37 protein-coding genes and 2 pseudogenes are annotated in these 41017 nt (G+C 72.3%); 23 read left to right on the top strand and 16 right to left on the bottom strand.

The window, feature by feature from the left end; all coding sequences use genetic code 11:
- Positions 1 to 122: 122 nt before the first annotated feature.
- Complete coding sequence (locus tag FQY64_RS10485) at positions 123 to 1091, bottom strand: LysR family transcriptional regulator (protein WP_146474212.1); 969 nt, start codon at positions 1089 to 1091, stop codon at positions 123 to 125.
- A 186-nt stretch (positions 1092 to 1277) separates the two neighbouring features.
- Here FQY64_RS10485 and cysG point away from each other — a divergent pair, with 186 nt between their 5' ends.
- From cysG to murU, 3 genes are all read left to right on the top strand, one after another.
- Positions 1278 to 2693, top strand: a complete 1416-nt coding sequence (gene cysG, locus FQY64_RS10480) for a siroheme synthase CysG (RefSeq protein ID WP_146474211.1) — start codon at positions 1278 to 1280, stop codon at positions 2691 to 2693.
- Positions 2694 to 2776: 83 nt separating this feature from the next.
- Positions 2777 to 3784: an aminoglycoside phosphotransferase family protein gene (locus tag FQY64_RS10475; protein ID WP_146474210.1), complete on the top strand. Its 1008-nt coding sequence runs from the start codon at positions 2777 to 2779 to the stop codon at positions 3782 to 3784.
- The gene (murU, locus tag FQY64_RS10470; protein WP_146474209.1) at positions 3781 to 4491 is read left to right on the top strand and encodes an N-acetylmuramate alpha-1-phosphate uridylyltransferase MurU; all 711 of its coding nucleotides are present in this window, start codon (positions 3781 to 3783) and stop codon (positions 4489 to 4491) included. The genes FQY64_RS10475 and murU overlap by 4 nt, the downstream gene beginning before the upstream one ends.
- A 118-nt stretch (positions 4492 to 4609) precedes the next feature.
- Here murU and hda read toward each other — a convergent pair whose 3' ends face one another.
- The 3 genes from hda to FQY64_RS10455 are packed head-to-tail and all read right to left on the bottom strand — an operon-like array spanning position 4610 to position 7595.
- Positions 4610 to 5287, bottom strand: a complete 678-nt coding sequence (gene hda / locus FQY64_RS10465) for a DnaA regulatory inactivator Hda (RefSeq protein WP_146474219.1) — start codon at positions 5285 to 5287, stop codon at positions 4610 to 4612.
- Positions 5288 to 5339: 52 nt separating this feature from the next.
- Positions 5340 to 6482, bottom strand: coding sequence for an AI-2E family transporter (locus tag FQY64_RS10460; protein WP_146474208.1), 1143 nt, complete (start codon positions 6480 to 6482; stop codon positions 5340 to 5342).
- Between the two features lie 18 nt (positions 6483 to 6500).
- Positions 6501 to 7595: a DUF2066 domain-containing protein gene (locus tag FQY64_RS10455; RefSeq protein ID WP_146474207.1), complete on the bottom strand. Its 1095-nt coding sequence runs from the start codon at positions 7593 to 7595 to the stop codon at positions 6501 to 6503.
- Between the two features lie 122 nt (positions 7596 to 7717).
- Here FQY64_RS10455 and purM point away from each other — a divergent pair, with 122 nt between their 5' ends.
- From purM to FQY64_RS10430, 5 genes are read left to right on the top strand one after another with little or no spacing between them, the layout of a single operon-like run.
- A complete protein-coding gene (gene purM / locus FQY64_RS10450) occupies positions 7718 to 8746 on the top strand; it encodes a phosphoribosylformylglycinamidine cyclo-ligase (RefSeq protein WP_146474206.1) in 1029 nt (342 codons plus the stop codon).
- A 4-nt stretch (positions 8747 to 8750) separates the two neighbouring features.
- Positions 8751 to 9377, top strand: coding sequence for a DUF2238 domain-containing protein (locus FQY64_RS10445; RefSeq protein ID WP_146474205.1), 627 nt, complete (start codon positions 8751 to 8753; stop codon positions 9375 to 9377).
- Positions 9370 to 10041 (top strand): phosphoribosylglycinamide formyltransferase, encoded by a 672-nt coding sequence (gene purN / locus FQY64_RS10440; protein WP_146474204.1) that lies wholly within the window; start codon positions 9370 to 9372, stop codon positions 10039 to 10041. Before FQY64_RS10445 ends, purN begins: the two co-directional genes overlap by 8 nt.
- Positions 10029 to 10742, top strand: coding sequence for a DUF3108 domain-containing protein (locus FQY64_RS10435; protein WP_146474203.1), 714 nt, complete (start codon positions 10029 to 10031; stop codon positions 10740 to 10742). The genes purN and FQY64_RS10435 overlap by 13 nt, the downstream gene beginning before the upstream one ends.
- Complete coding sequence (locus tag FQY64_RS10430) at positions 10742 to 11419, top strand: DUF3108 domain-containing protein (protein ID WP_146474202.1); 678 nt, start codon at positions 10742 to 10744, stop codon at positions 11417 to 11419. Before FQY64_RS10435 ends, FQY64_RS10430 begins: the two co-directional genes overlap by 1 nt.
- A 638-nt stretch (positions 11420 to 12057) precedes the next feature.
- On the opposite strand, the gene murA is transcribed toward FQY64_RS10430, so the two are convergent.
- Both murA and FQY64_RS10420 read right to left on the bottom strand, forming a co-directional pair.
- Positions 12058 to 13311, bottom strand: a complete 1254-nt coding sequence (murA, locus tag FQY64_RS10425) for a UDP-N-acetylglucosamine 1-carboxyvinyltransferase (protein ID WP_146474201.1) — start codon at positions 13309 to 13311, stop codon at positions 12058 to 12060.
- Between the two features lie 63 nt (positions 13312 to 13374).
- Positions 13375 to 13632: a BolA family protein gene (locus FQY64_RS10420; RefSeq protein ID WP_146474218.1), complete on the bottom strand. Its 258-nt coding sequence runs from the start codon at positions 13630 to 13632 to the stop codon at positions 13375 to 13377.
- A gap of 147 nt (positions 13633 to 13779) precedes the next feature.
- Between FQY64_RS10420 and FQY64_RS10415 the strand changes: the two genes are divergently transcribed.
- From FQY64_RS10415 to ptsP, 12 genes are all read left to right on the top strand, one after another.
- The gene (locus FQY64_RS10415; protein ID WP_146474200.1) at positions 13780 to 14778 is read left to right on the top strand and encodes a KpsF/GutQ family sugar-phosphate isomerase; all 999 of its coding nucleotides are present in this window, start codon (positions 13780 to 13782) and stop codon (positions 14776 to 14778) included.
- 71 nt (positions 14779 to 14849) lie between these two features.
- Positions 14850 to 15413, top strand: a complete 564-nt coding sequence (locus tag FQY64_RS10410) for a KdsC family phosphatase (RefSeq protein WP_146474199.1) — start codon at positions 14850 to 14852, stop codon at positions 15411 to 15413.
- Positions 15410 to 15976 carry an LPS export ABC transporter periplasmic protein LptC gene (lptC, locus tag FQY64_RS10405; protein ID WP_146474198.1) on the top strand — a complete coding sequence of 189 codons (567 nt, stop codon included), beginning with the start codon at positions 15410 to 15412 and terminating at the stop codon, positions 15974 to 15976. Before FQY64_RS10410 ends, lptC begins: the two co-directional genes overlap by 4 nt.
- The gene (gene lptA / locus FQY64_RS10400; RefSeq protein WP_146474197.1) at positions 15957 to 16463 is read left to right on the top strand and encodes a lipopolysaccharide transport periplasmic protein LptA; all 507 of its coding nucleotides are present in this window, start codon (positions 15957 to 15959) and stop codon (positions 16461 to 16463) included. The genes lptC and lptA overlap by 20 nt, the downstream gene beginning before the upstream one ends.
- The gene (gene lptB, locus FQY64_RS10395) at positions 16463 to 17182 is read left to right on the top strand and encodes an LPS export ABC transporter ATP-binding protein (protein WP_146474196.1); all 720 of its coding nucleotides are present in this window, start codon (positions 16463 to 16465) and stop codon (positions 17180 to 17182) included. Before lptA ends, lptB begins: the two co-directional genes overlap by 1 nt.
- Positions 17183 to 17245: 63 nt before the next feature.
- On the top strand, positions 17246 to 18661 hold the full coding sequence (locus FQY64_RS10390; RefSeq protein ID WP_146474195.1) for an RNA polymerase factor sigma-54: 1416 nt from the start codon (positions 17246 to 17248) through the stop codon (positions 18659 to 18661).
- Between the two features lie 175 nt (positions 18662 to 18836).
- Complete coding sequence (hpf, locus tag FQY64_RS10385; protein ID WP_146474194.1) at positions 18837 to 19160, top strand: ribosome hibernation-promoting factor, HPF/YfiA family; 324 nt, start codon at positions 18837 to 18839, stop codon at positions 19158 to 19160.
- Positions 19161 to 19206: 46 nt separating this feature from the next.
- Positions 19207 to 20154, top strand: a complete 948-nt coding sequence (gene hprK, locus FQY64_RS10380; RefSeq protein WP_146474193.1) for an HPr(Ser) kinase/phosphatase — start codon at positions 19207 to 19209, stop codon at positions 20152 to 20154.
- A 17-nt stretch (positions 20155 to 20171) separates the two neighbouring features.
- On the top strand, positions 20172 to 21041 hold the full coding sequence (gene rapZ, locus FQY64_RS10375) for an RNase adapter RapZ (RefSeq protein ID WP_146474217.1): 870 nt from the start codon (positions 20172 to 20174) through the stop codon (positions 21039 to 21041).
- Between the two features lie 173 nt (positions 21042 to 21214).
- A complete protein-coding gene (locus tag FQY64_RS10370) occupies positions 21215 to 21607 on the top strand; it encodes a PTS sugar transporter subunit IIA (RefSeq protein ID WP_146474192.1) in 393 nt (130 codons plus the stop codon).
- A 9-nt stretch (positions 21608 to 21616) separates the two neighbouring features.
- Positions 21617 to 21886 carry an HPr family phosphocarrier protein gene (locus FQY64_RS10365; RefSeq protein ID WP_146474191.1) on the top strand — a complete coding sequence of 90 codons (270 nt, stop codon included), beginning with the start codon at positions 21617 to 21619 and terminating at the stop codon, positions 21884 to 21886.
- A gap of 19 nt (positions 21887 to 21905) precedes the next feature.
- A complete protein-coding gene (gene ptsP / locus FQY64_RS10360; protein WP_146474190.1) occupies positions 21906 to 23627 on the top strand; it encodes a phosphoenolpyruvate--protein phosphotransferase in 1722 nt (573 codons plus the stop codon).
- A gap of 168 nt (positions 23628 to 23795) precedes the next feature.
- Here the strand turns inward: ptsP and FQY64_RS10355 are convergent, their stop codons facing one another.
- From FQY64_RS10355 to FQY64_RS15265, 3 genes and pseudogenes are all read right to left on the bottom strand, one after another.
- Positions 23796 to 24272: a chemotaxis protein CheW gene (locus FQY64_RS10355; protein WP_146474216.1), complete on the bottom strand. Its 477-nt coding sequence runs from the start codon at positions 24270 to 24272 to the stop codon at positions 23796 to 23798.
- Complete coding sequence (locus FQY64_RS10350) at positions 24269 to 25759, bottom strand: chemotaxis protein CheB (protein ID WP_146474189.1); 1491 nt, start codon at positions 25757 to 25759, stop codon at positions 24269 to 24271. Before FQY64_RS10350 ends, FQY64_RS10355 begins: the two co-directional genes overlap by 4 nt.
- A pseudogene (locus FQY64_RS15265) lies at positions 25746 to 28082 on the bottom strand (response regulator); the annotation flags it as partial. The pseudogene FQY64_RS15265 and the gene FQY64_RS10350, both read right to left, overlap by 14 nt.
- Before the next feature lie 71 nt (positions 28083 to 28153).
- On the opposite strand from FQY64_RS15265, the gene FQY64_RS15260 reads away from it, so the two are divergent.
- Positions 28154 to 29089, top strand: a complete 936-nt coding sequence (locus FQY64_RS15260; protein WP_146474214.1) for a pentapeptide repeat-containing protein — start codon at positions 28154 to 28156, stop codon at positions 29087 to 29089.
- 208 nt (positions 29090 to 29297) lie between these two features.
- On the opposite strand, the pseudogene FQY64_RS15255 reads toward FQY64_RS15260, so the two are convergent.
- From FQY64_RS15255 to pilG, 5 genes and pseudogenes are all read right to left on the bottom strand, one after another.
- Positions 29298 to 32225: pseudogene (locus tag FQY64_RS15255) on the bottom strand (Hpt domain-containing protein); the annotation flags it as partial.
- Positions 32226 to 32306: 81 nt separating this feature from the next.
- Positions 32307 to 34328 (bottom strand): methyl-accepting chemotaxis protein, encoded by a 2022-nt coding sequence (locus tag FQY64_RS10325; protein ID WP_146474188.1) that lies wholly within the window; start codon positions 34326 to 34328, stop codon positions 32307 to 32309.
- A 25-nt stretch (positions 34329 to 34353) separates the two neighbouring features.
- The gene (locus FQY64_RS10320; RefSeq protein ID WP_146474187.1) at positions 34354 to 34941 is read right to left on the bottom strand and encodes a chemotaxis protein CheW; all 588 of its coding nucleotides are present in this window, start codon (positions 34939 to 34941) and stop codon (positions 34354 to 34356) included.
- Positions 34942 to 34949: 8 nt separating this feature from the next.
- Positions 34950 to 35315 (bottom strand): response regulator, encoded by a 366-nt coding sequence (locus tag FQY64_RS10315; RefSeq protein WP_146474186.1) that lies wholly within the window; start codon positions 35313 to 35315, stop codon positions 34950 to 34952.
- 19 nt (positions 35316 to 35334) lie between these two features.
- Complete coding sequence (gene pilG / locus FQY64_RS10310; protein ID WP_146474185.1) at positions 35335 to 35739, bottom strand: twitching motility response regulator PilG; 405 nt, start codon at positions 35737 to 35739, stop codon at positions 35335 to 35337.
- A gap of 170 nt (positions 35740 to 35909) precedes the next feature.
- Here pilG and gshB point away from each other — a divergent pair, with 170 nt between their 5' ends.
- Together gshB and FQY64_RS10300 are read left to right on the top strand one after the other, a co-directional pair.
- Positions 35910 to 36869, top strand: a complete 960-nt coding sequence (gshB, locus tag FQY64_RS10305) for a glutathione synthase (protein WP_146474184.1) — start codon at positions 35910 to 35912, stop codon at positions 36867 to 36869.
- Positions 36870 to 36948: 79 nt separating this feature from the next.
- Positions 36949 to 37818 (top strand): energy transducer TonB, encoded by an 870-nt coding sequence (locus FQY64_RS10300; RefSeq protein WP_146474183.1) that lies wholly within the window; start codon positions 36949 to 36951, stop codon positions 37816 to 37818.
- Positions 37819 to 37933: 115 nt separating this feature from the next.
- On the opposite strand, the gene tsaB is transcribed toward FQY64_RS10300, so the two are convergent.
- Together tsaB and yoaA are read right to left on the bottom strand one after the other, a co-directional pair.
- Positions 37934 to 38629, bottom strand: coding sequence for a tRNA (adenosine(37)-N6)-threonylcarbamoyltransferase complex dimerization subunit type 1 TsaB (tsaB, locus tag FQY64_RS10295; protein ID WP_146474182.1), 696 nt, complete (start codon positions 38627 to 38629; stop codon positions 37934 to 37936).
- Positions 38630 to 38858: 229 nt separating this feature from the next.
- Positions 38859 to 40922: a DNA repair helicase YoaA gene (gene yoaA, locus FQY64_RS10290; RefSeq protein ID WP_222431779.1), complete on the bottom strand. Its 2064-nt coding sequence runs from the start codon at positions 40920 to 40922 to the stop codon at positions 38859 to 38861.
- Positions 40923 to 41017 lie beyond the last annotated feature (95 nt).

Below are 41017 nucleotides of genomic sequence, written 5' to 3'. Positions count from 1 at the left end.
CCCTTCGCGGTCAGGCGCGCATTCTTGTGCATGGTTGTTCCCCTCGCGGATGGGAGCTGGGTGTTTGGCGACATCAGCTTCGCCCTCCGGTCAGAGGGGAACAACCTCTTGAAACATCACAGCTAGCGCCGCAGGCCCCACCGCGGCGCTTCGGGCCAGGTCGGCTCGGCGTGGCCGGCGGCGGCGCGGCGCAGGTCGTGGCGGTCGAGCTGCGGGGCCAGCGCCAGCAGCAGGTCGAGCGTGTAGTCGCGCAGCACCCGTTCGCGCGGCAGCACCGCCCAGCTCACGCATTCGGGCAGCGACTCCGGCGCCGGCAGCGCCACCAGCGTCTCGTCGTCGTCGCGGATCGCCATCTCCGCCAGCACGCCCACGCCGAGGCCGGTGCGCACGTAGGTGCGGATCAGGTCGGCGTCGCGCGCGGTCATGGCGATGCGCGGTTCGACGCCCTCGGCGGCGAACGCGCGGCGCAGCGACGAATCCGGCCGCACCGACGATTCGTAGCTCACCAGCGGCCAGGCGCCGAGCTGCGCCAGCGTCGGCGCCTGCGCGCGCGTCGCCAGCGCATGCCCGCGCGGCACCAGCACCACGCGCCGCCAGCGAAACAGCGGCACCGCCAGGCCGCCGGCCGGCACGTCGCCGCTGGTGCTGATCAGGGCCAGATCGGCATCGCCGCGCGTGAGCGCCTCCAGCACGTCGGCCTCGGCGCTCGGCTGCAGGTGCACGCTCACCTCGGGATAGGCGCGGCGCACCGCGGCGACCGCGGGCGGCAGCACGAACCGCGCCTGGGTGTGGGTGGTGGCGATCAGCAGCCGGCCGTGCGCGTCGCGGCGGTGATTGGCGGCGTAGGCGCGGATGTTGGCGGCCTCGGCGAGCAGGCGGCGCGCGTGCGCGAGCACGTCGGCGCCGGCCGGCGTCAGTCCTTCCAGGCTGCGGCCGCGGCGCACGAACAGCAGGAACCCGAGCTCGTCCTCGAGCTGCTTGAGCTGCTTGGACAGGCCGGGCTGCGTGGCGTGCACGCGCTCGGCGGCCTGGGTGATGTTGAAACCGGCGTCGGCGATGGCGACGAAGTAGCGGAGCTGGGTCAGGGTCATAGGCGTGGGGGCGGCGGCGGCGTGGGCGGAAGCTGGCGACGGCTCACGCGCGGACAGCGCAGCGGACGGGTCATGACGGGCTCCGGAACGTTCATGCGGAAAGCGGCATGAGGCCACATCCCACGCTCATTTCCGAGCGCACGCGCGCAACGCTAGGGTGGGCTTCGACGCAACGATGCCGCGCCCATGACCGCTCCGCTGTTTCCGCTGTTCGTCGATCTGCGCGGCCGCCGCGTGCTGGTGGTGGGCGGCGGCGCGGTGGCGCGGCGCAAGGTGGAGGCGCTGCGCGAGGCCGGCGCGCGCGTGCGCGTGGGCGCGCCGGCGCTGGAACCGACGCTCGCGGCGTGGGCGGCGCAGGGCGCGATCGAGCATGCACCCGGACGCTTCGCGCCGTCGTGGCTGGACGGCGCGTGGCTGGTGATCGCCGCGACCGACTCGCCAGCGATCAACCGCGCGGTCGCCGCGGCGGCCGAGGCCCGCCGCCTCTGGGTCAACGTGGTGGACGACGTCGACATCTCCGCCTTCCACGTGCCGGCGCGCGTGCGCCGCGGGCCGTTGCAGGTCGCCGTCTCCAGCGGCGGCGCCGCGCCGATGCTGGCGCGCGCGCTGCGCGAGCGGCTGGAACGCGAGCTCGACCCCACGCTCGGCGAGCTGGCCGCACTGCTCGCGCGCCACCGCGCGCGCTTGCGTGCGGCGTTTCCGGACACCCGCGCACGCCGGCGCTTCCTCGATGCGCTGCTCGCGGGCGAGCTGCCGCAGTTGCTGGCGCGCGGCGACCGCGACGGCGCCGAGCGCGCGTTCGATGCGGCCATCGCGCGGGCGAAGCCGGAGCGTCGCGGCCATGTCGCGCTGGTGGGCGCCGGGCCCGGCGATCCGGGCCTGCTGACGCTGCGCGCGCTGCGCCTGCTGAACCGGGCCGACGTGATCCTGCACGACCGGCTGGCCAGCGCCGAAGTGCTGGCGCTGGCGCGTCGCGACGCCGAGCGCATCGAGGTCGGCAAGCAGGCCGGTCGCCACCACGTCCCCCAGGCCCGCATCCATGCGCTGATGCTGGAGCACGCGCGTGCCGGCCGCTTCGTGGTGCGGCTGAAGGGGGGCGACCCGTTCGTGTTCGGCCGCGGCGGCGAGGAGTTGGAGTTCCTGCGTGCGCACGGGGTGTCCTACGAGGTCGTGCCCGGCATCACCGCGGCGCTCGCGTGCGCCGCGTACGCGGGCATCCCGCTCACCCACCGCGGGCACGCGCAGTCGGTGCGATTGGTGACCGCGCACTGCCAGGCCGCGGACACGCTGGACTGGGCGACGCTGGCGGCCGGACGGCAGACGCTGGCGTTCTACATGGGCGTGGCCGAGTTGCCGCGCATTCGCGAGCGGCTGATCGCGCACGGGCGCGCGCCGGACACGCCCGCCGCCCTGGTGGAGAACGGCTCGCACCCGACCCAGCGCGTCGTGCTGGGCACGCTCGATGCGTTGCCAACCTTGGCGCGGGCGCATGGCGTCGGCTCGCCCGCGCTGCTGTTCGTCGGCGAAGTGGCGGCGCTGGCGGCCGACCTGCACTGGTTCGGCGCCCCGCCGCTGCGCGAGCCGCTGCACGCCGCCGCGTGAGGGGCGGCGGCGGGCGTCGCACGTTTCCGCCGCCCGCGCCGAGCCGCTACGCTGTGCGCCTTCACCGACCGCGCCCGCTCCGCATGCCCGCCGAAACCGCTTCTTCCGACGCGCGCGCCGAGGCGCGCCTGACCTGGGCCCGCCGCGCCACCGGCGCCATGCAGTTGCAGCTCGAACGCGCCTCCGCCGATGCCGGTTTCCGCAGCTACTGGCGCGGCACCGGCGCCGCGCAGCCGGTGATCGTGATGGATTCGCCGCCGGACAAGGAGGACGTGCGCCCCTGGCTGCGCATCCGCGAATTGCTGCTGGGCGGCGGCGTGCGCGTGCCGCGCGTGCTGGCGCAGGACGTCGAGGCCGGCTTCCTGCTGCTGGAGGATCTCGGCACGCGGACCTACCTGCACGTGCTCGACGAGCGCAACGCCGACGCGCTGCTGGATGCCGCCGTCGGCCAGTTGCTGAAGCTGCAGACGATCGCCTGTCCCGCCGACCTGCCCGCCTACGACGAGGCGCTGCTGGCGCGCGAGCTGCGCCTGTTCGACGAGTGGTTCCTCGGCCGCCATCTCGGACTGTCGCTCGACTGCGAGGCGCAGGAGACGCTCGATCTCGTCTATCGCCGCCTGATCGACGCCGCGCTGGCGCAGCCGCGCGTGCTGGTGCACCGCGACTTCATGCCGCGCAACCTGATGCCGGCCGACGACGGCCCCGCCGTGCTCGACTTCCAGGACGCGGTCTGCGGCCCGCTCGCCTACGACCCGATCTGCCTGTTCAAGGATGCGTTCCTGAGCTGGCCCGAAGCGCGCGTGGACGAATGGCTCGACCGCTACCACGCCCGCGCGCAGGCGGCCGGCCTGCCGGTGCCGGAGCGCGCGCGCTTCCGCCGCGACGCCGACTGGATCGGCGTGCAGCGCCACCTGAAGGTGATCGGCATCTTCGCGCGGCTGTGCCATCGCGACGGCAAGCCGAAGTACCTGACCGACGTGCCGCGCTTCTTCGCCTACCTCGAGGCGGTGCTGCCGCGCTATTCCGAACTGGCGCCGCTGGCTGCGCTGATCGAGCGCCGCGTGCGCCCGGCGATGGCCGCCATCGCATGAAGGCGCTGGTGTTCGCCGCCGGCCTCGGCGAGCGCATGCGGCCGCTCACCGAGCGCACGCCCAAGCCGTTGCTCGAGGCCGGCGGCAAGCCGCTGATCGTCTGGCATCTGGAGAAGCTGGCCGCGCTCGGCGTGCGCGAGGTGGTCATCAACACCTCGTGGCTGGCCGAGCAGTTCCCGGCCGCGCTCGGCGATGGCCGCCGCTGGGGCCTGCGCCTGCATTTCCTGCACGAAGGCCCGGTGCCGCTGGAGACCGGCGGCGGCATGCACAACGCGCTGCCGCTGCTGGGCGATGCGCCCTTCCTCGCGGTCAACGGCGACATCTGGACCGATCACGATTTCGCCCGCCTGCCGTGCGAGCCGCGCGGCGAAGCGCACCTGGTGCTGGTCGACAATCCCGACCACCACCCGCGCGGCGATTTCGCCCTCGACGGCCACGGCCGCGTGCATGCCGACGGCGAAGCGCGCCTGACCTTCGCCGGCATCGGCGTCTACCGCCCGGACCTGTTGCGCGACTGGCGCACGGTGATCGGCGACGCGCCGGGCGCGGACGAAACGCCGCCGCGCTTCAAGCTCGCCCCGCTGCTCACTGCCGCGATGGCGCGCGGCGCGGTGAGCGGCGAGCACCATCGCGGCCGCTGGACCGACGTCGGCACCCCGGAACGGCTGGCGGCGCTGGATCGCGCGTTGCGCGCGGAGATGGCCTGACGCCGGCGGGCGCAGGGCCATCAGCCACGGATTTCCACGGATACACACGGATCGAAACCTTGGCGGCTGCCGCGACCCGAACGCCCGCCGAGCACCCCGATCGCGGCTGAAGCCGCGCTTACAGGCCGAGCGTCTGCCGCAGGAACGGCACGGTGATGCGGCGCTGCGCGGCGAGCGAGGCGCGGTCGAGGCGGTCGAGCAGCGCGGTGAGGCTGCCGAGGTCGCGTTCCACGCGGCGCAGCAGCCAGTCGAGCGCGGCCTCCTCCAGCACCAGCCCGCGCCGCTGCGCGCGCTGGCGCAGCACCTCGCGGCGGCCGGCCTCGTCCAGCGGCGCAAGCGGAATCCGCACGCACTGCCCCAGCCGCGAGCGCAGATCGGGCAGCGTCAGGCCGAGCGCCTCGGGGATGTCGCGCGCGGCGTACAGCACCGTCGTCCCGGCCGCGCGCGCGCGGTTGTGGGCGTCGAACAGCGCCACTTCGTCCTCGCGCTGGCCGGCGATCGCCTCGATGCCGTCGAGGGCGAGCAGATCGTGCCCCTCGAGCGCGGCCAGCGCGTGCGCCAGCCGGCCGCGCGCCACCGCCAGCGGCAGATAGGCCGCGCGCCGCCCCGCCGCTTCCGCCTCGGCGCAGGCGGCCAGCAGCACGTGCGTCTTGCCGGTGCCGGCGGGTCCGGTCAGGTAGAGCCAGTCGCCGCGCTGGCCGCGTGCGGCGGCGCGCACCAGCGCGGCGGCGCCGGGCGGCGGCGCCACCCAGGTCTCCAGCCGCTGATCGGGCGGAAACCGCAGCGCCAGCGGCATCTGCGGGGAGGCGCGCAGGCTCGGGTCGTCTCCGGAACGCGACACGGTCGGCTCAGCGGTCGTCGCCCGGCGCGTCGTCGTGGCCGGTGTAGATCTGCGGCGCCGGCTGCGGGCCGGTGTAGAGCAGGCTGTGGGTGTAGCGCTCCTCCAGATAGCGCAGCAGCACGTTCACCACCGCCGCCACCGGCAGAGCCAGCAGCATGCCGAGGAAGCCGAACAGGTGCCCGCCGGCCAGCACGGCGAAGATCACCGCCATCGGATGCAGGCCGATGCGGTCGCCGACCAGCTTCGGCGTGAGCCAGTAGCTCTCGATGATCTGGCCGATGCCGAACACCACGCCGACGCCGGCCAGATGCTGCCAGTCGCCGTACTGCACCAGCGCCGCGATCGCGCCCAGCACGATCCCGCTGGCCGGACCGAGGTACGGAATGAAGGTGAGCAGACCGGCGATCAGCCCGATCAGCAGGCCGAGGTCCAGCCCCACCAGCCACAGACCGGCGCCGTAGAACACGCCGAGGATGATCATCACCAGGAACTGGCCGCGCAGGAAACCGCTGAGCACCTCGCTCGATTCGCGCGCCAGCCGCGTGACCGCGTCGATGTGGCTGCGCGGCACCAGCGAGGCGACCCGCGCCACCAGCGCGTCCCAGTCGCGCAGGAAGAAGAACGTCAGCACCGGAATCAGCACCAGGTTCGCCAGCCACCCCAGCAAGGCGAAGCCCGAGCGCGAGACGTACCCGAGCACCGTGGCCGCGATGCCGCCGGCGCGCTCCCAGTGCTCGCGCACCAGCTCGATCAGCCGGTTGAGGTCGAGCCAACTGGTGAGCTCCAGCCCGGTGCGCGCCTCCACCCAGGGCAGCGCGGTGCGGACGAACCAGTCCCGGTAGCTCGGCAGCGAGTCGACCAGCGTCACCACCTGCCGCTCGATCATCGGCACCAGCAGCACCAGCACCAGAGCCATCGCCAGGATCATCACCGAGAACACCAGCGCCACCGCGGTGTTGCGCGAGCGGCCGGCGCGTTCGAGCCGGTCCACCAGCGGATCGCCCAGCCAGCCGAGCAGCGCCGACAGCGCGAACGGCGTCAGCACCGGCGTCAGCAGCCACAGCAGCCAGATCACCGCCAGCGCCACCAGCGTCCACTGCAGGCGGCGCAGGAAGGTCGCGATCTCGCGCAGGGAAGCGCTTGCGTCCATGTCGGGCTCCGGAAGCGGTCAGCGCACGCGGTAGGTCGGGACGCCGCCGGTCGCCCCGGCGGGGTCGGCGGGGTCGAGCGCTTCGATCACGCCGTCGTCGTCGACCGCGCGGCGGAAGCCCGGCAGGCCGCTGACCAGCTCCAGTTCGAGCTCCAGCGCCTCCGGCGTGGCGCGCAGCGGGGCGATGCGGCGGACCACGGCCAGCTTCTGCAGATAGGCCGACAGCCGCATGTAGTCTTCCGCGCTCTGCAGGCCGGTGAAGCGGATGCGGTAGACCCCCGGCTCGCCGATCGCGCCGCGCTTGGCGTACCGCTTGACCAGCGCGTCGGCGGCGCCGTCGGCGCCGGCCGCCATCGCCTGGCGCGCGTCGGGCTTGCTCACCTTCCAGCGGTTCAGCACCTTGCCGTTGTCGACGAAGATCCACTCGCCGGTCCAGCCGCCCTGATCGCGGTAGAGCTTGCCGATCAGTTGCATGGGCGGGCTGTAGCGGGCGGACACGCGCGCCACCGCCGCGGTGTCGCCGCGCCAGATCGCGCCCACCAGCGCCTGCTCGGCGGCGTTGCCGGCCGGCAGGCCGAGCTTGTAGCCGCGCTCGACCGCGCGATCCAGCGCCGCGCGCGCCGCATTCACCTGCCCCAGCCCGACCAGCCGCGGACCGCGGCCGTCGTCGATCGCCAGCCACAGCACCGGCTTGGGCCGCGGCTGCGGCCAGATCGGCAGGCCCAGCACGGCCGCCACCTCGTCCACCTTCTCCTGGTCGTAGCGGATCACCAGCGTGGTGCGGAAGGTCGGCGCGCCGCTCGGGGAGCGCCCCTGGTCCTGGCGGTAGTCGTAGCCTTCGACGTACTCGCGGGCGCGGCGCAGTTCCTGGCCGACGCCGGGGCGCGAGTTCACCGCCGGATCGCCCGACAGCTTGGCCAGCACCTGCGCCAGCCCGCGCGCGAAGGCGGTGTTGCGCTCGCCCTCGCCCTGGCCGTTGACCGCGATCTCCGCCGCGTACGGCCCTTCGGCGCGCGCCCGTTCGCCCTCCACGCGCTGGGCGAACGCGGCGCCCGCGGTCAGGCACAGGAACAGGAGGGACAGCAGCGGAAGTGCGCGCAAGGCCCGGGGCATCGTCGTTCCGAACGGGAAAACCGCCCGGAATGGTGCCGCAGCGGGCCGGGCCCGTCCATTCGGCCCCGGCCGCGGCGGGCGCGCTTGGTAGAATCGCCGCCTTCGCCGCACCTGGCCTGGCAATGACCACTCCGCTCACCTACCGCGATGCCGGCGTCGACATCGACGCGGGCAACGAAGTCGTCGAACGCATCAAACCGCTGGTGAAGCGCAGCTTCCGGCCCGAGGTGATGGGCGGCCTCGGCGGCTTCGGCGCCCTGTTCGACCTGTCCGGCAAGTACAAGGAGCCGGTGCTGGTGTCCGGCACCGACGGGGTCGGCACCAAGCTCAAGCTGGCCCAGCAACTGAACCGCCACGACACCATCGGCATCGACCTGGTGGCGATGTGCGTCAACGACGTGCTGGTGCAGGGCGCCGAGCCGCTGTTCTTCCTCGACTACTTCGCCACCGGCAAGCTCGACGTCGACACCACGGTCGCCGTGGTCGGCGGCATCGCGCGCGGCTGCGAGCTGTCCGGCTGCGCGCTGATCGGCGGCGAGACCGCCGAGATGCCCGACATGTACCCGCCGGGCGAGTACGACCTCGCGGGCTTCTGCGTGGCGGCGGTGGAGAAATCGAAGCTGCTCGACGGCTCGAAAGTGCGGAACGGCGACGTGCTGCTCGGCATCGCCTCCAGCGGGCCGCATTCCAACGGCTATTCGCTGATCCGCAGGATCTACGACCGCGCCGGCCGCCCGGCCGAGCTCGACCTCGGCGGCGTGCGGCTGATCGACGCGCTGATGGAACCGACCCGGCTGTACGTGAAGCCGGTGCTGGAACTGCTCGGCCGCCACGACATCCACGCGATGGCGCACATCACCGGCGGCGGCCTGAGCGAGAACATCATCCGTGTGATCCCGGAAGGCCTCGGCCTCGACATCGACGCCACCACGCTCGCGCTGCCGCCGGTGTTCGACTGGCTGCAGCGCGAGGGCAACGTGCCGATGGCGGAGATGTGGCGCACGTTCAACTGCGGCGTCGGCTTCGTGCTGGTGCTGGCGCCGGGCGACGTGCCGGCGGTGTCCGCCGATCTCGAACGCCTCGGCCTGCCGCATCGCGCGATCGGCCAGGTGGTGGCCGCCGGCGACGGCGAGCGGGTGCGGATCGGCTGAGGCCATGACGCTTCGCCGCGCGCAGCGGGTGACGCTGGCGCTGACGCTCGCCGTGTTCGCGGCCACCTGGTGGCGGCCGCTGTGGCCGCTCGAACAGGCGCTGCACGGTTCGCTGGCCGTGGTCGGCCTGTCGTGGCTGGGGGCGCACGCGCGGCGCTGGCCCACCCGCGATTCCGACTTCGCGCTGGTGTGCGCGTTCATCGCCATCCATTCGATCGGCGCGCGCTGGCTGTACTCCAACGTGCCCTACGACGCCTGGTTCCAGGCCTTGTTCGACTGGTCGCCGACGAGCGCGTTCGGCTGGCGGCGCAACCACTTCGACCGCTTCATCCACATCCTCTACGGCCTGACCTTCATGCCCCTGCTCTGCCACCACCTGCGCCAGCGCTGGCCGTTGAACGCGCGCCAGGCGTTCGCGCTCGCGGTGCTGCTGATCATGGCCAGCGGGCTGGTCTACGAATGGGCCGAATGGGGCGTGGCGTTGGCGCTCTCGCCGGAACAGGCGGAGGCCTACAACGGCCAGCAGGGCGACATCTGGGACGCGCACAAGGACATGCTGCTGGCGGCGCTCGGCGCGCTGGCGCTGTGGCCGTGGCTGGGCCGCGAACGCCAGGAGGCGCGCGATGGCTGAACTGCGCATCGCCGTGCTCGCCTCCGGACGCGGCAGCAACCTGCAGGCGATCCTCGATGCGATCGCGCACGGCACGCTGCCGGCGCGCGTGGTCGGGGTGTTCTCCGACCGGCCGGCGGCGGCCGCGCTCGAGCGCGCGCGCGCGGCCGGCGTGCCGGCGTGGGCCGCTTCGCCGCGCGAGCACCCCACGCGGATCGCGTTCGATCGTGCGCTGTTCGATGCCGTCGATGCGGCGCGGCCGGATCTGGTGGTCTGCGCGGGCTACATGCGCCTGCTCGGCGAAGCGGTGGTGACGCCGCGCGCCGGACGCCTCATCAACATCCATCCCTCGCTGCTGCCGGCATTCAAGGGACTGCACACGCACCGGCAGGCGCTCGCCGCCGGCGTGTCCGAGCACGGCGCCAGCGTGCACTTCGTCACCGCGGAGCTGGACGGCGGACCGGTGATCGCGCAGGCGCGCGTGCCGGTCCTGCCGGGCGACGACGAGGCCGCGCTCGCGGCGCGCGTGCTCGCGCGCGAGCATCCCCTCCTGATCCAGACGCTGAACTGGATCGCAGCCGGGCGTGTGCGTTTCCACGATCGGACCGTATATGTGGACGGCGCGCCGCTGACCCGGCCGCTTCGCCTCGGACAGGACGACCTGCTTTCGCCATGCCCCGCCTGATCGCTCTCGCCGCCCTGCTCGTGCTGCTCGCGCCGGTCACCGCGCTCGCCGGTGCGCTGGAACCGTTCGTGGCGCACTACCAGGTGTTCCGCGGCGGGCGCGAGCTGGGCCAAGCCACGCTGCGCCTCACGCGGACCGACGCTGCGCGCTGGCGGGTCGATCTGGTCATGGACGGCAAGGGGCTGATCGGCCTGGCCGGCCTGCGTGCCGAGCAGAGCACCGTGTTCGACGCGATCGACGGCCGCTATGTCCCGGTCTCGCAGAGCACGGTGCGGCGCATGCTGTTCTCGCGCCGGCAGACCGTCGGCGTGTACGACTGGGCCCGCGGCATCGCGCGCTGGAGCGGCGACGTGAAGAAGACGCGAACGCGCCCGATCCCGCTCCGACCGGGCGACATGAGCGGCCTGCTCATCAATCTGGCAGTCATCCGCGACGCCGCGCCGGGCGCTACCCTGCGCTACCGCTTCGTCGACGACGGCCGCGTGCGCGACCACGAGTACGCGGTCGCCGTCGAACCGGAAGCGGTCGCCGCGGGCGATCTCGAGTTCAGCGCGCTGCGCGTGGACCGGGTGCGCGCTGGCGGCGATGACACCACGATCTGGGTCGCGCAGGGCGTGCCCACGCCGATCCGCATCCTGCAGCGCGAGGATGGCGAGGACAGCTACGACCTGCGCCTGATCGAATACACGGGAGCCCCCTGATGCGCACACGCCGATTCACCGCCCTGGTCGCCCTGCTCGCGCTCTGCCTGCTGGCCGCCCCGGCCTGGGCGCTGAAGCCGTTCACCGCCGACTACACCGCGCACTACATGGGCATGCAGGCCAGCGGTCGCATGACCCTCGCCCCGGAGGAGGGCAACCGCTGGCGCTATACGCTGAGCGTGCGCAACGCCCTGGCGGATCTGAGCCAGAGCACCGTGTTCGAGGAGCGCGACGGCCAGTGGCGACCGCTGTCGGGAAGCGACAACAACCAGGTGCTGGTGAAGAAATCGCGCAAGAACGCCAGCTACGACTGGGAGCGCGGCGTCGCCACCTGGAGCGGCGACGTCAAGGCCGACCGTGCCGGACCGATCAAGCTGCAGCCCGGCGATCTCGATGCGCTGCTGATCAACCTCGCGCTCGTGCGCGACGTCGCCGCCGGCAAGCCGCTTCGCTACCGCATGGTGGAGGACGGCCGCGTCAAGCACATGACCTACAGCGTCGCCGGACACGAGACCGTGCAGGTCAACGGCAAGGCCATGCGCGCGACCAAGGTCGTGAACCAGGACGGCAACAAGCAGATCACCGCGTGGATCGTCGAGGGCCTGCCGGTCCCCGCGCGCATCGTGCAGAAGCGCAAGGACGAGACGCTGGAGCTGCAGGTCAGGCAGGTGCGGTGAGGCGGGAAATCGGGAATCGGGAATCGGGAATCGGGAATCGGGAATCGGGAATCGGGAAGGCTAAGGCCGTAGGGCGGGCCTTGGCCCGCCGCTTGCGCGGACGCGCGACGCCGCCACACACGCGCGATGGCGGGTCGCCCCTACGCCTCGCACTCCTCCCCCTGCCTCGCGGCAGTAGGGCGGGCCTTGGCCCGCCGCTTGCGCGGACGCGCGACGCCGCCACACACGCGCGATGGCGGGTCGCCCCTACGCCTCGCACTCCTCCCCCTGCCTCGCGGCAGTAGGGCGGGCCTTGGCCCGCCGTTGCGCGGACGCGCGATGCAGTCACGCACGCGTTGCCCCCCTAGGCCTCGCACTCCTCCCCCTGCTTTGCAGGGGGAGGTTGGGAGGGGGTGAAGCAGTCACCGTCGCCACGCATCGGCGCCTGGCTTCCCCCGGAAGACGGCTCGTGACCGCGTGACCCCGCCCCTTCGCCCCGGCGCACGCCGGGGACCAAGGTGCTTTTCACCGATCGCTGCAGAGGCGATGGATCCCGGCCCGGCCATCCCGGGGCTTGCCGACGGGCGCCGGGCACGACGAACGCGACCGCCGACGGCGAAGCCAACCGTTCCGCCGTCGTCACCACGCGCCCGACGGGCTCACCCCACGCGGCGGATCTGCGCGCCCAGCGCCGACAGCTTCGCTTCGATGTTCTCGTAGCCGCGGTCGAGGTGGTAGATGCGGTCGATCAGCGTCTCGCCGTCGGCCACCAGACCGGCGAGGATCAGCGAGGCCGAGGCGCGCAGGTCGGTCGCCATCACCGGCGCGCCGCTGAGCTGCGGCACGCCGCGCACCACCGCCATGTGGCCGTCGATGCGGATGTCGGCGCCGAGTCGCTGCAGCTCCAGCACGTGCATGAAGCGGTTCTCGAAGATGGTCTCGTTGATCACGCCCACGCCGTCGGCGATCGCGTCCATCGCCATGAACTGCGCCTGCATGTCGGTCGGGAACGCCGGATAGGGCGCGGTCACCAGGTTCACCGCGCGCGGCCGGCGGCCCTGCATGTCGAGCGTGATGCGGTCGTCCTCGACGGCGATGTCCGCGCCCGCCTCGCGCAGCTTGTCGAGCACCGCATCGAGCGTGTCCGCGCGCGTGCGGTGCGCGGTGATGCGGCCGCCGGTCATCGCCGCGGCGACCAGGAAGGTGCCGGTCTCGATCCGGTCCGGCAGCACGCTATGACGCGCCGCATGCAGGGCATCGACGCCATGCACGGTGATGCGCGAGGTGCCCGCGCCCTCGATGCGCGCGCCCATCGCGTTGAGGCAGTCGGCCAGATCGACCACCTCCGGCTCCATCGCCGCGTTCTCCAGCAGCGTGGTGCCTTCGGCGAGCACCGCCGCCATCAGCACGTTCTCGGTGCCGGTGACGGTGACCATGTCGAACACGTAGCGCGCGCCCTTCAGCCGCTCGGCGCGGGCCTTGATGTAGCCGTGCTCGACCACGACCTCGGCGCCCAGCGCCTGCAGGCCCTTGATGTGCTGGTCGACCGGCCGCGAACCGATCGCGCAGCCGCCCGGCAGCGAGACCTCGGCGTGCCCGTAGCGGGCGAGCAGCGGGCCCAGCACCAGCACCGAGGCGCGCATCGTCTTGACCAGTTCGTACGGCGCGACCTGGCTGTGCACCGTGGTCGGATCGACCGTGACATGGCCGTTCTCGAACGCCACCTGCGCGCCGAGCTCGCGCAGCAGCTTGATCGTCGTCAACACGTCGTGCAGGCGCGGAACGTTGTCGATCGCCACCGGCGCGTCGGCCAGCAAGGTCGCGCACAGGATCGGCAGCACCGCGTTCTTGGCGCCGGAAATGGTGACGTCGCCGTGCAGGGGGCGGCCGCCTTCGACGAGGATCTTCTGCATGGTCGGGAATCGGGATCGGGATGGAGAAGCGAAAGAACGGCGTTGGGTGAACCGGCGTGATCGTCAGCGATTGCCGATTCCCGATTCCCGCTCCGCTGCTTCCTCCGGCGTCAGCGTCTTCAGCGACAGCGCGTGGATCGCCCCGCCCATCAGCTCGCCGAGGGTGGCGTAGACCAGACGGTGGCGCGCCAGCGGCAACTTGCCGCGGAAAGCCTCGCTGATCACCACGGCGTCGAAGTGCACGCCGTCGTCGCCGCGCACGTCCACGCGCGCGCCGGGCAGGCCTTGTTCGATCAGGGAGCGGATGGTTTCGGCGTTCAAGTGCGGCGGCTCGACTGACGGGACGGTGACCGCGCCGGCGGCGGCCACGGAGGGCGCGGCGCGAAGCCGCTAGAATTGCCGGCTAGCCTAACGGAAAGCCCCTCGGCCCGGAATGGCCGACCGCCCGCTCCGGCCGCACGAGACCCCATGGACGCCCGCCCCCTGCCCGACCTGTCCGACGCCGCCCTCGCCGCCAGCGGCCGACGCGTGTTCGAGATCGAACGCGACGCGCTCGCCGCCGTCGCCGCCCGCATCGACGGCGCGTTCACCGCCGCCTGCCGGCTGATCCTGGAAGCGCGCGGACGGGTGGTCTGCACCGGCATGGGCAAATCCGGCCACGTCGCGCGCAAGATCGCCGCGACGCTCGCCTCCACCGGCACGCCGGCGTTCTACATGCATCCGGGCGAGGCCGGCCACGGCGATCTCGGCATGGTCACCGACGCCGACATCGTGCTGGCGCTGTCCAATTCCGGCGAGAGCGACGAGGTGCTGATGCTGCTGCCGGTGCTGAAGCGCCAGGGCAACCGGCTGATCGCGATGACCGGGCGACCGGGCTCCACGCTGGCGCGCGAGGCCGACGTGCACCTCGACGTCACCGTGCCGGCCGAAGCCTGTCCGCTGGCGCTGGCGCCGACCGCCAGCACCACCGCCGCGCTGGCGATGGGCGATGCGCTGGCGGTGGCGCTGCTGGAGGCGCGCGGTTTCACCGCCGACGACTTCGCCCGCTCGCATCCGGCCGGCGCGCTCGGCCGCCGCCTGCTGCTGCACATCGCCGACGTCATGCATTCGGGCGATGCGGTGCCGCGCGTGAGGGCGGACGCCAGCGTCAGCGAGGCGCTGGTGGAGATGACCCGCAAGCGGCTCGGCATGACCGCGGTGGTCGACGACGACGGCCGCCTGCTCGGCCTGTACACCGACGGCGACCTGCGCCGCAGCCTCGACGACGAGAACCTCGACCTGCGCAACACGCGCATCGCCGAGGTGATGACGCGCGCGCCGAAGACCATCGGCGCCGACGCGCTGGCGGTGGAAGCGGCGCGGCTGATGGAGACGCACAAGATCAGCGGCCTGCTGGTGGTGGACGCCGAGCGCCGCGTGGTCGGCGCGCTGAACATCCACGATCTGCTGCGCGCGCGGGTGGTGTGAACGGCCTCGCCGTTCGGGCACCGTTCGCCGCGCGCCGGTCATGCTCACGACGACAACGACGGAAGCCCCTCGTGCTCAGCGACCATCTCGATCCCTGCCCCGACGACGTCCGCGAGCGCGCCCGCCGCGTGCGCCTGGCCTGCTTCGACGTCGACGGCACGCTGACCGACGGCCGGCTGTTCTTCGACGATGCCGGCCGCGAGCTGAAGGCGTTCCACGTCGCCGACGGCCAGGGCCTGGTGCTGTTGCGCCGCGCCGGACTGCGGGTGGCGTTCGTGACCGCGCGCGCGGGCGAGGTGGTCGCGCACCGCGCCGCCGAACTCGGCGTGCCCGCGCATGTCGGCGTGAAGGACAAGCTCGCCTGTGTGCGCGCGATCGCCGCCGAGGCCGGGCTGTCGCTCGACGAGGCCGCGTTCATGGGCGATGACCTGCCCGATCTGCGCGTGATGCGGCACGTCGCCTTCGCGGTCGCCCCCGCCAATGCGCACCCGTGGCTGCATCCGCACGCGCACTGGCGCACCCGCGCGCGCGGCGGCGAGGGCGCGGTGCGCGAGTTCTGCGACCTGCTGCTGACCGCGCAGGGCCACGCCGAACGGCTGCTGGCGGCGATCGCCGAGCCGGAGCCTTCGGCATGAACTGGCGCGCGCCGCTGTCGGTCGCGCTGCTGCTGGGCGCGCTGCTCAGCGGCTGGGCGGTGTGGCGCCAGCGCGACGTCGCGCCGGTCGCGCCGCGCGCGAACCTGCGTCCGGACTACGTGCTCAACGATTTCGAACTGGTGGTGCTCGACCGCCAGGGCAAGGAGGCGTTCACGCTGCGCGCGCCGCGGCTGGAACGCGACCCCGCGCGCAAGACCATGCAGATCGCCACGCCGGTGTTCACCCTGCCGCCGCGCGATCCGGCCCACACCCCATGGGTGGTGCGCGCCCGCGCCGGCTGGGTGTCGGCCGACGCCGACGAGCTGCGCCTGCGCGGCGAAGTGGTCGCCAGCAGCCGCGACGCGCAGGATCGTCCGCTGCGGATGGAAAGCGAGACGCTCAACGTCTTTCCCGAGCGCGACCGCGCCGATACCCGCAGCCAGGTCGTGCTCACCCAGCCGGGACTTATACTGACCGGCCGCCGCGGTGGCGAGGCCCGCCTCGACACCAAGCGCGTCACCCTCCACGACGTCACCGCCCGCTATGCACGCACTGCCCGCTAGCCTCACCGCGCTGCTGCTCGCCGCCTTCGCGGGCGACGCCCTCGCGCGTTCCTCGGACCGCAACCAGCCGATGGACCTGGACGCCAACCACACCGACTGCGCGGTCGGCAACGACCGCGGCCCCTGCCTGTTCAAGGGCAACGTCCGCATCGTGCAGGGCACCCTGCGCATCAGCGCGGCGACCGCCGACCTGCGGCGCGGCGGCGGCGACATCCAGAAGGTGTTCCTCACCGGCGCGCCCGTGCAGATGGAGCAGCAGCTCGACAACGGCGAACAGGTCAGCGCGCGCTCCTCGCGGGTGGAGTACGACCTGCAATCGGAGACCGTGGTGTTCATCGGCAACGCCACGCTCAGCAAGCCCGACGGCTCGGTCAGCGGCGAGCGCATCGTCTACAACATGGCCAGCGGCCAGATCCAGGCCGGCAGCGAGAACAGCCGGGTGAAGGTGCGCTTCCTGCCGAAGAACCGTCAGGCGAAGGCCGACTGATGCTGGTCGTCGAGGGTCTGCGCAAGGCGTACCGCGGCCGCCAGATCGTCCGCGATTTCGGTCTCACGCTCGATGCCGGCGAGGTGGTCGGCCTGCTCGGCCCCAACGGCGCCGGCAAGACCACCTGCTTCTACATGATCGTCGGGCTCGTGCCGGCGGATGCGGGCCGCATCGTGCTCGATGGCCGGGACATCACCGCGCAGCCGATGTACACCCGCGCGCGCCACGGCGTGGGCTATCTGCCGCAGGAACCGTCGGTGTTCCGCAAGCTGAGCGTGGCCGACAACCTGCGCCTGGTGCTGGAGCTGCGTCCGGACCTGGACCGCAAGAGCCGCGAGCGCGAACTCGAATCGCTGCTGGACGAACTGCAGGTCGCGCACGTCGCCGACCAGATCGGCGCCAGCCTCTCCGGCGGCGAGCGCCGGCGCGTGGAGATCGCGCGCGCGCTGGCCGCCAGGCCGCGGCTGATGCTGCTCGACGAGCCGTTCGCCGGCGTGGATCCGATCTCGGTGGGCGAGATCCAGCGCATCGTCGGGCATCTGAAGAACCGCGGCATCGGCGTGCTGATCACCGACCACAACGTGCGCGAGACCTTGGGCATCTGCGATCGCGCGTATATCCTCAGCGACGGCAGCGTGCTCGCTCAGGGGGCTCCGGACGCGCTGCTGGCCAACCCGGACGTCCGGCGCGTTTACCTCGGCGAAACTTTCCGCCTGTAATGCTGGGGCTTCCGGGACCCGTTCCCGCCCGCGCACGCGACGGCCAACGACGTCACGCGAAGCATGAAGCCCCGCCTGCAGACCACCCTCGGACAGCAGCTCGTGATGACGCCGCAACTGCGGCAGGCCATCCGTCTGCTGCAGTTGTCGGCGGTCGAACTGGAGGCGGAGCTGGTCGCGGCGGTGGAGAGCAACCCGCTGCTGGACTGGGCCGAATCCACGCTCGAGATGGACGCGCCGGCGTCCGCCGACGGCGCGGCATCCGGCGATGAGCCCGCCGCGGAAGCGGCCGCCGACGGCGAGGCCGACTGGGAACCCGAGGAGCCCTGGCAGGAGCGCGGCGGCCGCAGCGATTTCGAGGACACGCCGGCGGCCGAACAGGTCGCCGAAGCCGACACCCTGCAGGATCATCTGCTCTGGCAGTTGCACCTGAGCCGGCTGAGCGAGCGCGACCGCCAGATCGGCGTGGCGATCATCGAATCGCTGTCCGACGACGGTTATCTGCGCGAACCGCTGGAGACGATCGCCGCCACGCTCGGCGCGGCGTTCGCCGCGCAGCCGGAGGAGATCCTCACCGTCCTGCACCAGATCCAGCGCTTCGATCCGGTCGGCGTCGGCGCGCGCGACCTCGGCGAATGCCTGCGGTTGCAACTGGACACGCTTCCGGAAGACACGCCCGGGCGGGCGCTCGCCTACCGCCTCACCGACGGACTGCTCGAGCGCCTGCCGAAGATCGGCGCCGAGGGGGTGGCCAGCGAGCTGCAGGCCGGTCGCGACGAGGTCGAGGCGGCGGTCGGCCTGCTGCGCTCGCTCGATCCGCGGCCGGGCTCGCAGATCGGCCCGATCCGCAGCGACACCTATGTGGTGCCGGACGTGGTGATCTGGCGCCAGCATGGGCAATGGCGCTGCGCGCTCGCCGAGAACATGCGCCCGCGCGTCACCATCCATCGCGGCTACGAGAACCTGCTGCGCCACGCCAGCGGCAGCGACGCCAGCTACCTCAAGAGCCAGCTGCAGGAAGCGCGCTGGCTGCTGAAGAGCCTGGAAGCGCGCGGCGAGACGCTGCTGAAGGTGGTGCGCTGCCTGATCAAGGCGCAGGCCGGCTTCCTCGAGTTCGGCGACAGCGCGCTGCGGCCGCTGACGCTGCGCGAGGTGGCCGCCGAGATCGGCCTGCACGAGTCGACCGTCTCGCGCGCGATCGCGCGCAAGTACGCGCGCACGCCGCGCGGCACGCTGCCGCTGCGTGCGTTCTTCGCCTCCGGCGTGAGCAGCGAGACCGGCGGCGAACTGTCGAGCACCGCGATCCAGGCGATGATCCGCCGTCTCATCGAGACCGAGAACCCGCGCAAACCGCTGTCCGACGCGCGCCTGGCCGAACGCCTGAAGGCGACCGGCATTCCGGTCGCCCGCCGCACCGTCGCCAAGTACCGCGAGGCGATGAACATCCCGTCCTCGCAGGATCGGGTCCGCATGGGCTGAGGCGCGCGGCGCCCGCCGACGAACGGCGACGCCGCCGCCTGCGCGCCCGTGCCTTGCTGCGCGGGTTGCGTTGCCACTGTACGCCCCTATCTCTCCCGTAGGGCCTGGCCAGCGGCGGTTGCGCTTCCCGGCCGGCGTGCCATGCTTACATCCACTCGACGCGAAGGAGGTAGCGATGCGTATCGATATCCACGGCCAGCAGATCGAGATCACGGCTGCGCTGCGGCAGTACGTCGAAACCAAGATGCAGCGTCTGGAGCGCCATTTCGACCCGGCCTTCGACGTGCGCGTGACGCTCGCGGTCGAGAAGAACCGCCACCACGCCGAGGCCAACGTGAACATCGGCGGCCGCACCCTGCACGCCGACAGCGACGGGCAGGACATGTACGCGGCGATCGATCTGCTGACCGACAAGCTCGACCGCATGCTGGTCAAGCACAAGGAGAAGCTCGTCGATCACCATCGCGGAGAGAGCCTCGCGCGCAACAGCGTCGGCTGACGCCGCCCGCGCCCGCCGCCCGGCGGGCGCTTTCGCATCCACGCCCATGAACGCCAGCATCACCGCCGCCGACCTGTTCGAGCAGCAGCGCGAACGCCTGGGCCTGCGCTGGGTCGCCGGCCAGCGCGGCGCCGACCGTCTGCTGGAGGCGGTGGAAACCGTCGCCCGCCGGCCCTCGCTGGCCGGCTACCTCAACATCATCTACCCGAACAAGGTGCAGATCCTCGGCTCGGAGGAGCTGGCCTGGCTCGATGCGCTCGACTCGCGCCAGCGCTGGGAGACGATCGAGAAGATCATCCAGTTCCGCCCGCTGGCGCTGGTGATCAGCAAGAGCCAGTCCTGCCCCGAGGACCTGCGGCTGGCCGCGGAGGAAAGCGATACGCCGCTGTGGGTGTCGCCGCGGCGCGGGCACGAGCTGCTCAACCATCTGCAGTACCACCTGGCGCGCACGCTGGCGCCGCGGGTGACGCTGCACGGCGTGTTCATGGAGATCTACTCGATCGGCGTGCTGATCACCGGCGAGGCGGGATCCGGCAAGAGCGAACTGGCGCTGGAGCTGGTCACCCGCGGCCACCGCCTGGTCGCCGACGATGCGCCCGAGTTCACCCAGATCGCGCCGGACGTGCTCGACGGCACCTGCCCGGAACTGCTGCAGGATCTGCTCGAAGTGCGGGGCCTTGGCGTGCTCAACATCCGCCAGATGTTCGGCGACACCGCGGTGAAGCGGAACAAGTACCTGCGCCTGATCGTGCACCTGACGAGGCCTTCGCTGGAACCGCAGCCGCGCGGCCTGGAGCGCATCACCGGCGAGCTCGGCGTGCGTCGCGTGCTCGACCTCGACGTGCCGATGATCACCCTGCCGGTGATGCCCGGCCGCAACCTCGCCGTGCTCACCGAAGCGGCCACGCGCACCCATCTGCTGCGGGCGAAGGGCGTCGATCCGGCGGCGGCGTTCATGGCCCGGCACAGCCATTTCCTGGAGCGTTCGACATGAGCGCGCCGGCGGAGGCGATGCCGGCACCGCCGCTGGTGGTGGTGACCGGCATGTCGGGGTCGGGCAAGTCGGTCGCGCTGAACACCTTCGAGGATCTGGGCTACTACTGCGTCGACAACCTGCCGGCCGAGCTGCTGCCGCAGTTCGTGCAGGGCGTGCTGAGCGCCGAACAGGTGGCCGCGCCGAAGCTGGCGGTGGGCATCGACGTGCGCAACCGCTACAGCGATCTCAGCCACATCGCGGACTGGCTGTCGGCGGTCGGCCGGCTCGGCCCCGACCCGCGGCTGCTGTTCTTCGATGCGCGCGACGAGATGCTGATCCGCCGCTACGCCGACACCCGCCGGCGTCATCCGCTCAGCCAGCTCGGGCTGAGCCTGGCCGACGCGATCGCGCTGGAACGCCAGGTGCTGCGGCCGGTGCGGCAGATCGCCGATGCGGTGATCGACACCAGCGACCTCAACGTTCATCAGTTGCGGCGGCTGGTCATCACCGAATTCGGCATCGGCGGCAGCGCGCAGATGTCGCTGCTGTTCGAATCGTTCGCCTACCGTTACGGCGTTCCGGCGGACGCGGACTTCGTGTTCGATGCGCGCGGCCTGCCCAACCCGCACTGGGACAAGACGCTGCGTCCGCTGTCCGGCCGCGACGCGGCGGTGCGCGAGTTCCTGCAGGCGCAGCCGGACGTGAACCTGTTCGCCGACCAGATCGCCGCGTTCCTCGACACCTGGCTGCCGCGCATGCGCGCCGAGGGCAACCGCAGCTACGCGACCGTCGCGATCGGCTGCACCGGCGGCCGCCACCGCTCCGTGTACCTCGCCGAACGTCTCGCCGAGCACGCGCGGCAGCAGGGCTGGGAGGAAGTCGCGGTGCATCACCGGGAGCTGTAGGTCGCACGCGGAACGCAGCGCAAAGCGCCGCCGCATCCCCCGTTGCCGTTCCCGTTCCCCTCTTTCCCTGTTCCCTGTTCCCTGTTCCCTGTTCCCTGTTCCCTGTTCCCTGTTCCCTATCCCCCGCTCCCCTCCCCATCCCTCCCCCACCCGCCATTTGCTACCGTGCCCGCATGGCCGTCGGCATCCTGCTCATCACCCACGAAGGCGTCGGCACCGCGCTGGTGGCGGTCGCGCGCCGGCTGCTGCACACACTGCCGCTGCCGGTCGAGGCGCTCGAGGTTCCGTTCGACGGCGACCTCGAACAGCTCCTGCCGCACGCCAGCGCGGCGCTGCGCCGGGTCGACCGCGGCGAGGGGGTGCTGGTGCTGACCGATCTGTACGGCGCCACGCCGAGCAACCTCGCCGCGCGTCTGGCGCGGCTCGGCACGCCGGTGCGACGCGTGTCGGCGCTCAGCCTGCCGATGCTGCTGCGGGTGATGAACTACGCCGACCTTCCGCTGGACGAACTGCCGTCGGTCGCATCGATCGGCGCGCGCAACGGCGTCGTCCTGGACGATGCCTGAGGACACTGCATGATCGAACGCGACCTGACCGTGACCAACCGCCTCGGCCTGCACGCGCGCGCCACGGCCAAGCTGGTGCAGTTGCTGTCGCAGTACCGCAGCACGGTCACGCTCACCGCGAAGGGCCGCGAGATCAACGCCAAAAGCATCATGGGCGTGATGCTGCTCGCCGCAGGTCAGGGCACCCAGATCCGGCTGCGCGTGGAAGGCGAGGACGAGCAGGCGGCCGCCGACGCGGTCACGGCGCTGTTCGAGCGCCGCTTCGACGAGGATCAATGAACCGCGGAGTCGCCATCGGATGAGGCAGCGTTTCCAGGGCATCGGCGCCTCGCGCGGCAGCGCGCTCGGGCGCGCGCGCGTGCGCCGGGCGCACGCCCTGGAAGTGGCCGAGGAGCGCATCGCCGCCGAGGACGTCGAGCGCGAGATCGCGCGCCTGCACGAGGCCGCCGACAGCGTGCGGCGCGAGATGCGCACGCTGCGCGAGCGCCTGCACGGCGCGCTGGCGCACGAGGTCGGCGAGTTCCTCGACCTGCACGCGCTGCTGCTGGACGACCCCGATCTGCTGCAAGGACTGGACGAGCTGATCCGCGTCGGCCGCTACAGCGCCGATTACGCGCTGCGTCTGCAACGCGACCGCATCGCGGCGGTGTTCGAGTCGATGGACGACCCCTACTTCCGCAGTCGCGTGGAGGATATCGACCAGGTGATCGGCCGCCTGCACGCCGCGTTGCACCGCCACGACGCCGGACTCGACGGCGCCGCCGGCGAAATCGTGGTCGCCGAGAGCGTGGCGCCGGCCGAGCTGGCGAAGCTGCAGGCGCAGGGCGTGGTCGGCATCCTCACCTCCACCGGCAGCACGCTCTCGCACAGCGCGATCCTCGCCCGCAGCCTGCACCTGCCGCTGGTGGTGGGCGCCGAGGAGGCGGTGCAGCGCATCAACGACGGCGACGCGCTGATCATCGACGGCAGCAGCGGGCTGATCGTCGTCGAACCGGACGCCGACGATCTGCGCGCGCACCGCCAGCGCTGCGCCGAACTCAAACGCGAACGGCGCGCGCTGACGCGCCTTCGGCACGAACCGACGCGCACGCGCGACGGCATCGACGTCCGCCTCTACGCCAACGCCGAATCGCGCGAGGACGTGGCGAACGCGCACGCGCTCGGCGCGGCCGGCGTCGGGCTGTACCGCACCGAGTTCCTGTTCCTGCAGCGCCCGCAACTGCCGGACGAGGACGAACAGTTCCGCGCCTATCGCGACGTGGTGCTGGGCATGAGCGGACGCCCGGTCACGATCCGCACCCTCGACCTCGGCGCCGACAAGGCCGACGAAACCGGCCTGGCGCTGCGCGACGAACCCAATCCCGCCCTCGGCCTGCGCGGCGTGCGGCTGTCGCTGGCGCGCGGCGCGCTGTTCGACACCCAGTTGCGCGCGATCCTGCGCGCGTCCGCCTACGGTCCGGTGCGGATCCTGGTGCCGATGGTGGCCTGTGCGGAGGAGGTGCACGCGGTCAAGGCGCGCGTGGCGCGCGTGGCCGAAGCGCTGCGCGCGGAAGGCGAGGCGATCGCGCCGCACGTGCCGCTCGGAGTGATGATCGAGGTGCCGGCGGCCGCGCTCGCGTTGCCGGCCTTCGTCGACGAGGTGGATTTCCTCTCGCTCGGCACCAACGACCTGGTGCAGTACCTGCTGGCGGCCGACCGCAACAACGAGGCGCTGTCCGATCTCTACACGCCGCTGCACCCGGCGATCGTGCGGCTGCTGCACGGCGTGATCCGCCTCGCCCACCGGCGCGGCAAGCCGGTGCAGGTGTGCGGCGAGATGGCCGGCGAGCCGTTGTTCGCGCCGTTGCTGCTGACGCTGGGGCTGACCGAGTTCAGCCTGCATCCCGGCAGGCTGCTGGAAGTGCGCCGGCGCATTCGCGATCTGGACCTGGGCCGCCTGCGCCAGCGCCGGAACGCCCTGCTGCGCGGCCGCGACCGCGCCCAGCTCGAGGCCTGGCTCGCGGCCGCCGACGCCGCCTGATTCGCGTGGAGCGGGCGCGATGCACGTCGCGCCCGCACGTCCCGCAGGAGCGGCTTGAGCCAAAACGAAGCGCCTGCGGCGATCGGCTCGCGGCCGAAGCCGCTCCTGGCCGGTGCGGCAGCTGCGAAGATTCGGTCCGGGTGCGGAAACCGCGTCGCAGCGCGGCGATCAGGCCGCCTCGGGCGCGCGCAGGGCGGCCTCGATCATGGCCTCGAGCGCCGGCAGATCCGGCACCAGCGCATCGTCGAGATTGAGCTGCACGCGCGAATGCACCGCGAGCGGCAGCTCCTCCTCCTCGCCGTCGGCCAGCAGCGCATCGCGCGAGACCGTGACCAGACGCGGGAAGCCCTGCGTCAGCAGCGCGAAGTACGGAAGCTGCGGCCGCCCGCCGAGCGCCTTCAGCACCACCACCTTGCTGCCGAGGTCGGCGCGCTCCTCGCCCAGACCGGCGAGCTGGGCGAAGGCCACCAGCGGCAGCGGGTAGCCGCGCCAGCGGATCCGGCCGAGCAGCCAGTCCGGCGCGCCTTCGATCGGCTCCGGCGTGGCGTAGGACAGCACTTCGGCCATCGTCGCGTTCGGCAGCAGCAGGCGCGCGCCGCGCAACTGCATGAGCACGCCTCGGATGTCGCTGGGCGTCGGGTTCATGACAGGTCTCCGAAGGTGGCGCGCTGGCGCCAGCGATCCACCAGCCGCGCGGCCAGCTCGGCCGGCGTGCCGGTCTCGCCGCCGCGCGCGATCAGCGCATCGATCGCGGCAGTGTCGAAGCAGCCGTCGAGCGCCTGTCCGTACACCAGCGCACCGGCCGCCTTGGCCGCGAGCGCCGAGTCGACCAGCGCCGGATCGCTGCCGCTGAGCATCAGCAGCGCACTGTCGGCCGCCGGCAGCGCGGCGATCAGATCGCCCGCGTCCGCGGCGAACACGCGGCGGCCGTTGCCCTGCAGCCCCAGTTCCGGCGGCGCGATGTAGACCGTGCCCGGTTCGATCGGCATGCCGGGCTCGGCCAGCTTCACCGGCATGGCGCTGACGCGCTGCATCTGCGCGACCAGCTTGTCGTAGCGGCCGCCGTCCAGGCGCTGGCGCACCAGCACCGGCCGCGGGAAGCCGGCGGGCAACGCGCCGAGCAGTTGGCGCACGGCGTCCGGACCGCCGATGCCCGCGAGCACGACCACCGCGCCGTTGTCCTCGGCCGGCACGTGCTCGTCCACCAGCGACAGCCCGGCGATCCGGCGCTCCAGTTCGGCCAGCTCGACGTTCAGGCGGGTCTGCCGCAGGCCGGTTTCGTCCGCGGCGGCCGCATCGTCCTGGTCCGGTTCGAGCGCCACCGGCGCGATCTCCGACGGCGCATCGAGCGGCGCGTCGAACGTGAGGTCCACGACGGCGGCGTTGTCGGCCGCCAGCGTGCGCGTATCCAGCTCCACGGCGAAATCCTGGCCGGCGAGATCGACCTCCGGCAGGCCGGCGTCGAGATCGAAGCGCACGGGCGCATCGTCGAACTCGGCATACTCGGCGGCCACCGGGTCGAACAGCGGCGCGGCGCCGTCGGCGGCGGCAGTGGTCGCCGCGGCGAAGGCGAACTCGGTCTCGAGCGCGGCTTCGCTGGCTTCCGGCAGCGCCTCCATGCCGAGGCCGTCCACCGGCAGCGCCGCTTCGGCGGCCGGTGCGTCGTGCGCGATGCCGCGCATGCCCTGCGTTACCGGATTCGCGAATCCGGCCGCCGCGTCGAACGCAGCCTCCAGTTCGCCCGCATCCGCGATCGCCTCCGCACCGCCTTCGGGCATCGGCGGCAGCACGTCGCCGTGACCGAACAGCTTGGCGGCCAGATGGCGCTGCCATCGCGCCACGTCCCAGCCTTCGCGGCGCGCGGCCAGGTCCGCCTCCTCGAACAGCACCAGCAACTCCGGGGTGTCGAGCAGGACCTCGAAGCGATCCAGCGCGTTCTCCACCGCGGGTTCGAGCGCGATCACCACCGCGCGTGCGGACGCGTCGCGCAGCGATTCGGGCGCAAGCTCGGCCGGGTCGCCGACCAGCACCACGTTGGCGCCGATCGCATCGAGCGCCTGCCGGATGCGATCGCAGGCGGCGCCCGGCCGTGCCAGCACGGCCACGCGCGGGGCGGTTTCACTCGTGCTCACGCGCCATTCCCAGCAGTTCGAACACGTTGCGCATCAGCTCGGGCTCCTGATACGGCTTGCCGAGGTAGCGGTTGACGCCCAGCTCGAACGCGCGTTGACGGTGCTTCTCGCCGGTACGCGAGGTGATCATGATGATCGGCACGTCGCGCAGGCGCGAATCGTTGCGCATCGTGCCGGCCAGCTCGTAGCCGTCCATCCGCGGCATCTCGATGTCCAGCAGCATCAGGTCGGGCACGCGCTCGGCCATGCGCTCCAGCGCGTCGATGCCGTCCTTCGCGGTCATCACCTCGAAGTTGTGGCGCTCCAGCACGCGGCCGGTGACCTTGCGCATCGTCACCGAGTCGTCCACCACCATCACCAGCGGCACGCGGCGCTGCTCCACCGCCGGCGCCGGCGCGACCGGCTCGGCGCGCGGCAGCAGCGCGTGGCGGCGCACCAGCGGCGCGACGTCGAGGATCACCACCACGCGGCCGTCGCCCATGATGGTGGCGCCGAAGATGCCGGGGATCGAGGCGATCTGCGGGCCCACCGGCTTGACCACGATCTCGCGGTTGCCGACCACCTGGTCGATGCACACCGCCGCGCGCAGATCGCCCGAGCGGATCAGCAGCAGCGGCATCTGCAACTGGCCTTCGGCCTTGGCCGGCGCGTGGCCGATCAGCACGCCGAGGTCGTGGATCGGGTAGTCCTCGTCGCCGTAGCGGTAGGTGGCGTCGGGCTGTTCGAGGCGGTCGCGCGGCACGCGGCCGACGCCGCGCACCGAGGCGATCGGTACCGCGAAGGTGGTCTCGCCGATGCGCACGAACACCGCCTGCGTCACCGCCAGCGTCTGCGGCAGGCGCAGCGTGAAGGTGGTGCCCTGGCCGGGGGTGGAATGGATTTCGACCGTGCCGCCGAGCTGGCGCACCTCGGCCGCGACCACGTCCATGCCCACGCCGCGGCCGGCCAGCCGGCTGACCGTTTCGGCCGTGGAGAAGCCCGGCTCGAAGATCAGCGAATCCAGATCGACGTTGCTGAGGATCGCGCCCGGACGGATCAGGCCGCGCTCCTCGCCGCGACGGCGGATCGCCTCGCGGTTGAGCCCGGCGCCGTCGTCGCCGATCTCCAGCACGATTTCCGAACCCTCGCGGCGCAGCGCGATGCGGACCGTGCCCTCCTCCGGCTTGCCGGCGGCGCGGCGCAGCTCCGGCGTCTCCAGGCCGTGCGCGACCGCGTTGCGCAGCATGTGCTCCAGCGGCGCGGTCATGCGCTCCAGCACGTTGCGGTCGAGCTCGCCCTGCGCGCCTTCGAGCTTGAGCTGCACCTGCTTGCCGAGCTCGCCGGCGGCCTGACGCAGCACGCGGCGCAGGCGCGGCAGCAGGATCTCGAACGGCACCATGCGCGTGCGCATGAGGCCTTCCTGCAGCTCGGAGCTGACGCGCGACTGCTGCAGCAGCAGGGTTTCGTACTGGCGGGTGAGATCGTCGAGCGTGGCCTGCAGGCTGGCCTGGTCGGCGGCCGACTCGGCCAGCGCGCGCGAGAGCTGCTGCAGGGTGGAGAAGCGGTCCAGCTCCAGCGGGTCGAACACCTCGTCGCCGAGATCGTTCTGGCGCTGGTAGCGCGCCATGATCTGCGCTTCGGTCTCGATTTCCAGACGGCGCAACTGGTCGCGCAGACGGGTGTTGGTCTGCGCCATTTCGGCGATCGCGGCGCGGAATGCGCCGAGCTGCTGCTCGAGGCGGGCGCGGTAGATCGCCACCTCGCCGGCGTAGTTGACCAGACGGTCGAGCAGGTCGGCGCGCACGCGCACCATCTCCTGCGGCGCGCGGGTGGCGGCGTCGTCCTCCTCGGCCGCCGGTCCTTCGCCGATCGGCGCGGACAGCGGCTTGAGCGGCACCACCTTGGTCGGCGCCGGCTGCGGCGCGGGCGCGTCGGCCGGCGCTTCGGCCGAGGTCGCCGCCTCGGCCGGAGCCGCGGGCAGCGGCAGCGGCTTGCCGCTGGCGCGGGCGTCGAACAACGCGATCAGGTTCGACGGCATCGCCAGCGCGCGGCGCTCGGCGACGCGGCCGACCATCGCATGCAGGCGGTCGAAGCCGCGCTCCAGCAGGGCCACGCCGTCGCGGCCGAGTTCGGTGCGCTGTTCGGCCACCGCCTCCAGCAGCGTCTCCATCGCGTGACCGAGCTCGCCCACCGCCATGATGCCGGCCATGCGGGCGCCGCCCTTGAGCGTGTGCAGGTCGCGCTGCAGCGCGACCAGCGGCTCGCGGTCGCCGGGGGCCTCGCGCAGTTGCGCGATCAGACCGTCGGCGTGGTCGAGGATGTCGCGGCCTTCCTCGATGAAGATCTCCAGCAGATCCGCATCGAGATCGCTCATGTCGAGCGGCTGGTCGGGGTCGGGCGGATCGCCGGCGTCGGATGCGGCGATGCCGGTTTCCGCCGCTGCCGCCGGCGTTGCGGCCGTCGACGCGGCGTCTTCCGTCACGGGCGCAAGGCCCTGCTCGACAGCCGCCTGCGCGCGCGCCAGCGCCTCGCGGGCAAGCCGCTCGGCTTCGTACTCGGCTTCGAGGCGGGCGTACTCGGCCTCGTCCGCGAGCCGCTCGGCCTCGGCCTCGGCGGCTTCGCGGGCCAGGCGTTCGGCTTCCAGACGCTCCGCTTCCAGACGCTCGGCTTCGAGACGCTCGGCTTCCAGACGCTCCGCTTCGAGGCGTTCGGCTTCCAGACGCTCCGCTTCCAGACGCTCGGCTTCGCGACGCTCGGCTTCGAGACGTTCGGCTTCGAGACGTTCGGCTTCGAGACGTTCGGCTTCCAGACGCTCCGCTTCGAGGCGTTCGGCTTCGAGGCGTTCGGCTTCGAGACGCTCGGCTTCGAGGCGTTCGGCTTCGAGGCGTTCGGCTTCGAGGCGTTCGGCTTCGAGGCGTTCGGCTTCGAGGCGTTCGGCTTCGAGACGTTCGGCTTCCAGACGCTCCGCTTCGAGACGCTCGGCTTCGAGGCGTTCGGCTTCGAGGCGTTCGGCTTCGAGGCGTTCGGCTTCGAGGCGTTCGGCTTCGAGGCGTTCGGCTTCGAGGCGTTCGGCTTCGAGGCGCTCGGCTTCGCGGCGCTCGGCTTCGCGGCGCTCGGCTTCGAGACGCTCGGCTTCGCGGCGCTCGGCTTCGAGACGCTCGGCTTCGCGGCGCTCGGCTTCGCGGCGCTCGGCTTCGCGACGTTCGGCTTCGAGACGCTCGGCCTCCACCAGCGCCAGGTTGGCGGGCACGGCCGGCGGCACGACGACGTCGCCGGCCTCCGCCGACGCCTCGTCGAAGCCGGCGCCCTCCGCCTCGACGGCCACCTGGACGATCGAATCGCCGGCGCTGACCGCGCGCGGGGCGCCGATCGTCAGTTCCGGCGCGAACGCGGTGAGATCCAGCGGCGAGATTTCCTCGACCTCCGGTGCCGGCGCCTCGTCCGGCTCGACCAGCATCGGCGAGCGCGCTTCCGGCAGGCTGTCGCGCAGCGCGGCGATGCGCTCGGCCAGCCCCTCGAAGCGCGGCACGCGCGGCATCGGCGACTGCAGCGCCTCCAGCGTGCGGCGGACCGCGGCGGCCACCGCCGTCATCGCCGACACGCCCTCCGCGTCGGCCGCCTGCCCGGCGGCGAGCAGCCGCTTGACGTAGGTTTCGGCCGGACCGGTGATGTCGGTGATGACCGGCACTTCGGTCATCGCGAACGCGCCGTTCAACGTGTGGATGGCGCGCCGCAGCGGCTCGGTGGCCGGATGCCCGTCGGCGCTGCCTTCGGCGTCGGCCAGCCATTGTTCGATGGTGGCCAGATGGCCGTTGGCCTCGGCGCTGAGGATCTCCAGCAGCACCGAGTCGACTGCGGCCGGCACGCCCCAGTCGTCGTCGGCGAGGGCTTCCGCTTCGCTCCACTCGGATGCGGCTTCCGGCAATCCGGCCGTCTCGGCCTCGGCTTCGGCCGCGACCAGGGCCTCGACCTCCGCCGCCAGTTCTTCGAGACCGATGTCGGCCTCCGCCTCGTCGCGCTCGAGCGGCGCGGGCACGGCGGCCTGCGGTTCCGGCTCCGGTTCGGCCACCGGCGGCGGCGCCGGCGGCGTGTAGAGGATCTCCTCGCCCGTCGCCAGACGCTCGGCGCAGGCCTCCAGGCCGGCGAGATCGGCGCGCACGGGCGCCCCGCTGCGCAGCGCCTCGCGCAACTGCGGCAGGGTGTCGTAGGCGTGACCGACCATCGCGATGACCGCCGGCGAGGCCGGACGGCTGCCGTCGAGCACGCGGTTGAGCAGGCTCTCGATCTTCCAGCTGAACTCGCCGAGCGTCTTGGCGCCGACCAGCCGGCCGCTGCCCTTCAGGGTGTGGAAGACGCGGCGGATCGGGCGCAGGCGCTCGACGTCGTCCGGATTCTCGTGCCACGCCGGCAGCAGTTCGGAAAGGTTGCGGACCTCCTCGTCGAGTTCCTCGAGGAACACCTCGCGGATCTCGTCGTCGATGTCGTCGCTGTGCTCGAAGCCGCCGAGCGCGGGGACGCCGGCCGCCACCGGCGCGGGCGCAGGCGCCGTGGGCGCGGGCGCAGGCGATGCCCCGGCGGGCGGCGCCTCGACGGTGGGCGATGCGGCCGCGGCCTCGCTGTTGGCGGCCTCCACCGGGGCCTTCGGCACCAGCGGCGGCGTCGGGCCGACCAGCGCGGAACGGTCGAAACTGACCGGCGTATGGCGGTCGAGCTGGAGCGCCTGCGCGATCTCGTCCTCGATGAGCGGCGCGCCCACCGGCGGAAGCGGCGCCTCCTCGACCGGCAGCGGCCAGTAGCCGAGCGCCTCCAGGCTTTGGCGGGCGATGTCGAGGATGTTGTCGCGGTTCGGGCGACGATCGCGCAGCGCCTCGAGGTAGTACTCCAGGCTCGCCAGCGCGTCGGCCAGGGTGTCGAGCTGCTGCCCGCTCGGCACGCGCCTGCGCGCGATCAGCTCGCGCTCGGCGTAGCGCTTCACGCCGACCAGCAGGTCGGCCGGGCCCGGCAGATCGAGGATGCGCAGCGCACCGCCCACCTCGTCCAGCAGGCGCGGCACCTCGGCGAGCTCGCTGTGGTCCCAGTTGGTCTCGACGAACGCCACGAACGCCTGGCGCGCGTCGGAGAAGTTGGCGATCGCCTCGCGCACGACGACGTCGAGCACCTTGCGCGATTCGCTGGCGAGCAGGTCGTCCTGCGCGGCGCCGGCGGCGTCGCCGTCGCCCAGGCGCGCGACCTGATCGTCGAGCGCGGCGTCGACGAACAGCAGCGCGCCGGCCACGTCGAGCAGCGCGCTCTCGTCGGCCAGCCGGCGGCCGGCGACGATCTCGCGCATCGCGTCGCGCTGCTGCAGCACCACCGAAGCGGCCTGGCCCAGGCCCATCATGCTCAGCGTGTCGGCGACGCGCGCGAGCACCTCGACCTGCGGCTGCAGTTCGGCGACCTGGCCGCTGCCGGTGCGCAGGTGCAGATCGAGCGCGTCCTTCACCCGCAGCAGGTCCTCCTTGATCGCGGCCGAGACGGTGTCCAGCAGCGCGCGGTTGCGTCCGCTGAGGCTGCCGCGCGCGTGTTCGAGTTCGCGCTCGCTCGGCAGGTGGGCGGCCAGATCGAAGGTCTCGCGCAGGGCGTCGAGCGACGGGTGCGAGACCGCCGTGTGCGCGACGTGGTACAGCAACTGGCGGGTCGGCTCGGCGGTGGGCTCGCCGAGCGGTACGCCGAAATGGTCTTCGGACAGCAGGTTGCGCGCTTCGCGCTCGACGCCGCCGAACGCCTGCCGCAGGCCGCGGCTGGGCGGCATCACGCCGTCGCGCAGCGCGGCGGCCACCGAGGCGGCCACCCACAGCATGCGGCGCAGCGGTTCCAGTTCGACCTCGGCCAGCAGCGCGTCGAGGGCGGTCGCGAGCCTTGCCGCATCGCCCGGCGCGCCGTCCTCCGGCCAGGCCGCGAGCGCCTCACGCAGGGCGGCCAGCCGGGCCTGATTGGCATTGCGCGCGGGCGCCGACCCCACCGCCGCCGCGGACTGCAGCGCCGGCACGTAGTCGGGCAAGGGTCGGTCGAGATCGGGCGAGAACAGCACGCTTTCCGACAGCCCCGCCTCGCCGCGGCTGGCGCGCAGCTCGTTGAGCAGCGGCAGCAGCACGATCGGAATGTCGCGGTGGCCGCTCTGCAGCCGCTCGAGGTAGTCGGGCAGCAGCACCGCGCCGCGCATGAGCGACGCGCACGCTTCCTCGCGATCGTCGATCTCGCCGCGGTGCAGCGCCAGCGCCAGGCGCTCCATCTCCTCCGCCACCAGCGCCGGCGCATAGAGCTCGACCATGCGCAGCGTGCCGTGCACCTGGTGCATGTGCCCGGCGCAGGTGCGCATGTGACCGGCATCGCCGTCGTCGACGAACGCCTCGATCTCCTCGCGCGCGCGGCGCAGGGTTTCGTCGAGCTCGGGCTTGATCCAGCCGAGCGTGGTGGTGTCGATCGCTTCGCGGAGGGCGCTGCTCATCGCAGACCTCCCTCTCGGGCCCGACACTGGCCGGCATGAGCCGCGATCGCTTGCATGGGAACTCGTTTCCTAGGTCGTGCGTCAGGCCGGCAGCTTGAAGTCCGCGACCGAACGGCGCAGATCGGCCGCGAGCTGCGCGAGGTTTCCAATCGACGCGGCGGTCTGATTGGCGCCCTGCGAGGTCTGCGAGGTGATCTGCTGAATGGTGTTCATCGTGTGGGTGATGTTCGACGCCGCGGTCGACTGCTGCTGGGCGGCGGCGGAGATGTTCTGAATCAGGTTCGACAGTTCCGACGACACCTTTTCGATCTCGCCCAGCGCGGTACCGGCGTCCTCGGCCAGGCGCGCACCGGCCACCACCTCGGCGGTGGTCTGCTCCATCGAGCTGACCGCTTCGTTGGTGTCGGCCTGAATCGTCTGCACCAGCGTCTCGATTCGCTTGGTCGCGTTCGACGCGCGCTCGGCGAGTCGCTGCACCTCGTCCGCGACGACCGCGAAGCCGCGGCCCGCCTCGCCCGCCGAGGCCGCCTGGATGGCGGCGTTCAGCGCGAGGATGTTCGTCTGCTCCGAGATGTCGTTGATGAGTTCGACGATCGAGCCGATTTCCTGCGAGCTTTCGCCCAGGCGCTTGATGCGCTTCGAGGTTTCCTGGATCTGGTCGCGGATCGAGTCCATGCCCGCGATCGTCTGGCGCACCACGCCCGCGCCCTGGGTCGCGATCTGCGCCGAGCGGCGCGCCACTTCCGCGGATTCGGCGGTGTTGCGCGAAACCTCGTTAATGCTGGCCGCGATCTCGTTGATACGCGCGGTGGCGGTGTTGATCTCGCGCGCCTGGTGCTCGGCCGCCTCGGCCAGGTGCATCGCGGTGGCCTGCGTTTCCTGCGCGCTGGCGGCGACCTGCACCGAGGTGTCGGTGATCGTCTGCACCAGGCTGCGGAGCTGCTCGACGGCGAAGTTGATCGAGTCGGCGATCGCGCCGGTCATGTCCTCGGTGACCGTCGCCTTCACCGTCAGGTCGCCTTCCGCGAGCGAACCCATCTCGTCCAGCAGGCGCATGATCGCCTCCTGGTTGCGGTCGTTCAGCTCCTTGGTGGCCTGGTAGCGCAGTTGCTGCTGCCGGTTCAGGGCGTACAGCAGGCCGGCGATGGCCAGCAGCGCGATCGCGCCGGAGAAGATCGAGATCCAGATGTTGCCGAAGATGGAGGTGTCCTTCAGCGAGCCGAACGCGGTCAGCGCCTGGAACAGCTTGCGGCTGTCGTCGAGCAGGGTGTTGGCGCCGGTGGCGATCGCGGCGGCCGACGACTGCGCGCGGAACAGGTTCTGCGAGCTGCCGAGGATGGCATCGAGGTCCTTCTTCATGTCGCCCCACAGCGCCTCGGCCTGACCGAGCGCGGCGAGCGCGCCGCCGTTGCCGAGCGGGGTGACGCCGAGCGTGGCGTCGCCCTTGCGCAGGCCGGTGAGGACGTTGCCGAACACCGCGGCGTCGCGCGCCAGCGCGTCGCCGGCCATCTGCGCGCCGGCGCCGCCGGCGCGGATCTCGGTGATGCGGCGCGCCATCGTGCCCGACAGCACGACCTGGCGCAGGGCGATGTAGACCTGCGAGGACGGCGAGCCGGACGCCGACATCGCGCGCACCAGCTCGTCCAGACGCGCCTGCAGCTGCGGCACCTTGCTGTTGAAGCGGTCGGCGTTGCCGGCCAGCGCCAGCACCGCCGCCTCGGACGCGATCAACTGGTCGGCGCTGCGCGCCAGCGGCGTCCAGGTGTTCACCACCTGCTGCACCTCGCCGGTCACGCCGGGGGTGTTGCCGAAGTCGGTCCGCAGACGCTCGACGTTCTCGTCGATGCGCGCCTTGGTTTCCTTGAAGCCGGCGTAGGCCTGGGCGCTACCGGCGACCGCGTCGCGACCCTGGTTGGCGAGCTGCTGCGACAGCACGCGCAGGTCCGAAGCCGCGGTGCTGGCGCCGCCGAGCTGGCGTGCCTTCCACGTCGCGTAGCCGGTGTTGAGACCGAACACCAGCACCGCGATGCCGAGAATGGTCAACCAGGCGTTGACCCCCAGATTGCGGCCCTTGCCGGCGACGGTGTCCATCACAGTGCTCATGGTTCAACCTCGATGCGTGCGGCTCTCACGCCGCGGCTTGTCGGAATTCGGGAGTGCGGGCGAGACGGTCGAGGCTGAAAACGCCCCAGACCTGGTCGCCGGTGCGATAGGCCTGCTCGACGAAGTGCGCGTAGCGCCCCTCGGCGAGGCCTTCCGGTTCGATGCGGTGCGCGTCGTTGAAGGTGCGCTGGCCGAACAGTTCCTCGATCAGCACGCAGACGTCGCCGCCGGGCTGGCGCACCAGCAGCACGCGCTGGCTTTCGTGGATCACGGTGCGCTCGCCCTCGAGGAACTGCTTGAGGTCGACGATCGGCAGCAGGTTGCCGCGCACGTTGGCCACGCCGAGCATCCACGGCTGCGCCCCCGGAACCGGGGTGATCGGGGGCAGCGGCAGGATCTCGCGGACCTCGCCGTAGGCGGACACCAGGCGACGGCCGCCGATGCGGTAGCCGACGCCGCGCCACAGGCCGGGCGCGTCGAGCTGCTCGGGCAGGCCGGCGATGTGATGCAGGCTGCGCTGCTCGTACTCCAGCAGCACCTCGAACGGCGCAAGACCCGCCAGCTCCGGGGTGACCGTCCGGCTGCGTTCGGGAAGGGTGGCGACCCCGTCCATGACGGCGCTCAAGCGGCGAGCAGCGCGTTGATGCGGGCGATCAGATCGTCCTCGCGCGGCGGCTTGACGATGTAGTCCTTGGCGCCCTGGCGCATGCCCCAGGCCTTGTCCGTCTCCATGCCCTTGGTGCTGACGATCAGCACCGGGATGCCCTGCGTCTCGGCATCGCGCGAGAGCGCGCGGGTGGCCTGGAAGCCGTTCATGCCCGGCAGGACGACATCCATCAGCACGAGGTCGGGCCGTTCGCGCTTGCAGACCTCGATGCCGTCCTCGGCGCTGGCGGTGGCGATGACCTGGTGGCCGTTGCGCTCGAGCAGTTGGGTCAGGACCGCCGTGTCGGTCGGCGAGTCCTCGATCAGAAGGATGCGTGCCATTGGATGCCCTACCCCCCGGTCAGGCGTGGTTGACGTACTTGCGGATCGCGTCGAGGAGTTCCTCGCGCGTGAACGGCTTGGTCAGGTACTGCTCGGAGCCGACGATGCGGCCGCGGGCCTTGTCGAACAAACCGTCCTTCGAGGACAGCATGATCACCGGCGTGCTCTTGAACATCTGGTTGTTCTTGATCAGCGCGCAGGTCTGATACCCGTCGAGCCGGGGCATCATGATGTCGACGAAGATGATGTCGGGATGCGTGTCGGCGATCTTCGCCAGCGCCTCGAAGCCGTCGGTCGCGGTGACGACTTCGCAGCCTTCGCGTTTCAACAGCGTTTCGGCGGTGCGTCGGATGGTCTTGGAGTCATCGATCACCATGACCTTCAGACCGTCCAGTCGCCCGCTGTTCGGGACTTCTTCGAGCATTCGTGGCTTCCCCTGGGCGAGCACCGCGCATCCCCACCGTGCCTCGCGAGATGCCTTTATTTCAAGCCGCGCGGATGGTGTCAAGTCAAACGCTTGCGCCGGAAACTGAACGCCCGCGTGAAGATTCCGGCGCGCTGTTACCATGCCGCGACTGTTGTTCAGGACCGCACATGACCGCCCGCTCTTTCGACATCGTGGTGGTGATGGACCCGATCGGGTCGATCAAGATCGCCAAGGATTCGACGTTCGCCATGCTGCTGGAGGCGCAGCGCCGCGGTCACCGTCTGCTGTACGTCCGCCCCGGGGGGCTTGGCCTGCGCGACGGGCAGGCGGTCGCCAAGGTGGCGCCGCTGACGGTGCGCGACGACCCGGAAGGCTGGTTCGCGCTGGGCGCCTGGTCCTGGGTCGAGCTGGGCGCGGGACAGGCGGTGCTGATGCGCAAGGACCCGCCGGTCGACGCCGAATACCTGCACGACGCCCAGATCCTGACGGTGGCCCAGCAGAACGGCGCGCTGGTGGTGAACGACCCGCAGGGCCTGCGCGACTACAACGAGAAGCTGGCCGCGCTGCTGTTCCCGCACTGCTGTCCGCCGACCCGGGTCAGCCGCGAGGCGGAGGTGCTGAAGGCGTTCGTCAGGGAACACGGCGAGGCGGTGCTGAAACCGCTGGACGGCATGGGCGGCCACTCGATCTTCCGCACACGCGCCGACGATCCCAACCTCAACGTGATCCTCGAGACGCTGACCCGCCACGGCCGCGGGCTGGCGCTGGCGCAGCGCTATCTGCCGGAGATCCGCGACGGCGACAAGCGCATCCTGCTGGTCGACGGCGAGCCGGTCGACTACTGTCTGGCGCGCATCCCGCAGGGCGACGAGTTCCGCGGCAACCTGGCCGCCGGCGGCCGCGGCGAGGGCCGGCCGCTGTCCGAGCGCGACCGCTGGATCGCCGCGCAGGTCGGACCGGAAATGAAAAGGCGCGGGATGCTGTTCGTCGGCCTGGACGTGATCGGCGATTACCTCACCGAGGTCAATGTCACCAGCCCGACCTGCATCCGCGAGCTGGACGCGCAGTTCGGGCTCAACATCGCCGGGCGGCTGTTCGACGCGATCGAGGCGCGGATGGCGGCGTGACGGCGGTCGCGCGACAGTCCGAACGGATGAACGGCGGCGGCGCGACCGGCGGCCGCGGCCGGCTACGCTGAGGCGCGCCATGGCCAGCGTCCCCGCCCCCGCGATCAGCGAGAACCAGCGCCTGTCGGCGACCTTCGTGCTGTCGCTGCTGGTGCACGCGCTGGTGATCCTCGGCATCGGCTTCGCGGTGCAGGACGCCGCGCCGATGATGCCGACGCTGGACGTGATCCTGACCGAGACGCAGACGCCGCTGACGCCGAAGCAGGCGGATTTCCTCGCCCAGGCCAACAACCAGGGCGGCGGCGAGGACGAGCGCAGTTCGCGGCCGCGCGAGGCGCTGTCCGGCCCGCTGCCGCAGGCCGAGGGCGGGGCCGCGCCGAAGCCGCTGCGCGCGCAGTCGCCGGCGCCGCAGCCGGCGCCGCAGGAGCGGGTGGTGCGGAGCGTGCGCGGCGAGCAGGCGCTGGCGCGGCCGCAGGCGCCGACCGATCCGGGCCTGCGCCCGTTGCCGGCCGGGCCGGAGAAGGTCGAGCGCGACATGGAGATGGCGCGCCTGGCGGCCGAGATCCACATGCAGTCGCAGCGCTATGCCAAGCGGCCGAAGCGCAAGTTCGTGTCGGCCAGCACCACCGAGTACGCGTGGGCGGCCTACCTGCGGCAATGGGTCGACCGGGTCGAGCGGGTCGGCAACCTCAACTATCCGGACGAGGCGCGCCGCCGCCGGCTGGCCGGCCGGGTGGTGATCACGGTGGCGATCCGCCGCGACGGCAGCGTCGAGCGCGCGGACATCGTGCGCGGCAGCGGCACCCCGCTGCTGGACGCCTCGGCGCTGCGCATCGCCCGCCTCGCCGAGCCCTACCCGCCGCTGCCGAAGACCGAGGAAGACCCGGACATCCTGCATGTCACCCGGACGTGGCTGTTCCTGCCCGAGGGGGCGATGCTGGACGACTGAGCGGGGTCCGGGACTCGGGAACGGGGAACGGGGAACGGGGAACGGGGAACGGGGAACGGGGAGCGGGGAGCGGGGAACGGGAACGGAGGACGGGCGGACGCGCCCCGCGCGTGCGTCATTCCCTGCCCGCGCGCAGGGCCTGCTGCTGTTCCAGGGTCAAGGCGACGTTGTCGCGCAGGTAAGCCGGTTCGACCCGCTCGGGCGGCAGCGCGTGGCCCTGCGCGAACGCATCGGCGGCGAGCATGGCGACATCGGCCGCGTGCGGCAGGGCGCGCGGGTCGACGCTGAGGAGGCGATCGCGCAGGCGCTGCTGCAGGGCGCCTTCGGCGGCGTCGAAGCCGGTGCCGACGCCGGCCCAGTTCGGCCCCTCCGGCACCGCCACCGCCTGCGGCGCGCCCACGGTCTCGGCGGTCAACGCGTGCAGGCGACCGCCGTGGCGCTCGAACGCTCCCGCGTAGACCTCGCCCATGCGCGCATCGATCGCCGCCAGCACGTGGCGCGCGTGCGAACGGCAGGCGAGCGCGGCGAGCGTGGAGACCGGCACCACCGGCCGGTCGAGCGCGAGCGCGATGCCCTGCGCCAGCGCGATCGCCAGCCGCACCCCGGTGAACGCGCCCGGCCCGCGGCCGACCGCGATCGCGTCGAGCTGGCGGCGGGCGAGCCCTGCCTCGGCGAGCAGTTCGTCCGCCCACGGCAGTGCGAGCTCGGCATGCCGCCGCGGCGCGATCTCGAAGCGCTCGCGCACCTCGCCGTCGATCCAGAGGGCGACCGAGCAGGCTTCGGTGGCGGTTTCGAAGGCGAGCAGGTGCATGGGCGGCGGGATTCGGGAACGGCGATTCGGGATGGGGTCTGCGCGCCCGCGGCGCGCCCCTCACCCCGGCCCTCTCCCCCGCTGAGGGAGAGGGGATGAGCGCGAGGGCGGGACAGGATGCCGCAAACGGGCGGGCATGGCTTTGCGTGGAGGGTCCGGACGGGGGCACCCGCGTGTCGCGCCTGCGCGCGAACGACGAGAACAGGCATCCGACGATGCGCGGTGCTCCCTACTCCCCTGTCCCGAAGAACCGCGCCACCTCCCCCACATCCCGTGTGCGCGGCATCGGCGGCAGCGAGTCGAGGAAGACGCGGCCGTAGCTTTTGGTGAGCAGGCGCGGGTCGCACAGGACCAGCACGCCGCGGTCGGTTTCGGTGCGGATCAGGCGGCCGGCGCCCTGCTTGAGGGCGATGACGGCCTGCGGCAGTTGCTCGTCGCGGAACGGCTGCCCACCGGCGCGGCGGATGGCCTCCAGGCGCGCTTCGAACACCGGATCGTCGGGCGCGGCGAACGGCAGCTTGTCGATCACCACCACGCTGAGCGCCTCGCCGGCCACGTCCACGCCTTCGCGGAAGCTGGCGGTGCCGAGCAGCACGCCGTTGCCGGATTCGCGGAAGCGCTGCAGCAGCGCGCCGCGCGGGGCCTCGCCCTGCACGAACAGCGGCCACGGACCGGCGCGCAGCGCCTCGGCCGCCTCGCGCAGGGCGCGGTGCGAGGCGAACAGCAGGAACGCGCGGCCGCCGGAGGCTTCCAGCACCGGGCGCACGGCGTCGATCACCGCCCGCGTGTACTCGCGCACCGCCGGATCCGGCAGGCGCGGCGGCAGGTAGCACAGCGCCTGCCGCGCCCAGTCGAACGGGCTCGGCGCCAGCAGCGTGCGCGGTTCGACCAGACCGAGCTTGGCGGCGAAATGGTCGAAGCGGCCTTCGACCGCGAGCGTCGCCGAGGTGAACACCCAGGCCGCGCGCGAGGCTTCGCGGTGGCGGGCGAGCGGGCCGGACACGTCGAGCGGTGTGCGGCTCAGGCGGAAGCCGCGCGGCGACAGTTCGTACCAGGCCACCGGCGCACCGCCGGCGCGTGCGCGCGCCGGGCCGGTGGCGGCTTCCGCGGCGGCATGATCGGAGGCGGCGGCGGGCACGGCAGGGCTCGGCGGCGCTTCGGCCTCCTGCGCCTCGCTCGCGCCATCCGCGGGCACGACCGCCTCGCGCGGCCGCCCGACCCAGCGCGCCAGCCGCGCACGGAACTCGCGCGAGCGCGCATGGGCGCTCTCGAACCCGGGCGCGCTTTCGCGCAGCGCTTCGAGCGCGGCGGTCATCTCCTCGAGCGCGCGATCGAGCGCCTCCAGCGCCTCGCTCACCTCCACCACCGCCAGCGCGCGCTGCCGCGTGGCGCGCACGGGCAGCGGTTCCATCGCCGCGCGCAGCGTGCGGGTGGCGGCCTCGAGCGCGCGCGCCGGTCCCTGCACGACGGCCAGGGCGCCGGTGGTCTCCTTGCACTCGGCGATGGCGTCGCGCGCCAGTTCGACCAGCGGCCGCGCCGACAGCGATTCGCCGAAGAACTGCGCCGCCAGCTCCGGAAGCTGGTGCGCCTCGTCGACCACGAACGCCTGCGCGCCGGGCAGGATTTCGCCGAAGCCCTCCTGCTTGAGCGCCAGGTCGGCGAGCAGCAGGTGATGGTTGACCACCACCAGGTCCGCCGCCTGCGCGCGCTGGCGCGCCTGCACCACGAAGCAGTCCTGCCAGAACGGACATTCGCCGCCGAGGCAGTTCTCGGCGGTGCTGGTGACCATCGGCAGCAGCGGCGAGTCGTCCGGCAGCGCCTCGATCTCGGCCAGGTCCCCCAGCCGGGTGCGGCCGGACCAGGCGACGATGCGCTGGAACAGGGCGATCTGCTCGCGGCTGGTGAAGCGCGGCTCGCCCTTCGCCTTCTCCAGCCGGTAGCGGCACAGGTAGTTGGCGCGGCCCTTCAGCAGCGCGGTCCTGATCCCGCGGCCGAGCGCGTCGCGCACGCGCGGCAGGTCGCGGTGGTAGAGCTGGTCCTGCAATGCGCGGGTGCCGGTGGAGACGATGGTCTTCAGGCCCGACAGGATCGCCGGCACGAGGTAGGCGAACGTCTTGCCGGTGCCGGTGCCGGCCTCGGCGACGAGGGCGTCGCGGCGTTCGATGCTCTCGGCGATCGCGGCGGCGAGGTCCTGCTGCGCGGCGCGCGGGGCGAACGCCGGAATCGCGCGCGCGAGGTCGCCGCCTTCGGACAGCGCGGCGCGCGCCGCGGCGGCCAGCGAGTAGGCGTCCACCGGCACGTCAGTAGCGCGGCGGCGGCGCGACCGTGCAGGCGTCGCGGCGGCGGCGGGCGTCGGCGATCGCCGCCTCCAGCGCCGCGCGCTCCGCC

The organism is Vulcaniibacterium thermophilum, assembly GCF_007923255.1.
In the GTDB taxonomy this organism is placed as follows: Bacteria; Pseudomonadota; Gammaproteobacteria; order Xanthomonadales; family Xanthomonadaceae; genus Lysobacter_F; species Lysobacter_F thermophilum.
Note: the sequence above shows the minus strand (reverse complement) of the source record. Positions and strands in the feature narration are given on the sequence as shown.

Bases quoted from the DNA above. Each gene is read 5' to 3' on its own strand.
- FQY64_RS10390 (WP_146474195.1), top strand. From the start codon at position 17,246: ATGAAGCCCCGCCTGCAGACCACCCTCGGACAGCAGCTCGTGATGACG.
- rapZ (WP_146474217.1), top strand. From the start codon at position 20,172: ATGCCGGCACCGCCGCTGGTGGTGGTGACCGGCATGTCGGGGTCGGGC.
- tsaB (WP_146474182.1), bottom strand. From the start codon at position 38,629: ATGCACCTGCTCGCCTTCGAAACCGCCACCGAAGCCTGCTCGGTCGCC.
- FQY64_RS10320 (WP_146474187.1), bottom strand. From the start codon at position 34,941: ATGGACGGGGTCGCCACCCTTCCCGAACGCAGCCGGACGGTCACCCCG.
- FQY64_RS10445 (WP_146474205.1), top strand. From the start codon at position 8,751: ATGACGCTTCGCCGCGCGCAGCGGGTGACGCTGGCGCTGACGCTCGCC.
- hda (WP_146474219.1), bottom strand. From the start codon at position 5,287: ATGCCGCTGGCGCTGCGGTTTCCGCCCGATCAGCGGCTGGAGACCTGG.
- lptC (WP_146474198.1), top strand. From the start codon at position 15,410: ATGAACTGGCGCGCGCCGCTGTCGGTCGCGCTGCTGCTGGGCGCGCTG.
- FQY64_RS10430 (WP_146474202.1), top strand. From the start codon at position 10,742: ATGCGCACACGCCGATTCACCGCCCTGGTCGCCCTGCTCGCGCTCTGC.
- FQY64_RS10370 (WP_146474192.1), top strand. From the start codon at position 21,215: ATGGCCGTCGGCATCCTGCTCATCACCCACGAAGGCGTCGGCACCGCG.
- FQY64_RS10325 (WP_146474188.1), bottom strand. From the start codon at position 34,328: ATGAGCACTGTGATGGACACCGTCGCCGGCAAGGGCCGCAATCTGGGG.
- hpf (WP_146474194.1), top strand. From the start codon at position 18,837: ATGCGTATCGATATCCACGGCCAGCAGATCGAGATCACGGCTGCGCTG.
- FQY64_RS10455 (WP_146474207.1), bottom strand. From the start codon at position 7,595: ATGCCCCGGGCCTTGCGCGCACTTCCGCTGCTGTCCCTCCTGTTCCTG.
- FQY64_RS10315 (WP_146474186.1), bottom strand. From the start codon at position 35,315: ATGGCACGCATCCTTCTGATCGAGGACTCGCCGACCGACACGGCGGTC.
- FQY64_RS10485 (WP_146474212.1), bottom strand. From the start codon at position 1,091: ATGACCCTGACCCAGCTCCGCTACTTCGTCGCCATCGCCGACGCCGGT.
- FQY64_RS10460 (WP_146474208.1), bottom strand. From the start codon at position 6,482: ATGGACGCAAGCGCTTCCCTGCGCGAGATCGCGACCTTCCTGCGCCGC.
- murA (WP_146474201.1), bottom strand. From the start codon at position 13,311: ATGCAGAAGATCCTCGTCGAAGGCGGCCGCCCCCTGCACGGCGACGTC.
- FQY64_RS10415 (WP_146474200.1), top strand. From the start codon at position 13,780: ATGGACGCCCGCCCCCTGCCCGACCTGTCCGACGCCGCCCTCGCCGCC.
- pilG (WP_146474185.1), bottom strand. From the start codon at position 35,739: ATGCTCGAAGAAGTCCCGAACAGCGGGCGACTGGACGGTCTGAAGGTC.
- gshB (WP_146474184.1), top strand. From the start codon at position 35,910: ATGACCGCCCGCTCTTTCGACATCGTGGTGGTGATGGACCCGATCGGG.
- purN (WP_146474204.1), top strand. From the start codon at position 9,370: ATGGCTGAACTGCGCATCGCCGTGCTCGCCTCCGGACGCGGCAGCAAC.
- FQY64_RS10355 (WP_146474216.1), bottom strand. From the start codon at position 24,272: ATGAACCCGACGCCCAGCGACATCCGAGGCGTGCTCATGCAGTTGCGC.
- FQY64_RS10435 (WP_146474203.1), top strand. From the start codon at position 10,029: ATGCCCCGCCTGATCGCTCTCGCCGCCCTGCTCGTGCTGCTCGCGCCG.
- FQY64_RS10300 (WP_146474183.1), top strand. From the start codon at position 36,949: ATGGCCAGCGTCCCCGCCCCCGCGATCAGCGAGAACCAGCGCCTGTCG.
- lptB (WP_146474196.1), top strand. From the start codon at position 16,463: ATGCTGGTCGTCGAGGGTCTGCGCAAGGCGTACCGCGGCCGCCAGATC.
- FQY64_RS10365 (WP_146474191.1), top strand. From the start codon at position 21,617: ATGATCGAACGCGACCTGACCGTGACCAACCGCCTCGGCCTGCACGCG.
- lptA (WP_146474197.1), top strand. From the start codon at position 15,957: ATGCACGCACTGCCCGCTAGCCTCACCGCGCTGCTGCTCGCCGCCTTC.
- hprK (WP_146474193.1), top strand. From the start codon at position 19,207: ATGAACGCCAGCATCACCGCCGCCGACCTGTTCGAGCAGCAGCGCGAA.
- ptsP (WP_146474190.1), top strand. From the start codon at position 21,906: ATGAGGCAGCGTTTCCAGGGCATCGGCGCCTCGCGCGGCAGCGCGCTC.
- cysG (WP_146474211.1), top strand. From the start codon at position 1,278: ATGACCGCTCCGCTGTTTCCGCTGTTCGTCGATCTGCGCGGCCGCCGC.
- purM (WP_146474206.1), top strand. From the start codon at position 7,718: ATGACCACTCCGCTCACCTACCGCGATGCCGGCGTCGACATCGACGCG.
- murU (WP_146474209.1), top strand. From the start codon at position 3,781: ATGAAGGCGCTGGTGTTCGCCGCCGGCCTCGGCGAGCGCATGCGGCCG.
- FQY64_RS10475 (WP_146474210.1), top strand. From the start codon at position 2,777: ATGCCCGCCGAAACCGCTTCTTCCGACGCGCGCGCCGAGGCGCGCCTG.
- FQY64_RS15260 (WP_146474214.1), top strand. From the start codon at position 28,154: ATGCGGCGATGCCGGTTTCCGCCGCTGCCGCCGGCGTTGCGGCCGTCG.